Origin of the sequence: Sphingomonas flavalba (assembly GCF_047553045.1) — a bacterium.
Lineage (GTDB): Bacteria > Pseudomonadota > Alphaproteobacteria > Sphingomonadales > Sphingomonadaceae > Sphingomonas_L > Sphingomonas_L flavalba_A.
Window position 1 is genome coordinate 2477969 of sequence record NZ_CP180208.1, and the last position, 55930, is coordinate 2533898.

A 55930-nucleotide genomic window follows, 5' to 3' on the forward strand; every position below is an offset into this window, starting at 1 on the left:
CGCAAGCTCATCCTGCCCGCCTTCGGCGCATTGACCGGCGGGCTGGACGCCGCGCACCCGGCGATCGCCCGCGCGGTCGGGGCACCAGCGGAGGCACTCGTCGCGCTCGACGACCGGATTCTGCGCTTTCCACTCGCCGCATAAACGCCGGACATTAACCAAAAATCCACCATGCCCAGCCCAGGAAACCGGACGGTAAGGCGGGCTCCCGCCATGGTCGACGGGAAATTTCAATGGTTTGCGTTTCAAGTTATTGGAAGACTGGGATTTGTTTGCTCGCGCTGTTGCCGATGCCGGCACTGGCGCAAGATGATGGCGAGATTGTCGTTACCGCCCAGAAGCGGGCCGAACGCGCAATCGACGTGCCCGGCGCGCTGACCGCGATCGACGGTGACAGGCTGGCCGCACTGGGCGTGGCCGGCACCCAGGACCTGGCGGCGCTTGCCCCGGGGCTGACCCTGGCCGGCACCAACCGCGCGGCATCCTCGCTGATCCTGCGCGGCATCACCACATCGTCGATGGCGGCGAGCGCCAGCGTCGGCGTCGTCGTCGACGGCATTCCGGCCGGGTCCAGCTCCACCTTCGCGCTGGGCGGCGCAGTGCCCCTCGACATCAATCCGTTCGATCTGGAACGGGTCGAGGTGCTGCGTGGCCCGCAGGGCACGCTTTACGGCGCGAGCACGCTCGGCGGCCTGCTGTCCTACGTGACGAAGGCGCCCAGCCTGACCGCGACCGACGGCGCCGTCGGCCTGTCGACGCAGGTTGCCGAAGGCGGCGGCTGGGGCTTTGCGGCGCGGGCGGCGATTTCGACGCCGATCGCGACCGACGTCGCCGGCATCCGCCTGTCCGGCTTCTACGACCGGCTGCCCGGCTACCTCGACAATTCGGTGCTGGGCGCGAAGAACGTCAACCGCAACAACAGCTATGGCGGCCGCGCCGCATTGCGCCTGAAGCCGGCGGAAACGCTGTCAGTGACGCTGGCGGCGCAGGCGCAGGTGCTCAATCGCCGGTCCAACGACGCGGTCCCCTACGACTTCGCCACCAGGCGCCCGATTGCCGGCGAGCGCGATCAGGCGCTGCCCAATTTCGAGCCGTACCACCAGCGGTTCCGCCTGCTGTCCGCATTGGTCGACTGGGATCTGGGCGGGGTGACACTGACCTCCCAGAGCAGCTGGCAGCGGATCCGTTCAGCGAACAACTACGATTACTCGCTGACCCCGCTCGGCATGGGCGTGATCTTGCTTGGCGGCGGCGCGATTGCCGGTGCACGGCTGCCCTTTTCCGCAACCACCCACAAATTCGTCCAGGAGGTCCGTCTGTCCTCTGCGGATGGTGGGCCGCTGCACTGGATGATCGGCGCGTTCCATACCGATGAGGACAGCTTCCTCGATCAGCGGGTCGTCGGTTACGGCGCCGATCTGAAACCGGCGCTCGATGCGCTGGTGTTCGCGGTGCCGACCAACCTGCGCGAGAACGCCGTGTTCGCCAACCTGTCCTACGCGCTGAGCGACCGTCTGACGATCGGCGGCGGCCTGCGCTACAGCGACAGCCGCCAGCGCTTCGCCGAGACGGTATCCGGGCCGATGGCGTCGGTGCTCGGCATCGAGGGCGCGTTCCCCGCCGTTCGGTCGTCCGAGGACGTGCTGACCTATTCCGCGTCGATCCAGTACCGCGTTGGCGACGATGCCAATATCTACGCGCGGGCGGCGAGCGGTTATCGGCCGGGCGGCCCCAACCTGGTGCTCCCGGGCATCGCGGAACGCTTCAAGGCGGACCGGCTCGACAATTACGAAGTCGGCTACAAGGCCCGCTTCGCCGACGGGCTTGGCAGCATCGACATTGCCGCCTTCTACATCGACTACCGCGATATCCAGCTGACCGGCTCACTGGGCGGGCTACTGTATTTCACCAACGGCAAGAGCGCGACCAGCAAGGGCGTCGAGGCGTCGGCAAACTTCACCCCCACCCCCGGCCTGTCGCTGGCGGTGAACGCCGCCTACACCGACGCATCACTGAACGCGGCGGTGCCGGAGCTGGAAGCGCGCAAGGGCGAGCGGCTGCCGGCGACGCCACGCTTCGCCGGATCGGTCAACGCCGATTACCGCTGGGCGGCCGGCGACGGCATCGAAGCGTTCGGGCGGGCCGCCCTGCGCTATATAGGCCGGCGGCCGGTGTCGTTCGACGCGAGCACGACCAGCCCGCAGTTCATGATGAAGGCGGCGACGCTGGTCGACCTGCGCGCCGGCATCGAGCAGGGCGGTTACGAGATCGCGCTGCAGGTGACCAACCTGTTCGACGCGCAGGCGCAGATGTACGGGACGACCACCTACGGCCACGCCAACATCAGCATCGCCCCGCCGCGCAGCTATGGCCTATCGGTGACGAAGCGGTTCTGAGCGAGGGGGCCGGGTCGCAGCGGCGGCGCCGGCCCCGCCGCGATCAGCATTCGACGACGTTGACCGCGAGGCCGCCGAGCGAGGTTTCCTTGTAGCGTTCGTTCATGTCGGCGCCGGTGCGACGCATCGTTTCGATCACCTGATCGAGGCTGACGCGGTGGGTGCCATCGCCGAGCAGCGCCAGCCGCGCCGCCTCTATCGCCTTGATCGCGCCGACGGCGTTGCGTTCGATGCACGGCACCTGCACCAGCCCGCCGACCGGATCGCAGGTCAGGCCCAAATTATGCTCCATGCCGATTTCGGCGGCATTTTCGATCTGGGCGTTGTTGCCGCCAAGTACCGCCGCCAACCCCGCCGCCGCCATCGAGCAGGCGACGCCAACTTCGCCCTGGCAACCAACTTCGGCACCGGAAATCGATGCGTTTTCCTTGAACAGCGCGCCGATCGCCGCGGCGGTCAGCAGGAAACGGACTGTCCCGTCGGCATTCGCACCGGGGACGAAGCGTTCGTAATAGCGCAGCACCGCAGGGACGATACCGGCGGCGCCGTTGGTCGGCGCGGTGACCACCCGACCGCCGGCGGCATTCTCCTCATTGACCGCGAGCGCCCACAGGTTGACCCAGTCGACGACGGCCAGCGGATCGGACAGGGCGCGTTCCTGCCGGGCGAGCAGCTTGGCGTGGATTTCCGGCGCGCGGCGCCGCACCTTCAGCCCGCCGGGCAGGATGCCGCCGCTGCCGATGCCGCGGTCGATGCAGGCGGACATCGTCGCGGCGATCGCGGCCAGCCGTGCGCGCACCTCCGCCTCCGGCAGCGCGGCGGTTTCGTTGGCCAGCGCCATTTCGGCAATGGTCAGCCCGGCGGCCTCGGCGCGGGCGAGCAGTTCTTCGCCCGAACGATAGGGGTGGGGCACATCCCATAACAGCGTCGGCGCCGCGTTGGTCTTAATCTCCGCCTCGTCGATCACCGCGCCGCCGCCGACCGAATAGGAAACGGCCTCGGCCAGGGTCGCGCCACTCGCGTCAAGCGCGGTGAAGCGCATGCCATTGGAATGGAAAGACAGCCGCTCGCGCTGGTTGAAACGCAGATCCGCGGCCTCGTCGAACGCCACCGGATGCCGCCCGGCGACGTCCAGCCGCCCGGCCTGGCGGATCGCGGCGACGATCCGTTCCGCCTCGTCCGGGTCGATATTGCCGGGATGGCAACCGGACAGGCCGAGCAGAACGGCCCGGTCGGTGGCATGGCCCTTACCGGTCAACGCCAGCGATCCGTACAGGTCGGCGGTGACCCGCGCGACCGCGGACAGGCGATCGCCCAGCCCCTCGACGAAATCGGCGGCGGCGGTCATCGGCCCCATCGTGTGCGAACTCGAGGGGCCAATGCCGATCTTGAACAGGTCGAAAACGCTGTGCGGCATAATATCCTTCTACGTCTGTTGACGCAGTTGGGAAATGCCGGCGCCTATTCCTCGACCACCGGCAACCACACCGCGCTGGCAGCAGCACCGGACCGTTCGATCGTGTGCGTCGCCTTCTTGTAGTCCTCCGGCTTGGCCAGGAAGATATTCTTCACATAGGTTTGCGGGTTGCGATCGTAGAGCGGGAACTGGGTCGACTGGATCTGAACCATGATCCGGTGGCCCGGCTTGAACACATGGTTGGTGACCGGCAGGCGGAAGCGATAACGCTGCACCTTGCCGGCGGGGATCGGCGTCGGCTTTTCGAAGCTGTCGCGATAGCGGCCACGGAAGATGTCCTGGCTGATCGCAAGCTGGTACCCGCCCATCGCCGGGTTTGACGCCACCTCGTCCGGGTAGACGTCGATCAGCTTGACTACCCAGTCGGCATCGGTGCCGGTGGTGCGGGCATAGATGTCGGCATAGGGCACGCCGGACAGGCGCACCGGGCTGGACAGTACCTCGCTGGTATAGGTCAGTACGTCCGGCCGCCCGTCAACCGCGCGCTGGTCGGATACCAGCCAGGTCTGCCAGCGGTCGCGCTGGCCGAAACTGATCGGCCGGGTCAGATACGGCACCGGCTTGGCGGGATCGGAAACATAGCTGTCGGCGCCGGTATCGGTCGACTTGGTAAAGCCGAGGCCGAAACCGGGCTGCAGGTAGATCGGCTTCAACGGCGACGGGCAGCCCGATTCACAGGCGAGCGGCCAGGTGCTGTAGCGATCCCAGCGATTCTCGCCGGTGTTGTAGAGGAAAGCGCGCGGCGGGGTGAAGGCCGGGCCGTCCTTCAGATAATGGTTGAAGAACGGCAGCAGCACATCCCGGCGCCATTGCAGCGCGGTGTCGCCGTTCCACTTGAACGGCCCAAGGGTAGAACCGTCGTAATTGGCCTGGCTGTGGCGCCACGGGCCCATCACCAGGAAGTTGTTGTCGCCGTGCCCGGCCTTGGTCAGCGCTTCCCAGCTGGCGATCGCGCCGTACATGTCCTCCTGGTCCCACAGGCCCTGCTCCCACATCGTCGGGACCTTGGACGGGTTGGCGGCCAGCAGCTTGTCCAGAGCCTGCCCCTGCCAGTAGCCATCATAGGCCGGGTGCTCGACCATCCGTCGCCAGGCGGGCAACTGGTCGAAACCCGACACCTTTGCCCAGTCGCCGGCGGAGCCGAAGCGCAGGAAGGTCTCATACTGATCGTAAATGCCAAGCGCCGGGCCTTTGCCCGCGCCCTTGAACCCGGTCTGCGATTGCATCCAGCCGATGTTGACCTGGCGGAACGCGCCGTGGTGGAACCAGTCGTCGCCCATCCAGCCGTCGACCATCGGGCTTTCCGGCGCCGCGACCTTCAGCGCGGGGTGCGGATCGAGCAGCGCCATGACCACGGTCAGCCCCTCGTAGGACGACCCGACCATGCCGACCCGGCCGTTCGATTCGGTGACGTTCTTGACCAGCCAGTCGACGGTGTCCCACGCATCGGTGACATGGTCGGTCCCGGTTTCGTTCAGCGGGCCACGCACCGGGCGGGTCAGCTTGTAGTCGCCTTCCGACCCGTATTTGCCGCGCACGTCCTGGAACACGCGGATATAGCCGTCCTTGACGAACACCTCGTCGCCTTCGGGCAGAATCGACAGCATGTTCGGGCTGTCCATTCGGGTGGTGCGCCCGGCGGCGTTGTAGGGGGTGCGGGTCAAAAGGATCGGCGCGTTCTTCGCGCCCTTCGGCACGACGATGACGGTGTAGAGCTTCACGCCGTCGCGCATCGGCACCATCTCGACGCGCTTGATATAGTCGTTGCGTTCGGACGGCGGAATGAAACGGGCGGGGATGTCATTGGCCGGCTCGGCCTGGGTTGCCACGGCCGGGGCGGCGGCCGCGAACAGCAGAGAAAGGGCAGCGGTCGTCCGCAACATTCCACGAAGATGCACGTCGGTCTCCTCCAGATGGCCGGCTTTTGCGGCCAGTGGCAGGCTTCTTCGGATAACTCAATCGGCGTTATGACTGAGTGTCAGCCTCGCCCGAGCGCAGAGCGCAGTGCAGCAAAATCGGCATGGCGGGTGGGCAGGTCCGGCCGCGGCGCCGCGCAGCGATAGTCGCGCAGCACTTCCAGAGAGCGCATTAGCACGGCAATCGGCGGCCCGCTGGCGGTTATGCCGGTCAACCGATCCGGCGGCAACGCGGCGGCGGGACGATCGATGAACCGGGCGACAAGCTGGTCATGATGCTGCGCCGCACTACGTGCAAAAACCGCGCACAAATCGAGAAAGACGGCGCCGTTGGTCTGAAACCAGCCGCTATCGCGATCCGTCGGCAGCGCCGCCAGCAATTCGTCGAGCAGGCTGCGCCGCATCATACAGTCGCGTAGCCGCGCCTGATCGCCCGGTAGCATGAACAGCATCTTTTCCATCAGCAACTGGGCGTAATAAGGGTCGTTCGCACGGCACAGACCAAGCAGCAGATCGACTTCGTTGATCCCGGAGAAATCGCCGGCATTGGCGCCGCGCCAGACCTGCCGACCGACCCGGTAGGGTTTGTAATAGGGCCGCACGCAATAGAAGAACCGGTCGACGTCGAGCCGGGTGAACAGCTTTTCATTGACTGCGGCCAGATCCTCCAGCGCGGCGGTCGCGTCGCGCAGCAGCGATTCGGCCAGGGGGCTGGACACGCCGAGCGGGACAATGCGGCTGAGCGCGTCGGCGGCGCGCTGGATGCACAGGATGCCGCGGGTATTCTCGTCGATGAACAGGAATTCGTCGGCAAGCGAGGTGAAACTTTTGCGGATGCCGTCAACAGCCAGGTTATGGGTGGCGAGATGGGCGGTGGCAAAACGGGGCGCCATGCCGACCGACGCACCGACATGCAAGGCCAGCGACGACGCCTCGCCGAACGGCGATTTCTCCTCGCGGTCGGGGTTGGTCAACTCGTGCCGGCGCAGCGCCCCCATATAGAGGCCGACATTGCCGAGCAGATTGAACGCGCTGTCGAACCCTTCTCCGGTATTGCCCTCCGCCAGCAGGGCGACGACATGGGCATGGCCCTCGTCGCGCAGCCGCGCCTTCAGGGCGTCGCCGACGCCAATGACCCCGGCCCGGTCGGGCTGCGCGAAGTACAGCTCCTCAAGCTCGGTGTTGAGCGCGACGAAAGTCGATCGAATCCAGCCATCGAAGGCTTCAGCAAGGCGGCTCATCGCCTAGCTATACCGATCCCGCTGTATTGCTCAACGGCGCGGCGCACCGCTCAGCCCGCAATGCGGTGCGCATCGATCAGCAGTTCGGCGTTGCGTTCAAGGATCGCCGGCAATTCGCCGCATCCGCAACCGCAGTAGAGGGAGAATGCACCCTCGATCAGCATCAGCAGGCCATCGGCCAGCGATTCCGGTCGGGCAACCGGGATGGTGGCCGCGACCTCTGCCAGGCGACCCCGTATTTCTGCCTTGCACGCGGCGGCGACAACTCGCCCGGGGTGGTCGGCCTCGGCGAATTCGGCGGCGATGTTCGCCATCGGGCAGCCGCGAAAATCGCTGTCGGCCATTAACGCAGCCTTGTGGCGGACAACCGCGAGCAGTTGCGCGCGCGGATCGGTGCCGGCGGCACGGATCGCCTGCTCGATCGCGGCACGATTGCGGTCGCCCGCCGCCTGCAGGCAGGCCGCGACCAAGGCATCCTTCGACGCGAAAGCGCGGTAAAGGCTGGGCTTGGTGACCCCGGCACGGGACACGATCTCGTCGACGCCGACCGCGCGAATGCCTTTTTCATAGAACAGGCTCTGCGCCGCCTCGAAGACCCGCTCCGCCGCCTTCTTGTGGGGCGCCTGCTCCGCAGCGGCCGCTGTATCACTGGTCATGCGCGAAAAATCTCCTCACCCCCATTGACGCATATGTAACTGACCGGTACGTAGCAATCAAGAACGTACCGTTCAGTTACATCTCGTCCAGGACACGCAGCATGGCCTATCGCACATTCAAGGCATGGCCCGAAATAGAGGCTCTGGCACTGTACGGCGCCGCCCATGCCGACAACACGACGCTGTTCAGCCTGCTCGAATACCGGGTGATCGGGCTTGGCGCCCGTGCCGACGTGCGCCGGGAACGCAACTCCGATTCGCGCCTCGGCCGCTGGCTCAACCGGCTGTTCGGCATCCGCCTCGCCCAGCCGCTGGCCGACATGCGGCTGGAAGCGCTGCGTCGCTTCGCCTCGCTGATCAGCCACAGCCCGCGCGGCGTGACCTGCGACGAGACAAAGGAATTTCTGGCAGCGGGCTTCAGCCATCGGCAAGCCGACTGGTTGATCAACATGCCGCAACGTACGCGCACGCCCCTGCGCGCGACGCTGGCTTGACCTGCTGACCAGAAAGCTGCGACGGGGGTACATGCCCCCCCGCCCCCGTCGCAGCGCCCTTTACCTCCCCGCCTCCAATTCGAGGGCACTCGCCAAGGCGCGCACTCTCGATGCCGATGTCGTCATCCTCGACCTGGAAGACGCGGTGGCGCCCGAAGCCAAGGCCGACGCCCGCGAAGCGGCGGTTGTGGCGGTACGCGAAGGTGGCTTCGGCCGGCGCGAACTGATCGTGCGTATCAACGCGCTGACCACCGAATGGGGCATCGCCGACCTGCGCGCGATCGCCGCGGCGGAACCGGACGGCATTCTGATCCCCAAGGTCGATTCGCCGCACGCGCTGGCCGATGTCCGCTCGCTGATGGGCACGGCAACCCCGCTCTGGGCGATGGTCGAAACCTGCGCCTGCCTGCCGGTGCTCCACGCGATTGCCGGCGTCACCGGTCTCGGCGGGCTGGTGATGGGCACCAACGATCTGGCGCTGGAGATGCGGGCGCGGCTGCTGCCCGGCCGGGCGCCGTTCCTGCCGATGCTGGCAATGGCGGTCGCCGCCGCCCGCGCCCATGGCGCGGCGGTCCTTGACGGAGTCTGCAACGATTTCACCGACCTCGACCGCTTTCGCGCCGAATGTGAACAGGGCCGCGATTTCGGCTTCGACGGCAAGACGGTGATACATCCGGCGCAGATCGCGCCGTGCAACGCGGTGTTCGGTCCGTCGGCGGCGGAACTGGCCTGGGCTGACGCGGTGATCGCCGCCTTCAATCAACCCGAAAACGCCGACAAGGGCGCTGTCAGGGTCGACGGCCGGATGGTCGAGCGCCTGCATCTGGAGGAGGCGCTGCGCCTGCGCGCGCTCGCCGGGGTTATCGGGCAGTAGGCTCGCGCGGCGCCAGCCCGCTCCCCCACCTATTCTTCCAGAATATGCATCAGCATCGGCGCGCCGGTCAGGCTGGGCGAATCGCTCAGCCGGGCGAGCGCCTCCGCCACCGCGCGTTCCGGGCCGGCATGGGTGACGATGGCGACGATCGCGCTGCCGTCCGGCCGCTTGCCGCGCTGGATCAGGCTTTCGATCGAAACGTTGGCGTCGCGGGTTGCCGCCGCGATTTCCGCCAGCACGCCGGGGCGATCCTGAACGATGAAGCGCAGATAGGCCTTGCCGACCCGGCCACCGGCATCGGCCGCCGGCTGTTCCGACAGCGCCGCGACCGGCATCGCGAAAGCGGGGCCATATTCACCGCGCGCGATGTCGATCAGGTCGGCGACGACGGCGCTGGCGGTCGGCCCGTCTCCGGCGCCGCGACCCTGGAACAGCAGGCGGCCGACGAAATTGCCTTCCGCCACCACCGCGTTCAGCGAGCCGGAGACATGAGCGAGCGGATGGTCGACCGGCACCAGATAAGGGTGGATGCGCTGGAACAGCCCCTGTTCCGTCGCCTCGGCGATGCCGACCAGCCGGATGCGGTAACCAAGCGCCGCCGCCTCCGCGATGTCGGCAGCGATGACGTGGCGGATGCCGGTGATCACCACCCCGTCGAACGCCAGCCGGGACCCGAACGCCAGGCTGGAAAGGATCGACAGCTTGTGCGCCGCGTCGACCCCGTCGATGTCGAAGCTGGGGTCCGCCTCCGCATAGCCGAGCGCCTGCGCCTCGGCGAGAACCTCCGCGAAGTCGCGGCCTTCGCGTTCCATCGTCGTCAGGATGTAATTGCAGGTGCCGTTCAGGATACCGTAGATGCGGCTGAGCTGGTTCGCCGCCGCGCCCTCGCGCAGCCCCTTGATGACCGGGATACCGCCGGCGACCGCCGCTTCATATTTGAACGCGACGCCGCCCGCCTCCGCCGCGCCGGCCAGTTCCAGGCCGTGATGGGCGATCATCGCCTTGTTGGCGGTGACGAAGGAGCGGCCGGCGGCGATGCTGCGGCGGGCCAGGGTCAGCGCCGGGCCGTCAGCGCCGCCGACCAGTTCGACCACCGTATCGATGCCGTCCTGATCGGCGAGCGCGGCGGTATCGTCGACCCAGGCGAAGCGCGACAGGTCGACGCCCCGGTCCTTCGACCGGTCGCGCGCGGACACCGCGACGATCTCGATCGGCCGGCCCGCCCGCCGCGCGATCAGTTCGCGATTCTCGTCGAGCACGCGAATCACCCCGCCCCCGACGGTGCCAAGCCCGGCCAGCGCGATCCTAAGCGGTTCCGCCATCTTCATCCTCGTCATTACAGCCAAACGCCGCCCCTCCCTGCCCCGGCTGGGCCGGAAAAGGAACGGCTTTCACCCGAACGGGGCTTATTTCAGCAGCCCGATCTCGCGCAGGCGCTGGGTCAGATACTGGTCCGCAGTGATCGGATCGGGGTAGCGATCCGGATTTTGCGGGGTGATGCACTGGCGCAACGTGCGGATTTCGAAGTCAGACGCCAGGTGGAGGAAATACGGCATCGAGTAGCGCGAGACGCCGCGCCGTTCCGGCGGCGGGTTGACCACCCGGTGGGTGGTCGACGGCAGGACATGGTTGGTCAGCCGCTGCAACATGTCGCCGACATTGACGACCAGCGCCCCGTCCGGCGGGGCGACCGGCAGCCAGCGGCCGTCGCGGTCGAGCAGTTGCAACCCCGCTTCCTCCGCGCCGAGCAGCAGGGTGATCAGGTTGATGTCCTCATGCGCACCAGCGCGGACGCCGGGCGCGTCGGCCGGGACCGGCGGGTAGTGGAGCAGGCGCAGCACGCTGTTGCCGTTTTCGGTCGGGCCGGCAAACCAGTCCGGCGCAAGGCCGAGGTGGCGGGCGATGGCGGCAAGCAGGCGCAGGCCGACCCGGTCGAGCGCGTCGAACAGGGCAAGGAAGGTCGGCTTGAAATCCGGCAGCTCAGCCGGCCACAGGTTGTCGGCCATACGATCGCGGTAACGGTGGCCGGCGGGCAGCTCGCGCCCGACATGCCAGAATTCCTTCAGGTCGTGCTGCGCCGCGTCCTTGGCGATCTCGATTCCGAACGGGGTGTAACCGCGCGCGCCGGCCTTGCCCGGCAAATGATAGGCGGCCTTCCGTTCCACCGGCAGCGCGAAGAACGCGCGGGTTTCCGCCCAGCCCCGCGCGATCAGCGCCGGGTCGATGCCATGATCGGCGATGACGGCGAAGCCGAAACGTTCGAAGCTGGCACCGAGCGCATGGGCGAAACCGGCGGGATCGCGCGCCTCGTCGGCAAGAGAAAGCGGCGGGACGGATGACAGGGAAACACCAGACATGCCCGCCGTTTACGGCCATTCCCTGCCCGGCGCCAGCGGCCAGATACCGCCACCGGCGTTCGGGCTTGGGCACCGCGCCCGAAGCGTCTAAAGCGGTGTCCCGGCCGCGTCGCATGGAGCCCAGCTTGTCCCCCGCCATCACCGTTTCCGGGGTCTCCAAGACCTACAAATCCGGGCATACCGCGCTGCACAGCGTCGATCTGGAGATCGCGCGTGGCGAAATCTTCGCGCTGCTCGGGCCGAACGGCGCGGGCAAGACGACGCTGATCAGCATCATCTGCGGCATCGTCAACCCGACGACCGGCACCGTCCTCGCCGATGGGCATGACGTCGTCCGCGACGCGAAGGCGGCGCGGCGCAAGATCGGGCTGGTGCCGCAGGAACTGTCGACCGACTCGTTCGAGACGGTTTACGCCACCGTCCGGTTCAGCCGGGGCCTGTTCGGCCGGCCGCCCAACCCGGCGCATATCGAAAAGGTGCTGCGCGACCTGTCGCTGTGGGACAAGCGCGACAGCAAAATCATGACGCTGTCGGGCGGAATGAAGCGGCGGGTGCTGATCGCCAAGGCGCTGGCCCACGAGCCGGACATATTGTTCCTCGACGAGCCGACCGCCGGCGTCGACGTCACCCTGCGCCGCGACATGTGGGACCTGGTCAACGGCCTTCGCGCCAAGGGCGTCACCATCATCCTCACCACCCACTATATCGAAGAAGCGGAGGAAATGGCCGACCGTGTCGGGGTGATCGACAAGGGCCGGCTGATCCTGGTCGAGGACAAGGCGGTGCTGATGGCCAAGCTCGGCAAGCGCCGGATGGTGCTGACCCTACCGGCGCCGATAACAGCGGTGCCTGCGGCGCTTGGCGAATGGGACCTGACGCTGGAGGATGGCGGACGCCAGCTTGTCCTGACCTTCGACACCAAGGCCGATCATACCGGCATTCCGTCGCTGCTGCGGCGAATGGGCGACCTCAACATACCGATCATCGACATGGACATGACGCGCAGCACGCTGGAAGACATTTTCGTCGGGCTGGTCAGCCAGGGAGCGGCGGCATGAACGGTCACGGCATATTGGCGATCTACCGCTTCGAAATGGCGCGGGCGCTGCGAACTTTGTGGCAAAGCCTGGTCGCGCCGGTGCTGACCACCTCGCTCTATTTCATCGTGTTCGGCGGCGCGATCGGCTCGCGGATGCAGCAGGTCGGCGGTGTCGACTATGGCGCGTTCATCGTCCCCGGCCTGATCATGCTGACCCTGCTGACCCAGAGCATTTCCAACGCGTCGATCGGCATCTACTTTCCGAAATTCACCGGCACGATCTACGAATTGCTGTCGGCGCCGGTGTCGGCGTGGGAAATCGTCGTCGGCTATGTCGGCGCGGCGGCGACCAAGTCGGTCGTGCTCGGCCTGATTATTCTGGCGACCGCCGCCTGTTTCATGCCGATCCACATCGCCCATCCCGGCGCGATGATCGCCTTCCTGTTGCTGACCGCGATCACCTTCAGCATGTTCGGCTTCATTCTCGGCATCTGGGCCGACGGGTTCGAGAAATTGAGCTTCGTGCCAATCCTGGTGGTAACGCCACTGACCTTCCTAGGCGGCGCCTTCTATTCGATCGACATGCTGCCGCCGTTCTGGCGCAGCGTCAGCCTGTTCAACCCGGTGGTCTATCTGGTCAGCGGCTTTCGCTGGAGCTTCTACGGCCAGGGCGACGTGGCGGTCGGGATCAGCCTGGCGCTGACCCTGATATTCATGATCGGCTGCATGGCGGCGATCGTCTGGATCTTCCGCACCGGATACCGGCTGAAGGCGTAGGGTTTGTGCTGCTCAGGCGGCACCGCCCTCCAGCATTGTTTGAATGGTGCTAAAGGGCGGTACCGTTTCCGCTTGAACAGGACACACCCTAAGCCAGCGCGATATCCGGCGCGTCCTCCGCCTTCATGCCGATGACGTTGTAGCCGGCGTCGACATGATGGATCTCGCCGGTCACCCCGGCCGACAGATCGCTCAGCATATAAAGGCCGGCGCCGCCGACATCCTCGATCGTCACGTTGCGGCGCAATGGCGCGTTCAGCAGGTTCCATTTCAGGATATAGTTGAAATCGCCGATACCCCGCGCGGCAAGCGTCTGGATCGGCCCGGCGGAAATCGCGTTGATCCGGATATTGTCGCCGCCCAGATCGACCGCGAGATATTTGACACTGGTTTCCAGCGCCGCCTTGGCGACACCCATGACGTTATAGTGCGGTACAACCTTTTCCGCGCCGTAATAGCTAAGCGTCAGGATCGCGCCGCCGTTCGGCATCATCGACCGCGCCCGCTGCGTCACCGCGACCAGGCTGTAGGCGGAGATGTTCATCGTCATCAGGAAATTGTCGAGCGTCGTGTCGTAATAGCGCCCGCGCAACTGGTTCTTGTCCGAAAAGCCGATTGCGTGGACGACGAAGTCGATCGTCGGCCAGCGCGCGGCGAGCGTCGCGAAGGCGACGTCGAGCGCCGCCATTTCCGCCACGTCGCATTCGATCAGGAAGTCGGAACCCAGCGATTCCGCCAGCGGGCGCACACGCTTTTCGGTCGCTTCCCCCTGGTAGGCGAAGGCAAGTTCGGCGCCCGCCTCGCTCAATTTCTTGGCGATCCCCCAGGCCAGCGAGCGATCATTGGCCAAACCCATGATCAGACCGCGTTTTCCCTTCATCAGGCCGTTCACACTCATTCCCTTTCAGCGTGCGTTTCGCTTTCCCGGCTCTTTAGCCTTGGTTCATCGCCCTCCGCCAGCGCCGCGTTCAGTTCGGCACCGACAACCACCCCCAGGCCGATGACGAAAAAGAACAGCAGCGACACAATCACCCCGGCCAGACTGCCATAGGTGCGGTTGTACGACCCCAGCATACCAAGGACGACCGGCAACAGCTCCGTCGTCGCCTGCCACCACAGCGTCACCAGCAACGCGCCCGGCCATTTCGGGCAACCGCGGGCGCGGCGGTAGCGCGACGGCGTCAGGCTGTAGAAGATGATGTAGAGCGCAACGAACAGCACCGCCGGCGGCACCAGCCGCGACAGACTGATCAACTGCGCGGTTCCGCTGGCGATCGGCACCAGCCGGTAGACGAACTGTTCGACGCCGATCAACAGCACCTGCGCGGCAAAGGCGATCAGCGCCAGCAACACCGACCCGATGATGATCCCCATCGAGATCAGCCGGTATTCGTAGAACGGCCGGTTGTATTTGACGCCATAGGCGCGACGCAGAATGTCGCGGATCGTCTCGATGAAGCTGGCGGTGCTCCACAGCCCGACCAGCGCCCCCAGCCACAGCAACATGCCGGATCGCGCGGCGAGCACGTCGGCGATCGGCTGGCGCAGCACATCGGCGACACTGGGCGGCACCGTGCTCAGAAACAGCGCGATCGCCGCCTGCCCATCCGCCGTCTGCCCGAAAAGCTGGGCCAGCGCGGCGAGCAGGATGAAGAACGGAAACAGGGTGAGCAGCGACAGATAGGCAAGGTTGCCGGCGTGCGGAAAGCCTTCGTTAAACGTGCCGACGGCAACCCGCTTCACCACCGCCCAGACCTGCCGGCCGCCGGCGCGACGGCGCGCCTCCGGCGAGAGCGGGGACGTGTCGCCGGTCAATCGCCTAGACGCCGAGCGCGGCGCGAGGGTTGCCGAGATCCCGGTCCTTCAGCTTTTCCGCCACCGCCAGCATATCCGGGTCATCCTTCGGCACATCGACCAACAGTGTAACCAACTGGCTCCCCCGCCCGTTCCGTCCGTGAAAGCCCTTGTCCTTCAGCCGCAGCACCCTGCCGGACGTCGACCCGGCGGGAATGGTCACGGTCACCGGCCCGTCGACCGTGGGCACGCGGACCCGGCCGCCAAGCATCGCTTCCGGCACGGTGATCGGCAGGTCGAGGCGGACATCGTCGCCGTCGCGGGTGAAGAAGCGGTGCGGCACGACCTCGATCGTCACGATCGCATCACCGGCGCCGCCCGACCCCGGCTCGCCCTTGCCGGCCAGCCGCATCTGGGTGCCGTTTTCCACCCCGGCGGGCAGTTTCAGGTCGATCGTCTTGCCGTCACCAAGGGTGATGCGCTGGTCGCGCCGCGCCGCCGCGTCCTCGAACGGCACGCGCAACCGATAGGCGACGTTGGCGCCCCTTTGCGGCGGCGCCTGCCGGCGCCCGAAACCGCCGGTGAAGCCGCCGCCGCCGCCGCGCCCGCCGAAAATCCCTTCGAATATGTCGCCGAAATCGCTGGCGGCGAAACCCTGATCCTGGCCGGGGCGAAAACCGCCGGCGCCGGGGCCGCGCGCACCGAACCCTGCGTAGGTCGGGTTGCCGTCGCCGTCGATCTCGCCGCGATCGAAACGGGCGCGCTTGTCCTTGTCGTTCAGCAGATCATAGGCAGCCGTTACCAGCGAAAAGCGCTCCGACGCCTTCGGGTTATCTTTGTTCCGGTCCGGGTGCAGCTCCTTGGCGAGCTTGCGATACGCCTTCTTGATGTCGGCTTCGCTGGCGGTGCGCGCGACGCCCAGTGTTGCGTAAGGATCTGCCATGGCTCTCGCTATGTACGTGGTTTCTGTTGCTCGTCCACTAATTGGGGGCAGCGGCGCATAATTCCAACGCCCGACCAGGGGTGACAGGCCCGCGGGGCGCGCCTAAACCCCGTCCATGTCCGACAATCCCTTCGCCCTGTTCGACGACTGGCTGACCGCCGCCCAGGCGAACGAGCCGAATGACCCCAATGCGATGGCGCTCGCCACCGCCGACGCCGACGGTCGTCCGTCGGTGCGGATGGTGTTGTTGAAGGGCCACGGGCCGGAAGGCTTCGTCTTCTATACCAACCAGCACAGCCGCAAGGCCGGCGATCTGGCCGACAATCCCCATGCGGCGCTGCTGTTTCACTGGAAATCGCTGCGGCGGCAGATCCGCATCGAAGGGCCGGTGACGGCGGTCGACGCGGCGCTGGCCGACGCCTATTTCGCCACCCGCCATCGCGATTCGCGGCTGGGCGCCTGGGCATCCGATCAATCGCGCCCGTTACCGTCGCGCGCCGAATTTGAACTGCGCTACGAAGCGGTCCGCACCCGGTATGAAGGGCAGGAGGTTCCGCGCCCGCCGCACTGGTCCGGCTATCGGGTCACGCCCAGCCGGATCGAGTTCTGGGAAGACCGGCCCTACCGCCTGCATCACCGCCGCCTGTTCACCCGCGAGGGCGACGGCTGGAAGGAGGGCCTGCTCTACCCGTGAGCGGTCATCGGCCCCTGCCCGGCCTGACCACCCGCGCGGCGCTGGCCAGCGTCGCCACCGCGTTGTTCCTGCTGGTGCTGAAAGGCTATGCGACCTGGACGACCGGGTCGATGGCGATGCTCGGTTCGCTGGCCGACAGCGGGCTGGACCTCGTCGCGTCGCTCGTCACTCTCTACGCCGTCCGGCAAGCCGCGCAGCCCGCCGATGCCGAGCACCGTTTCGGCCACGGCAAGGCGGAAGCACTGGCCGCGCTGTTCCAGGTGATGCTGATCACCGCCTCGGCGATCGCGATCCTCGCCGGGGCGGCAGGCCGCCTTGCCAGCGGCGCGAAGACGACAGCCGCGGGAGAAGGCATTGCCGTGTCGCTGGCCGCAATCGGCGCGACCCTGCTGCTGACCGCCTATCAGCGGCGGGTGATCGCCCGGACCGGATCGATGGCGATCGGCGCCGACCGGCTGCATTATCAGTCCGACCTGATGCTGAACCTGGCGGTGATCGCCGCGCTCGCCCTCGACCAATATGCGGGACTGTCCGGAATAGACCCTCTGTTCGGCATCGCCATCGCGCTTTGGCTTGCCTACGGCGCCTGGCGCTCGGCGACGGCGGCGATCGACCAGCTGATGGACAAGGAATGGCCGGAGGAGAAGCGCCGCCGCCTTGCGGCGGTCGTCAACGCCCTGCCCGGCCTGAAGGGGATGCACGACCTGCGCACCCGGCGGTCCGGCAGCCACGACTTCATCCAGTTCCACATCTGGGTCGATCCGGCGATGACGGTTGCCGCCGCCCACCGCACGGTCGAGGCAGCGGAGACAGCGCTGGCGGCCGAATTCCCCGGCGCCGAAGTGCTGATCCATATCGACCCGGAAGGCCGGATCGATACCGAGGATAGCGCGATGGAAGCGCTGCGGGAGACACCGGAATGACCCTGGACCTGCCCTTCACCCAGATCGATGCCTTTGCCGACCAGCCGTTCACCGGCAACCCGGCGGCGGTGATGCCGCTCGACGCGTGGCTGCCCGACGCGACGCTGCAGGCGATCGCGGCCGAAAACAACCTGTCGGAAACCGCCTTTACCGTACCCGCCGACGGCGATGCGGAAGCGGATTATGCCCTGCGCTGGTTCACGCCGACGACGGAGGTCGCGCTGTGCGGCCACGCGACGCTGGCCGCCGGCCATGTGCTGATCGGCGAGTGTGAGCAAGTCCGCTTTGATACCCGCAAGGCTGGTCTGCTCACGGTCAGCCGCACCGACGCCGGCTATGCGATGGCCCTCCCCGCCTGGGCGCCGGCGCCGAAACCGCTGCCCCGCGTACTCGCCGCGCTTGGCGTGACTGGCGAAACCCTATGGCACCCCGGCGGCTATGCGGTGGTCGTGCTCGAGACGGCGGCAGCGGTCAGGGCGGTCGCCCCGGATTTCGCCGCACTGGCCAGGGAAGGCGACCTGCTGACCATCTGCACCGCGCCGGGCGACGACACCGCCATCGTCAGCCGCGCCTTCGCCCCCGGCGCCGGGATCGACGAGGATCCGGTGACCGGGTCGGCCCACGCGGTGATCGTGCCGTGGTGGGCGGAACGCCTTGGCCGGACCCGCTTCACCGCATTTCAGGCCAGTCGGCGCGGCGGCCGTCTCGACTGTACGCTCGACGGCGATAGAGTGGTCCTCGGCGGCCGCTGCGTCACCGTGATCGAAGGCCGCTTCCGTTTGGGGGGATAGGGGACGTAGGATGACCGACAAGCATGTGATGCGCGGGTTCAGGCTGGCGGGCGCGGCGGCGATGCTGGCGGCGGCCGGCGGCGTTCAGGCGCAGACCGGGCTGCCCAAGGGCACGCCCGAAATCTACGATCAACTGATCGCCTGCCGCGCCCTGACCGACCAGGCGCAACGCTACACCTGCTACGACACCCAGGTCGCGGCACTGGAAGCGGCCGTGACCAGCAAGCAGGTCGCGATCGTCGACCGCGAACAGATCCGGGAAGCGCGGCGCGGCCTGTTCGGCCTCACCCTGCCCAGCATCCGGCTGTTCGGCGGTGGCGACAAGGACGATTCGGACGCGCCGAAGGAAATCGAGGCGACGATCAGCACCGCCTATCGCGGCGGCTATGGCGAATGGTTCATCGTGCTGGAGGACGGCGCGAAATGGCACCAGATCGACAACAAGACGATCATGAGCCCGAAGCCGGGGCAGACGATCCGCATCCGCTCCGGCGTGCTCGGCAGCTATATGGCGAACGTCAATAAACAACCGGCGATCAAGGTCCGCCGGGAAAATTGACGCCGACCCCGCACCTCAGCGGGTGCGGGTGACGGCCCCCTTGTGCGCGCCGACGCCGTGGCGCGACCGGTTGGGGCGGAACGGCCGCTTCGGGCGGTCGGCGGCGGCGGGCGCGGCGCGGCTGTCCTTGAACCGGCGCTGGGCGGTCGCCGGCGCCTGCGTCGGCTTCGGCAGCGCCTCCTTGCGGCGGTTGAAGTCCTCCGGCAGCGGCATCGGCTCCAGGCGGATGCGGGTCAGCCGCTCGATCCCGCGCAGATAACCGCGCTCCTCTTCGTCGACAAAGCTGATCGCGACGCCGGTCGCGCCGGCGCGCGCGGTGCGGCCGATGCGATGGACATACTGCTCCGCGACGTTCGGCAGCTCGAAATTGAACACATGGCTGACGCCGGACACGTCGATGCCGCGCGCGGCGATGTCGGTCGCGACCAGGATGCGGATGCGCCCGTCGCGGAACGCCTGCAATGCGGCGGTGCGCTGCGGCTGGCTCTTGTTGCCGTGAATCGCGGCGCAGCCGATGCCGGCGGCAAGCAGATGCTTCACCACCCGGTCGGCACCGTGCTTGGTGCGGGTGAAGACGAGCGCGCGGTCGATCTCCGTCTCGGCCAGCGTCAGCGTCAGCAGCGCCTGCTTCTCCGTCTTGCCGACGAAGGTGACGAACTGGTCGACGCGCTCGGCGGTGGTCGCGGCCGGAGTGACCGACACCTTGACCGGATCGGTCAGGAAACGGTCGCCCAGCTCGGCGATCGCCTTCGGCATCGTCGCGGAAAAGAACATAGTATGGCGCTGGCGCGGCAGCAGCTTGTCGATCCGCTTCAGCGCGTGGATGAAGCCCAGATCGAGCATCTGGTCAGCCTCGTCGAGGACGAAGATCTCGACATCGCGGAGGGTTACGGCGCGCTGGTCGATCAGGTCGAGCAGCCGGCCGGGCGTGGCGACGAGGATGTCGACGCCGGCGCGCAGCTTGTTAATCTGCCGCCCGATCGGCACGCCACCGAACACCGTTTCGACCGACAGGCGCACGAAGCGGCTATACTCGCGGAAGGAAGCGGCGATCTGCGCCGCCAGTTCGCGCGTCGGCGACAGCACCAGCATGCGGCAGCCCTGGATCGGCGTCGGCTTCGGGTGGCGGACGAAATGGTCGAGTGCCGGCAGGGCGAACGCCGCCGTCTTGCCGGTGCCGGTCTGGGCGATGCCGCACAGGTCGCGGCCGGCGAGCACGGGCGGGATCGCCTGCGCCTGAATCGGCGTCGGCGTATCATAGCCCTTGGCGGTCAACGCCTTGAGGATCGGCTCGGCAAGGCCGAGCTGTGAAAAACTGGTCATGGATAACTCTTCAGTACGGCAACGCGCGGCGCGCATGGCGCGGCCACGAATGCCAGGGGTCCTTGACGACCCGCGTGATAGGGAAGCCTTGTGCGTCGGCGCATAAGGGGGACGGCCGGGCCCGTTTCCAGGCTGTTCACGCTGCCACCGCCGCGGGTTTTGCCCCGTGCGCGGCACGCCCTATCGCGGCAAACAGTGGCGAAAGCAAGGCCGGGCAACCAACCGCTTCGTCACGGGTTCGTTGCGGCAGTGCTGTGACCGATATGGCTATGAATACCAATCCGCGCCGTCCGTGGCTGTACCGGGCCGTCAAGAAGGCCCGCCCGTCGCTGGACCGGCTGATCGCGCGCTACTCGGAAATCCCCGACACGCCGGTGCTGGACCCTGCCGATTTTCCGTTCACCCCCTTGCTGCGCGAACGCTGGCTAGTGATCCGGGGTGAAGCGGAAGCAGTGCTGTCCAACCCGGCGGCCATTCCGCCGCTCGCCGCCATCTCGCCCGATCACCGGCGGATCGCGGCGATGGACCAGTGGCAGAGCTTCTTTCTTTACGCCTATGGCAACCCGATTGCCGAAAACCTCGCCCGCTGCCCAAAAACGGCGCGGCTGATCGGCGCCATACCCGATCTGAACTCCGCCTTCTTCTCCGTATTGCGGCCGGGCGCGCACATCCCCCCCCATCGCGGCGTGACCAAGGGGCTGGTGACAACGCATCTGGGCCTGATCGTCCCCGCCGGCCCCGGTTGCCGGATGCGGATCGGCGGCGAGACTCTGCGCTGGGGCCATGGCGAGACGCTGACCTTCGACGACACTTTCGAACATGAAGTGTGGAACGAAACGCCGGAAACCCGCGTCGTGCTGCTCGTCCAGACCCGGCGCCAGCTGCGCTTTCCCGGCACCGTCGTCGCCGACGCCCTGCTCTGGGGCATTCGCCGCAGCCCGTTCGTGCGTGACGGCGTCGCCAACCTCACCGCCTGGAATGCCGGCAAGCGTCCGCGCGACCAGACCCGCGGCTAATAGCGGCGCTTCTCTTTCTCCCCTGCTTCTGCAAAGAAACGCGGGCAGAGAGGACGACCAATGAAATTGCTGCCTTTTGCCGCCGCCGCCGCGCTGATCGCCGGCCCGCTCCACGCCGCGCCGAGCGCCGCCGAAAAGCAGATGGCCGCAACCGTCGCCGCCGAACAGCAACGCAATGTCGCGCTGCTGGAAAAGCTCGTTAACGTCAATTCGGGCACGCTCAATCTGGCCGGCGTGACGGAGGTCGGCGCGCTGGTCCGGCCGGAACTGGACGCGCTCGGCTTCGAAACGCGCTGGATACCGATGGCGGACGCGCAGCGCGCCGGTCACCTCGTCGCCGTCCACAAGGGCAATGGTCGCGGCAAGCGCCTGCTGCTGATCGGCCATCTCGACACGGTGTTCGAGAAGGATTCGCCGTTCCAGGCCTTCATTCGCAGGGGCGACAAGGGCGAAGGCCCCGGCGCGTCGGACAACAAGGGCGGCGTCGTGGTCATGCTCGCCGCGCTGCGCGCGATGCAGGCGGCCGGCACGCTGAAGAACGCCGACATCGAAGTGGTGCTGACCGGCGACGAGGAAGACGTCGGCACGCCGATACCGCTGGCGCGCCGCGACCTGATCGCCGCCGGCAAGCGCGCCGACGCCGCCCTCGACTTCGAAGGGCTTTCGGTGGTCGACGGCAAGGACATGGGCAGCATCGCCCGGCGCAGCTCGACCAGCTGGACGCTGACCGTCACCGCCCGCGGCGGCCATTCCAGCGGCATCTTCGGCGCGTCCGCCGGGAACGGGGCCGTCTACGAGCTGGCGCGGATCATCGACACGTTCCGGCGCGAGCTGCCGGAACAGAACCTGACCTTCAACGTCGGGCTGGTGCTGGGCGGCGCGCAGGCGGCGCTCGACGCGCAAGGCATTCGCGGCACCGCCGCCGGCAAGAGCAACATCATCGCCGAACAGGCGATCGCGCGCGGCGACATGCGGACGCTGAGCAACGAGCAGACCGCGCGCGTCCGCGCCCGGATGCAGGCGATCGTCGACCAGCCGCTGGCCGGCGCGAAAGCGGCGATCCGGTTCGAGGAAGGCTACCCGGCAATGGCGCCGACCGACGGCAACCGCGCGCTGCTCGCCATGCTGAACGGCGTCAACCGCGACCTTGGCCTGCCCGAGCAGGCGCCGCTCGACCCGCTGAAGCGCGGCGCCGGCGACATCGCCTTCGTCGCCGCCGACGTCGCCGGGCTGGTCGGCCTCGGCCCGTCGAGTGAGGGCGACCATGCGCCGGGCGAGACCGTCGACCTCGATAGTTTCGAGCGGCAGGCGACGCGCGCCGCGGTACTGATGAGCCGGCTGGCCGCGACGCCGCGCTGAACGGGCGCGGAAATTTGGCTTTTGCCGACCGGCTTTGAGGGTTGATCGCGCGCGCCGGCAGGCCCACATGACGGCCATGCTGATCGAGACCGAAACAACCCCCAACCCGGCAACCGTCAAATTCCTCCCCGGCCGCACGGTCATGGAGGTCGGCACCCGGGATTTCGCGACGCCGGAGGACGCGGAAGCATCGCCGCTGGCGGAGGCGCTATTCTCGCTGGGCGATGTCGAGGGCGTGTTCTTCGGGCGCGACTTCATATCGGTGACGATCGGGTCGGGCGCCGAATGGCGCGAGGCCAAGCCGCAGATACTGGGCGTGCTGCTCGACCATTTCGCCGGCGACATGCCGCTGTTCCGCACCGGCTCCGCCGCCGCGATCGCGATCGAGGACGACGACACCGACTATGGCGACGCGCCGGAGGACGCCGACATCGTCGCCCAGATCCGCGAACTGATCGAAACGCGGGTCCGCCCGGCGGTGGCCAATGACGGCGGCGACATCCTCTACCGCGGGTTCAGCGACGGCGTCGTCAGCCTGCACATGCAGGGCGCCTGCGCCGGCTGCCCGTCATCGACCGCGACGCTGAAGCGCGGGATCGAGACGCTGCTCAAGCATTATGTGCCGGAAGTGACCGAAGTCCGCGCGATCTGAGCGGCCGGCCCCCAGACTCGAGAAGGACAGACCATGGCCGCACCGCTGCCGCCCGAGGCACTCGACCAGATATTCCGCACCGCGCGGACCTATAACGGCTACACCGACGAGCCGGTCGGCGAGGACCAGCTTCGCGCGATCTGGGATCTGATGAAGATGGGGCCGACATCGGCCAACCAGTTGCCGGCGCGGCTGGTGTGGTGCGTCAGCCAGGACGCGAAGGACAGGCTGGCGGCGCTGGCATCCGGCAGCAACGACGCCAAGATTCGTAAGGCGCCGGTCACGGTCATCATCGGCATGGACCAGAATTTCCACGAATATCTGCCGGAACTATTCCCCCACACCGACGCAAAGAGCTGGTTCGACGGCAAGGACGAGTTGCGCCGTGAACATGCAATGCGCAACAGTTCGCTGCAGGGCGCCTATCTGATTATCGCCGCGCGCGCGCTCGGCCTCGACACCGGGCCGATGTCGGGTTTCGACAATGCCGCCGTCGACGCGGCGTTCTTCGCCGACACGCCGTCGGTCAAATCCAACTTCATCGCGACGCTCGGCTACGGCGACCCGTCGACGATTTTCGAACGGCTGCCGCGCCCGCCGTTCGAACGGTTCAACCGGATCGCCTGATCCGTTGCGCACGCTGGCGATCGAGACCGCGACGACGGCCTGTTCGGTCGCCCTGTATGACGGCGGCCGGCTGGTCGCCCACGGCCATGATGTCGTCGGGCGCGGCCATGCCGAGCGGCTGGTGCCGATGATCGCGGCGCTGCCGGGCGGCGGCCGGGCCGACCATATCCTTGTCGATTGCGGGCCGGGCAGCTTCACCGGCGTGCGCGTCGGCCTGGCGGCGGCACGGGCGCTGGCACTCGGCTGGGGCGCGACCGTCGGCGGATTTTCGTCGACCGCGCTCGCCGCCGCTACCGCCTTCGCCGCGCCGGACGCGCCCCTCGCGCTTGCCGTCGCGCTGATCGGGGGGCATGGAGAATATTTCGTCCACCCGTTCGCCGCCGATCCGATGCACGAAACCGCCCCGCTCGCCTCACTGCCGCCCGACGCCGCGCTTGTCGCGGTCGGGGCGCTGCCGCTGGTCGGCTCCGCCGCGGCGCGGCTCGCGGCGCTGCGAGGTGACCAGCCGCTGGGCGATGCGGCGCCGGACGCCCGCGCAGTGTCCCTGCTCCCCGCCGGCTTCACCGCACTGGCGCCCAGCCCGATCTACGGGCGCGGACCGGACGCGCGGCTGCCCGGCGCCGCACCGGGGCACTGACCAGCGATGGCGGCCCCGGTCACGATCACCGTCGGCGGCATGGCCGATCTCGACGCGGTGATGCTGGTGATGGCCGACAGCTTCGACCCGACTTTTGGTGAGGCATGGACCGACCCGCAATGCGTCGGCATTCTCGGCATGATCGGAAGCTGGCTGCTTGTTGCGCGGGTCGCCGGCGTCCCGGCCGGCTTCGCGCTGAGCCGGGCGATCGCCGGCGAAGGCGAATTGCTGCTGATCGGGGTCCGGCCACAGCACCGCCAGCGCGGCATCGGCACCGCCCTGCTCGACCGGGTAACGGCGGATGCCCGCGCGCTCGGCGTCACCGCCTTTCATCTGGAAGTACGCGAAGGCAATCCGGCGATCGCGCTTTACGAACGCAACGGCTTCCATCGGATCGGGCGCCGCCCGAACTATTACCGGGGCCGCGACGGCACCGCGCGCGATGCACTGACCTATAAGCGTGACCTATCAGTCATTTAATAGTGATTCATAGAAAAACGCCTGAAATTTAACCTGACAGCACTTGTATTTGTCTGGACGCAAGGACATGAGGCCGAACGCAGTCGAAATGGCTGCCCCTTCAAAAGAAAGTCGCAGACATGTCCGAAGCATCCGAACTGAGCGAAACGCTGATCACATTGACCGCCGACATCGTCGCCGCGCATGTCAGCAACAATAGCGTCGCGGTGTCTGACATTCCTGCACTCATCCAGAATGTGCATGGCGCACTCGCTGGTCTGGGGCAGGCGGCCGAAGAACCCGAAGTGAAGCAGGAACCGAAGGTGTCGGTGCGCGCGTCGGTTAAGCCGGACTTCATCATCTGCCTGGAAGACGGCAAGAAGCTGAAGATGCTGAAACGGCATCTGATGACCCACTATCAGATGACCCCTGATCAGTATCGTGCAAAATGGGGCCTGCCGTCCGATTACCCGATGGTTGCGCCGAATTACGCGGAACAGCGTCGTTCGCTGGCCAAAAAGATCGGCCTCGGCACACAGCGCCGCAAGCGTTAGCATGATCCGCGAAGCCGCCGGGCGCGATCCGGCGGCTTTGCCAATTGCGGGAAAGCGGCTAAACAGACGCCATGAGCCGGACCATCGACGTAGAAGCGCTTTGCGCCGAAAAGGGCCTCCGCATTACCGAGCAGCGGCGCGTCATCGCCCGCGTGCTGTCGGAGTCCCAGGACCATCCCGATGTAGAGAAGTTGCACGCCCGCGCGGCCGCCATCGATTCGGGCATTTCGATCGCCACCGTCTACCGCACGGTCCGGCTGTTCGAGGAAGCGGGCATTCTAGAACGCCATGATTTCGGCGACGGCCGCGCCCGCTACGAAGCGGCGCCGGAGGCGCATCACGACCATCTGATCGACGTCGAGACCGGCAAGGTCATCGAATTCGTCGACCCGGAGGTGGAGCAGTTGCAACGGCTGATCGCCGAACGGCTCGGCTATCGCCTCGTCGACCATCGCATGGAGCTGTATGGCGTCAGCCTCGATCGCAAGGGCTGACCCGCTGGGCGGCGTGCGGGCGCTGGCGCGCCTCGTCACGCTGCTCCTCCTTCTCTTCCCCTGCCTGCTTCTGCACCTCGTCTGGCGGCTGGTGCGGCGGCCGTCGCCCTGGCCGCGCCGGTTCCTCGGCGCCGTCGCCCGCATCTGCGGCGCGCGGGTGGAGGCGAACGGCGCGCGGGTCGAAACGGACGTATTCTATGTCGCCAACCACCTGAGCTGGATCGACATCTGCATTCTCGGCGGGGCGAGCGGCGCGGCGTTCGTCGCCCATGACGGGGTGGCACGGGCGCCGATCGTCGGCTGGTTGGCCAGGCTGAACAACACCGTGTTCGTCGCCCGCGCCGACCGGCTGAACGTCGGCGCGCAGGTGGCGGCGATCCGCGCCGCGCTCGATGCGCGCCAGCCGATCGCGATCTTTCCGGAAGGGACGACCACCGACGGCAACGGCCTGCTGCCGTTCAAGCCGGCGCTGTTCGCGGTGATGGCGCCGCCGCCGCGGCCAATGCGCATCCAGCCGGTGCTGCTCGATTTCGGGCCAGACAGCGCCGCCGTCGCCTGGGTCGGGGACGAACCGGGACTGGACAATGCCCGGCGGCTGCTTGCCCGGCCCGGCGGCTTCGTGGTGACGGTCCGCTGGCTCGAACCGTTCGATCCGGCGGCGATCGGCGACCGCAAGGCGATCGCCCACGAAGCGCGGGAACGCATCCGCGCGGCGCTGTCGGCTTCCCAGCGCGGGCCGGCAAGCCTATAGCGCCGCCAATGAACCGCCCACTGCCCCGCCGCTTCCACGTCAAATCCTTTGGTTGTCAGATGAACGTCTATGACGGCGAACGGATGACCGAACTGCTCGCCGCGGAAGGGATGACCACGGCGGCGAGCGCCGACGACGCCGATCTCGTCGTGCTCAACACCTGCCACATCCGCGAAAAGGCGGTCGACAAGGTCTATTCCGACATCGGCCGCCTGCGCCGCGATGACGGCAGCCGGCCGATGGTCGCGCTCGCCGGCTGCGTCGCCCAGGCGGAAGGGGACGAAGTGGTGCGCCGGACCCGCGACGTCGACATCGTCGTCGGCCCGCAGGCCTATCACCACCTGCCCGATCTCGTCGCGCGGGCGGCGCGCGGCGAAAACGCGGTCGACACCGACATGCCGGCGGATTCGAAATTCGGCGCCCTGCCCGCCCGGCGGCGCAGCGGCCCCGGCGCGTTCCTGACCGTGCAGGAAGGGTGCGACAAATTCTGCACCTATTGCGTCGTTCCCTATACACGCGGCGCGGAAATCAGCCGGCCATGGGCGGCAATCGTCGACGAAGCGAAGGCACTGGCCGACGCCGGCGCGAAGGAAATCACCCTGCTCGGCCAGAACGTCAACGCCTGGACGGACGACAGCGGGCGCGGGCTGCACGACCTGATCGAGGCGATCGCGCTGATCCCGGCCATCGCCCGCATCCGCTACACCACCAGCCACCCCAACGACATGAGCGACGGGCTGATCGCCGCCCATCGCGACATCGCCAAACTGATGCCGTTCCTGCATCTGCCGGTACAATCGGGCAGCGACAGGGTGCTGAAGGCGATGAACCGCAGCCACGACACCGCCAGCTATCTGCGGGTGATCGACCGGGTCCGCGCGGCGCGGCCGGACATCGCCCTGTCCGGCGACTTCATCGTCGGTTTCCCCGGCGAGACCGAGGCGGAGTTCGCGGCGACTCTGGATATCGTCGATCGCGCCGACTACGCGCAGGCCTACAGCTTCAAATATTCGCCGCGCCCCGGCACTCCGGCGGCAACGATGACCGACCAGATCGCGCCAGAGGTTATGGACGATCGGCTCCGTCGGCTGCAGGCGGCGATCAACGCCCGGCAAATGGCGTTCAACCAGGCCACCGTCGGCCGGCGGACCAGTGTGCTGCTGGAACGCAAGGGCAAATTGCCCGGCCAGTGGATCGGCAAATCGCCCTGGCTGCAATCGGTGCACCTGATCGGCGGCGCGATCGGCGATCTGGTCGATGTCGATATCGTCGCCGCCGGCCCGAACAGCCTGAGCGGCGAAGCGCGCGCCTGAACCGGCGTGTCCGCCGGGGTGACTGTGGCCCGGCTGCATCGGACGGGCGGGTGTTCGCCTCAGCCTGCGCGATGGTGCTGGATTTTCGCGTCGCGCCGCCCCATTTTGACCGCGTGACTCGTGCCAGTGAAAGGTCCGGATGAGCCGTAAGCCAGTGCCCGCCCAGGCGGGGGAGCGTGCCCGGCTGGAGGTGGTGTTCGACCGTCCCCAGCTTCTTGGCCAGCTGTTCGGCCATTACGACCAGAATCTGGTGGCCATCGAGAACAGGCTCGGCGTCTACATCGCCGCGCGCGGCAACAAGCTGCAGATCGAGGGAGAAGCGGAAGCGGCGGCGCGGGCGCGCGACGTGCTGACCGGCCTCTACAACCGCATCGTCCAGGGCGAACCCGTCGATACCGGCACGGTCGACGCGGTGATCCAGATGTCGACCGAACCGACACTGGACGGGATCATCCGTGCCGATGCGTCGCAGCCGCCAAGCGTGATGATCCGCACCCGCAAGAAAACGATCGTCCCGCGCTCGGCCACCCAGATCCGCTATATGGAGGCGCTGGGCCGCGACGACGTAATCTTCGCGCTCGGCCCGGCGGGCACCGGCAAGACCTATCTGGCGGTGGCGCAGGCGGTGCAGCAATTGATTCAGGGCACCGTCAGCCGACTGATCCTGTCGCGCCCGGCGGTCGAGGCCGGGGAGCGGCTTGGCTTCCTGCCCGGTGACATGAAGGAGAAGGTCGACCCCTATCTCCGCCCACTCTACGACGCGCTCTACGACATGCTGCCCAACGAGCAGGTCGAGCGGCGGATCACCAGCGGCGAGATCGAGATCGCGCCGATCGCCTTCATGCGCGGGCGCACCCTGTCCGACGCGTTCATCATCCTGGACGAAGCCCAGAACACGACGCCGGCGCAGATGAAAATGTTCCTCACCCGCTTCGGCCAGAACAGCCGGATGGTGGTGTGCGGCGACCCGCGCCAGGTCGACCTGCCGGACATCGGCAAGTCCGGCCTTGCCGACGCGGTCGGACGGCTGGAGGGGATAGACGGCATCGCCGTCGTCCGCTTCGGCGCCGCCGACGTAGTGCGCCACCCGATCGTCGGCCGAATCGTCCAGGCCTATGAGGGGCCGGATGAATGATGCGGGGCGGTGCCTTGATGCGCCCCTCGACTGCGCTCGGGATGGACGGCTTCATTCACAACCCTGAAAGCCGGTCAGGCGCTTCAGGTGCAATTAGGCGACGGCTTCTGGCCATCGGCGCGCACTCTCAACCCCGTCCATCCCGAGCGCAGTCGAGGGACTGCCCCGCCCAACCGCCGGTAAAGGACACAGCAAAGGCACCCGATGCTTGACATAGCCGTTCAGGCCGAACCCGAATGGCCCGCCGCCGACTGGGACGGCGCCGCCGCCCGCGCCATTACGGCGGCGATCCGCAACAGCCCGTTCGCCACGCTCGCCGATGCTGATTTCTCGGTCGAGGTCGCCGTCCGCCTGACCGACGACGATGAAGTCCGCACCCTGAACGCGCAGTATCGTGGCAAGGACAAGCCAACCAACGTCCTGTCCTTCCCGATGGTCGAACCCGACATGCTCGCTACTCTTGCCAACACCGACGACGGCGAGGTGCTGCTCGGCGACATCGTGCTGGCGCACGGGGTCTGCGCGGCGGAAGCGGCGGCGCGCGGCATCGATGTTGGCGCCCATGCCACACATCTGATTGTCCACGGCACCTATCATTTGCTAGGTTACGACCACCAGGGAGCCGGGGAGGCCGAGGCGATGGAGGCGATGGAACGCGAAACCATGGCGATACTCGGCTTACACGATCCCTATGACGACACAGATGAGGGGGGCTGACCGGCTCGCTTGATGCCAGACGATTCCAGTAGCAGCGGCCAGCCGTCGCAGACGGGTGGCCTGTTCAATGGGCTTTTCGGGCGCCTTTTCGGCAATGAGGGCGAGCCCACCCTTCGCGACCAGATCGAAGAAGCGATCGAGGAGCATGAAGGAGACCCGGAACCGGACGCGGCCGGTGACCTGTCGCCGATCGAACGGCAGATGGTCCGCAACCTGCTGCATTTCGGCGAACGCACCGTCGGCCATGTCGCGGTGCCGCGCGGCGACATCGTCGCCGTGTCGGAAACCGCCAGCTTCGACGCGCTGGTCGCCCTGTTCGCAGAGGCAAGCCACAGCCGCCTGCCCGTCTATCGTGGCAGCCTGGACACGGTGATCGGCATGATCCACGTCAAGGACGTGTTCTCGATCCTGGCGACCGGAGCGCCACGTCCGGCGGCGATCTCTGCCCTGATGCGCCAGCCGCGCTACGTGCCGCAATCGATGCGGGTGCTCGACCTGCTGGCGGAAATGCGGGCAACGCGCACCCATCTGGCGATCGTGCTCGACGAATATTCCGGCACCGACGGCCTCGTCACCATCGAGGATCTGGTCGAGGAAATCGTCGGCGAGATCGAGGACGAATATGACGAACATGCGCCGGAAGCGTTGGTCCACGGCGAAAACGGCCAGTGGGAAGCCGACGCCCGCGCCACGCTGGAAGAGGTCGGCGCAACCGTCGACGCCCGGCTGGCCGAGGTCGAGGAGGATGTCGACACGCTGGGCGGACTGGCCTTCGTTCTCGCCGGGCGAATCCCCCAGTGTGGCGAAATCGTCACCCATCCGAGCGGCTGGCGCATCGAGGTGGTTGACGGCGACGCGCGGCGGGTGACACGGCTTCGCCTTCACCCACCGGGGGCGGAGCGCCTGCCGGAGGAGTAACCGGCGGCACGGTGGCGGAATAGCGGCGTCGATTGCGCTGAATCGGCGCGGGTGCCGCTTCCCCACACGCAGATCGGACTCTAAAGTCCCGCCGACGCGGCCCCGAACCGAACGACCGCATTATCATCACCGCGCCCTTCTGGGCCGGAAGGAGCGAACGCGATGAGCCGCAGACTGCTGATCTTCATCCTGATCGTAATCGTGGTGGCGGCCGCGGCGGTCGCCCTGCTCAGCCGACGCGACAACGCCCAACTGGCGTTCGACGCGGTGGTTGGCCAGCGCCCGACCATATCCCCGCCGCGCAACGAGATGATCCCGACGGTCAACATCGCCAAGCCGATCGGCTGGCAAGGGGGTGCCCGGCCGGTCGCGGCGGCGGGGCTGACGGTCAGCGAATATGCCGGCGACCTCGATCACCCGCGCTGGATGACGCTGCTGCCCAATGGCGACGTTCTGGTTGCCGAAACCAATTCCCCGCCCCGCACCGGCGGCGGCGTGACCGGCTTCGTCATGAACCTGTTGCTCGGCCGCGCCGGCGCGGCCAGCACCTCCGCCAACCGCATCACCCTGCTGCGCGACGCCGACGGCGACGGGCGGCCGGAAGCGCGCTCGGTGCTGCTGACCGGCCTCAACTCGCCGTTCGGCATGGCGGTGATCGGCGACCGGCTGTTCGTCGCCAACACCGACGCGATCGTCGCCTACCCGTTCAAGGTCGGCCAGACGAAGATTACCGCCAAACCACAAAAGATCGCCAGCCTGCCCGGCGGCGGCAACCACTGGACCCGCAACCTGATCCCGGCGCCGGACGGCAAGTCGCTATTCGTCGCGGTCGGGTCGGCCAGCAATATCGGCGAAAAGGGGATGGAGCTGGAAACCCACCGCGCCAACATCCTGCAGGTCGACATCGCCAGCGGCCGCTACAACATCTTCGCCTCCGGCCTGCGCAACCCGGTCGGCCTCGCCTACGAACCGAAGACCGGGGCGCTGTGGACGGTGGTCAACGAACGCGACATGATGGGCGGCGATCTGTCGCCCGACTATCTGACCCGCGTCGAATTCGCTGCCTTCTACGGCTGGCCCTATACCTACTGGGGTGGCTATCTCGACCGGCGGGTCCAGCCGGAAAGGCCGGACCTGCAGGAATATGCCAAGCGTCCGGACTATGCGCTTGGCGCCCATGTCGCCGCCCTCGGCCTTGCCTTCGCCGGCGATGCAAAGCTTGGCCCGCGCTTCGCCAACGGTGCCTTCGTCGGTGAACACGGCTCGTGGAACCGCAAACCGCCGTCCGGCTACAAGGTCGTCTATATTCCGTTCGGTGAAGACGGTTTCCCGGTGAAGGGCGCCAAGCCCGTCGACCTGCTGACCGGTTTCCTCGACGCCAGCGGCCGCGCGCAGGGCCGGCCGGTCGGCGTCATCACCGACAAGACCGGCGCGCTGCTCGTCGCCGATGATGTCGGCAATCGCATCTGGCGGGTCAGCGCGGCAGAGGCGCAACCGGCCGCGCAATAGCGTCCACGCGGCGGGTCGAGCCTGAGCCGGCCCGCTTAATTCCCCGTCGGCTTGCGGTAATCCAGCGGCGGGGTGCGGTCGCCGACCATCGCCTGGTATTTGAAATCCGCGCCGCGTGCCTTGTCCATCTCGGCACGGGCAGCAGAAAGCGTGTCCGGGCTGCGAAACAGCTCGGCAGCGCTCAGCGCCAGCGCCTTGGCGGCGACGACCCCGCCCTTCGCGCCGATCGCCCCGCCGCTGGCCGCCACCGCCTGCCAGCTATGCGCGGCGGTGCCGGGCACCCAGGTCGCTGTCGACAGACCGACGGTCGGCGTCACCCAGCTGATGTCCGACACGTCGGTCGATCCGCCAGAATCGTGCCGCTGGAGCGGCTGGACCTGCGTGGCGGACGCCAGATCCTTCTTCGTCGGCAATGTCGGCTGGATGCGCTCGGCCCAGCTGCGCTCCGCCGCCGTCCACGCCGGGCCGCCGACCGCCTCCAGATTGCGCTGCATCACCGCCGCCAGCGTGTCGTTGCCCAGCATCGAATAGACGCCGCCGGTAATCTCCACTTCCACCTTGGTGCCAGACGCAAGCGCAGCACCCTGTGCCGCGTCGTTCACCCGCTGCCATACCGCCTTGACGATCGCCGGGTCGGTGTGCCGGACGTAATAATAGACCTCGGCGAAATCGGGGACGACGTTAGGCGCTTTGCCGCCCTCGGTAATGACATAGTGGATGCGCGTGCCCTGCGGCACATGCTCGCGCAGGAAATTGGTCGCAACATCCATGATCTCGACGCCGTCGAGCGCCGACCGCCCCTTGTCCGGCGCGGCGGAGGCGTGGGCGGAAACCCCGCGAAAACGGAACTTGCCGCTGATATTCGCCTGGCTCTTGCCGACGCTGACCGCGTTGCCGTCGCCGGGATGCCAGTGCAGCGTTGCCGCAACATCGTCGAACAGGCCGGAACGGACCATGTAGACCTTGCCCGATCCGCCTTCTTCCGCCGGCGTACCGTAGACGCGCAGTTCGCCCGCGACCTTGTTGCGAATCATCCAGTCCTTGACCGCCATCGCCGCAGTGATCGACGCGGCGCCAAACACATTGTGGCCGCACCCATGCCCCGCCGCCTGCCCGGCGATCGGGGTCGCCACCGGATCAGCGGTCTGGGCTAGGCCGGGCAGCGCATCGAACTCGGCAAGGATGGCGATGACCGGCCCGGCGCCATTCTTGAAACTGGCGACGAAGGCGGTCGGCATCCCCGCCACTCCGGCGTCGACGGTGAAGCCCGCCTTGCGCAGGTCCTGTTGGAGCAGCGCGGAACTCTTCACCTCCTGATAGCCGACCTCGGCATAGCTCCAGATCGCCTTCGCGGTGTCGGCCAGCGCACCGGCCCGCCCGTCGACATCGGCGGTGATCGCGGCGTTCTCGGCCGGGGTAAGCGGCGCGGCGGCCAGCGGGGCGGCGCCGATCAGCAGGCAGGCGGACAGGGCAAGGCGGGTCATCACGGCTCCTTCATTGCTGCGGCGCAGGGCAGGGCGCCGCCGGTTTTTCCTAGCGCACGCCAAGCGCCAGCGCATCCGGGCGGCGCGTATCGGCGGCACCCAGGAACAGCCCGTTCGTCACCATGATCGACTGGGTGCTGCCCATCGTCGCCGATGGCTTCACGTCATGCCCCCGCGCTTCGAGCAGTGGCACGATGTCGGGGGAAAAGCCCGGTTCCAGTTCGATCGGCGCGCCAGGGCCGCTCTGGTTGATGCGCGGGCGCTGCGCCGCTTCGGCAATGTTTAGCCGGTGGTCGATGACGTTCGACAGCAGTTGCACCATCGTCGCGATGATGTAGCCGCCGCCGGGCGTACCGGTCAGCAACCACGGCTTGTCGTCGCGGAATACGATGATAGGGGTGATCGTCGACCCAACCCGCTTGCCCGGCACGGGCTGCGTCGCCTCGCGCCCGGCCCCGCGCAGTCCCCAGGCAAGGTTGCCGAACGAATTGTTGAGCAGGAAGCCGGTGCCCGGCGCCACCACATGCGCGCCATAGGACGCGGACAGGGTATAGGTATTGGTCACGGCGTTGCCCGCCGCGTCCGCGACCGAGAAATGCGTCGTGTCGCGGCTCTCGTAGGGATAGGGGTTGCCGTCCGGCAGCGTTGCCGTGCCGAGTGTTTTATCCCGCTGGATCAGTTTCGCGCGTTCGGCGGCAAAGCCCTTGCTGGCCAGCCCTTTGGTCGGCGTGTTCCAGTCCGGCGCCCCGCCGACCAGCCGCCGGTCGGACCAGGCGATCTTCACCGCCTCCGCCACGGTGTGCAGCGTCGCCGCGCTCCCCCAGCCGGTTTCGGCGAGCGGAAAATGCTCCAGAATGTTCATCGCCTCGGCGACGGTAACGCCGGACGCGGTTGGCGGCATGTAGGCGATGCGCTGGCCGCGATAGTCGGACCAGATCGGCTGGCTGACGATCGCACGGTAACCGGCAAGGTCGGCCGCGTCGATGATGCCACCGCCGGCCTTGACCCCGGCGACCAGTCGTTCGGCCACCGGCCCCTTGTAGAATCCGTCGCGGCCGCGCGCCGCGATCTGCTTCAACGACCAGGCAAGGTCCGGCTGGCGGAACAGTTCGCCCGCCCGGTATGCCACGCCGCCGGGTTTGAAGAAGGCGGCCATCGCGCCGGGGTCGTCGGCCATCGCCTTGGCCTGCTCGGCGGTCGCCTTCGCCTCGTCATCGCTCAGCACCACGCCGTTGCGGGCGAGCGCGATCGCCGGGGCGATCAGCGTGCCCCAGCGCAGCTTGCCGAACCGCTGGTGCGCCTCCCACAACCCGGCGACGGTGCCGGGTATGGCGACGCCCTTCATCGAATAGCCCTTGTCCCGGTCAAACCGGCCGGTGGCGTCAAGCAGCAGGTCCGGCGTCGTCGCGCGCGGCGCCTGCCCGTAATAATCGATCGCGATCGTCTGGGCCGGGCGGTCGGCGGTCGGCGCCATATGGATCAGCATATAACCGCCGCCGCCGACATTGCCGGCGCGGGGCAGCGTCACCGCCAGCGCGAAGGCGGTGGCCACCGCCGCATCGACGGCGTTGCCGCCCTTGCGCAATATTTCGACGCCGACGCGGGTGGCGATGGCGTTCTGACTGACCACCATGCCGTCGCGGCCGATCGTCGGATGGTGAATTTCGCCATAGCCGACGATGTCGCCGCCGGACGGCCCGGTCTGGGCGACAAGCCCGGCCGGCACCGCCAGCGTGATCGCCAGCAGCCCGGCCAGACAGCGAAATCCGCGCCGCATCCCGGCCCTCCTGTTAGAAAGACGCACGGAAATTGGCGTACCAGTAACGCGCATAGGGGTTGTAGAGGCTGGCGAGATAGCCGTCCGACGACAGCGGCGGCTTCGCATCGGTCAGGTTCCGCACGCCGATCCGCAACCGGTAACGGCCGGTGGTGTCGCCACCAACCTCGACCTGCGCATAGAGGTTGAAGGTCATCTGGTCGTCGATGACCCACGGCACGCCGACGGGGTCGAGCAGCCCGGTATCCTCCACCGACCCGGTATACTGGGTGTAGGCGCCGATCTGGAACCGGTCATAGCTCCATGTCAGCGAGCCAGACCCCTTCCAACGCGGCTTGCCGCTCTGGCGGATGCGGTTGCCGGCCTCGGCAATGATCGTCCCGGCGTTGATCGTACCGGCGGCGCGCGCATCGATCAGCGCCTGGATCGGCGGCGACGGCTGCAGGAAGAATTTGCGCAGATAGGCGGCATTGGCGCTCAACTGGAACGTGCCGATGCCGAAATCGGGCAGCTTCCAGAAGAAGCCGAAATCGACGCCGGACACAGACTGCGGCAGCAGATTCACATATTTGTCGCGGACGAACAGCACCCGCCCGGCCGGCGTAAGGCCGGTGCCGGCGAACAGCGCGATGTCGTCGGCGGTCGGCGCGGCGCGAATGACATTGGCGTCCTCACCGCCGCCGACCCGCTCCAGATAATCGTTGATCAGCGCATTGCCCTCGCCGAACAGCCCGACGATGCCCTTCTGGCGAATATTCCAGTAATCGGCGGTGAAGGTCATCCGGCCCAACCGGTCCTCCAGAAAGCGCGGCTCCAGCACGACGCCGGCACCCCATGTCGTCGACGTTTCCGGCTTCAGGTCCGGGTTGCCGGACCGCTGGGCGGAGGTGGCGAAGCCCTGGCTGCAATCGGCGAAGCTGGTGATCCGGCCGGCGCGCAGGTCCGCCTCGCAGCGGATATAGTCGGTGCGGGTGTTCGACCGGGTTACCACCGTCGCGTTGATCTGCTCCAGGTTCGGCGCCTTGAAGCCCTGGGCGTAGGACCCGCGCAGGCGCAGGCCGGGGATGATGTCCCACGCCCCGGCGACCTTCGGCTTCGCCACCGACCCGACGTCGCTGTAATGCTCGTAACGCCCGGCGAGCTGCAATTCGGCGCGGTAGACGAGCGGTATCTCCATGTCTGGAGAAACCAGCGGGATCGCCAGTTCGGCATAGGCGGCGGCAACGGTGCGCCGGCCGCGGGTGTCGGGCGACGGGCTGCTGCCGATCAGATCGCTGGGATTGACGAAGCCGCTGACCGCGTCGACGAACTGGATAGTGCCGTCGACATGCGGATCGCGATTGTCGATCTGGGTCTCGCGCCGGATCTCGCCGCCGAAGGCGAAGCCGACATCGCCGCCCGGCAGGGTCAACAGGTCGGCGCGGCTGCCGCGCAGGTCGGCCATCGCCAGCGTCGCCTTGTTGAATCGGGTGGTGGTAATCCTGATCGCGTCGATCGCCGCCTGGCGGCTCGGCGTCACATCGGCGCCGGACGGATCGACAATCGTGCCGCCGCTGAACGGGTTGTAGGCGTCCGGCGTAGTCAGCGCCAACTGCTTCTGGAGCAGCGTCTGGCTCAGCCCGTCTGACTGGTCGCGCACCGTCGCCTCGGAATAGACCACCGCGGTTTCCCATTTGAAGCCGAGCGCTTCGAACTTCAGCCCGCCGAGCAGGCGGAACTGTTCGTTCTTCACGTTGACGATATTGGGGCCGACATCGGCGAAGTTATAGCTGCTGAGGGTAATCGCCTGTCCGCTCGCCGGGGCATCGATGCCCGGCAGGCGGTTGGGGTTGGCCGATCCGTCCGGCAATGTCGTCGGACCAAACGGGTTGTAATAGTTGCTCGCCGGAATGACGAGCGGCCCGGAACTCAGCGTGCCGGTCGACGCCTGAACGCTGCGGGTCTTGGCGCGATAATACCCGGCCTCGCCGAAGAATTCGAGATTGTCGGTCAGGTCGTAATGGCCGTTCAGAAACAGGTTCAGCCGCTTGACCGCCGGGATCACGCTGGTGTTGAACGCATGGGCCGCGTCGAAGCGCAGGTTGCGGTCGGCGGCGCCGCTGATCGTGCCATCGTCGATGCACAACCCGCCGGCCAGCGCGGTCTGGCAGCCGGCGTTGCTGTCCGGCTGGATGTGAAACTGGCCGGATGCGTTGGTCAGGTTGGTCGCGCCCTGCCGCACCCGGACGTTGCCATAGGTCTGGAACGACCCCCAGGGCGTGATCGTGCTGCGCCCATCCAGCCCGTTCAGCCCCTCGAACGGCGTGCCGTCGAACAGCGGCCGCTTGTCCGCCGACGCGGTATAATTCTGGTCCCATGCGTCGAGCGATGTGCGGTGGTCGTAACTGGCGAACAAGGTGACGTTGCCGCGCCCGCCCAGATCGGCGCCCGCCAGCAGATTGGCGTTGAACTCGATCATGCTGGTGTCTTCGGCATAGCCGATCTGGCTCTCGGCCATCACACCGTTGTAATCGGTGCGCAGCACGGTGTTGACCACGCCGGCGACCGCGTCGGACCCATAGATCGCTGCCGCCCCGTCGCGCAGCACCTCCAACCGCTCCAGCCCGAATACCGGGATAGCGTTGGTGTTGTAGGTCAGCGTCGGCACCAGATTGTCATCGGCGCGGCTGGTCGGGTGGTTCACCACCCGCCGGCCGTTCAACAGCACCAGCGTGTTGCCGACGCCGAGGTTGCGCAGGTTGACCGACCCGACGTCGCCGCGCGCCGAATTGGAACTGTTCGGCAGATAGGCGCTGTTGAAACTGACATCGCCCATCTGCGGGATGGACCGGAACAGTTCGTCGCCGGACAGCGAGCCGGTCGCGGAGATCGACTGCGCGTCGACGATGGTGACCGGCAGCGCCGCCGTCACCTTGCTGCCGGCGATCCGCGAACCGACGACAACGATGTCGGCAGCGGCATCGGCATCACCGGTGGTCGCGGCGATCGCTTCCTGCGTCGCACTGCGCGCCGGCGCGTCGGCGGCGGGGGCCGCCGTCGCCGTAGCCGCCTCGCCGTCCTGACGATAGGCGATCGGCGTCACCCGCGGCGCATCGGTGCGGATGATGCGGACGCTGTTCTCGCCGGTGACGCGATAGGTGTAACCACTGCTGGCCAGCACCGCGCTCAGCGCCTGCGCCAGCGTATATCGCCCGGCGACACGCGGCGCGCGCAGATGGGTGATCTGTTCATCGGTGAAAATCAGCTGGACGCCGGTTGTCCGCGCGACCTGATACAGCGACGCGTCGAGCGTCTGCGCCGGCAGGTCGATGGCATAGCGCGCCTCGGCCGACAGGGCCGGAGACGCGATGGCGCACAGGGCGGCCGACAGAAAATATCCTGATTTCACACGATTCCCCCTTCGTTTGTCCGGCCCTTTCCCCTTGGCCTGGTCTAGGTAAGACGTTCGACGGACCCGTTTACGAACCGCCGCGCCGCCCGGCGGCGCGATTTATTTTCGCTGTTCCCGAAAAACAGTTCGCTTCACGCCTGCTCGAGCGTCATCATTGACGACAGGGGATTTGACGGCATGGCGAGCAGGCCGCAGCAACGGATCGACTCTCTCGGCGCAACCGGCATCGAGGCCGAGCTGCTGGAATCGAGCCGTGCGGCCCTGCGCGCCTTCGTCGCACGGCGGGTCAACGACCCAACGGAAGCGGAGGATCTGGTGCAGGAAGCCTGCGTGCGGCTGATCCAGGCCGGGCGGACTCATCCCGTCGAACGGCCGCAGGCCTATCTGTTCCGCATCGCTGCCAACCTTATCGCCGATCGCGGCCGCCGCCCCGCCCCGACCGAGCCATTCGACGAAGCCCTCGCGCCGCCGGTCCGCGCCGCACAGGAGGATGGCCGCACCCTTGATGATCTTCAGCATCTGCTGGACGCGGCGCTGGCGGAATTGTCGCCGTCATGCCGACGGGTCTTCGTGATGCGTCGTTTCGAGGAACTGTCGACCGCCGATATTGCCCGGCAGCTGCGGATCACCCCGCGCATGGTCCAGAAGCATCTGGTCCACGCCGTCGCCCATCTCTACGAGCGGCTCGCCGCCCTGCGAACGGACGGATAATGCGCGAAGAACCGCCATCCAACCGGCTGGGCACGCGCGCGAGCGCGGTTTTCGACGGCATCCTCGCCGGCCGGACCGACGCCATCCATCCGGACGACCGCGCAGAGGCGGAAGCGTTCTGGACCTGGCTCGGCCGGTTCGACCATCCCGGAGACGGCGTGCCGGTGGCGCCGCCTGCCCACCGCCGCCGCTGGCCGCTCGGCGCGGCGCTGGCGGCAACCCTGATCGCCTCGATCGGCGTCGGCACCTGGCTGTCGGCCCGTGACAAGACCGTCTCTTCCCCGCCGCGCGGCGCCGAATATGCCGCCGAGCGCGCCGAACGGCGTGTCCTTCGGCTGACCGACGGGTCAGTGGTGACGCTCGGTGGCGCCAGTCGCGTCGCCCTCGCTTATACGCCCGCCGAACGCCGCATCCGCCTGACCGAGGGCGAGGCGCTGTTCAACGTCGCCCACGACAGCCAACGCCCGTTCATCGTCGAGGTCGCGCATGGCGAGATTCGCGCGGTCGGCACCGCATTCGACGTCCGCGTCGCGCCCAATCAGGCGGCGGTTACGGTGGTCAGCGGCGTCGTCCGCATCGCACTGCGTGGCCCGTCGGTCGACGGCGCCCGCGGCGACACGGTGGTCAAGAGCGCACGCAAGGGTGAACAGGTCCGCTTCGGCATGCTGAACGACGGCGGCGAAAGCGTCGGCTTTATCTCGCAGACGAAGGAAGCCAATGTCGATCAGGCGACCGCGTGGACCCGCGGTGTGCTGGTGTTCCGGGGCGAACCGCTGGCGCAGGTGGTGGCGACGATCAATCGCTACACCCACGACACCGTCGTCGTCACCGATCCGCGCAACGCCGCCCTGCCGATCTACGGCGTGGTCGATCAGGGCGACACCTCGGCCCTGCGCGAACTGGTGCACGATCCACGCGTGATCTCGATCAGCAAGGCCCGCCCCGGCGGGCTCAGCGGCCAGCGTCCAGCGCCGCGCTGATCCGGGCGAGGAATAGTCGGCGCGCTTCGCTCAACGCCGGGTCGGTCGCCCTGGGCCAGGCGCTGACCATCGCCACCACCAGCCCGCGCGCCGGGTCGATATGGATCATCTGGCCAAATATGCCGCGCGCGTCGAAGCTGGCGTCGGGGTTGGTCCACCACTGATAGCCATAGCCATAGCCGGGCGCCCCGGTATCGGCCTCGCCGTGGGTGGCGGCGGCGAACCAGCCGTTCGGCACCACTTTCCGCCCACCGGCGACGCCGCCGTCGAGCACGAACTGGCCGATCCGGGCATAGTCGCGCAGCGATGCCGACAGGCAGCAGCCGCCGATATTGCCGCCGCCGCTGTCGACCATCCAGAACAGCGGCTGTTCCATGCCGTAGGGTTGCCAGATCTTCTCGGCCGCATAGGCGGCGAGCGACTTGCCGGTCGCGCGGGCGACCAGCACGCCGATCAGGTTGGTCTCGCCGGTCTTGTAGACCCATTTCGTTCCCGGTTCCGCCTCGCGCGGCAGGGTGCGCATATAGGCGACGGTCTGGTCGATCCCGGCGGGCGGCGGTTCGGTCAGCATCCGCGCCACATCCGACTTCGGATCGGTATAATCCTCGTTCCAGCGCACCCCCGACGTCATCGTCAGCACCTGGCGGATGGTCACGCCGTCATAGCCGGCGCCGGTCAGTTCCGGAATATAGCGGCTGACCGGATCGTCGACCGAGGCGATGAAACCGTCGGCGATCGCCGCGCCGACCAGCGTCGAGGTCAGCGACTTGGCGACCGAGAAGCTGGTCCAGCGGCCGGTGCGGGAAAAGCCGCGCGCATAGCGTTCCAGGCGGACCTTGCCGTGCTGGAGGACCAGCAGTCCGGCGACGTTGTTCGCCGCCATATAGGCCCCGGCCGGGTCGCCCGGCCCGAGGGCGAGCGGTGTCCCGTCCGGCAACGGGCGCGGGTGGGCCGACGCCGCCACCGTGTCGCCGGGGAACAGCCGTTCCATGGTCGGGAAATTGGCGTCGCGCTCCGCCTGGTTCCAGAACAGCACCTCCGCGCCGGCGTTGCGCAGCTTCGCCGCCTTGTCGGGTGTCAGCCGGACGCCGTCCTTCGCCACCGCTGCCGCGGGCAGCACCAGCAGCCCGGCGGCCAGCGCCGCCCCCAGCAATGTCCGCATCATCCCCCCTCCTTGACCAGCGTGACCTGCGCGACGTCGATGCCGCCGCCGCGAAAGCCGCCTTCGCAATACATCAGATAATAGCGCCACAGCCGCACGAAGCGTTCGTCGAACCCGGGCGGCAGCCGCCCCGCGTCGATCGCCGCGTCGAACCGCTCGCGCCAGCGGCGCAGCGTTTCCGCATAGTGCAGGCCGAAACCGCGCCGGTCGCGCCAGGCAAGGCCGGCCTGCTCGCACAGCGCCCGGAACGCGCTTTCCGACAGCAGCATGCCGCCGGGAAAGATGCAGGTCTGGATGAAATCGGTGCCGGCGGCGTAACGGTCGAAGATCGCGTCGTCGATCGCGATGAACTGGATCGCGGCGCGCCCGCCCGGCTTCAGGCAGCGGGCCAGCGCCTCGGCATAGGCGCCCCAATAGGCCTGGCCGACCGCCTCGACCATTTCGACGCTGGCGATCGCGTCGAACGTGCCGGCGACGTCGCGGTAGTCGGTCAGCTCGATCCGCACCCGCCCGGCGTTGACGTTGGCGCGGTTGAGCGCCAGCGCATGCGCCCGCTGCTCCGCCGACAGGGTGATGCCGGTGACGCCGACGCCATATTCATCGGCTGCGATCTCGGCCAGAGTGCCCCAGCCGCAGCCGATCTCCAGCAAATGCTGGTCCGGTTTCAGCTCCAAACGGTCGAGCAGCGCGCGGACCTTGTTCAACTGGGCATAAGCCAGTTCTTCGTCCGGGCGGATCGGTTCCTGGAACAGCGCCGCCGAATAGGTCATCGTCTCGTCGAGCCAGGCGGCGTAGAAGGCGTTGCCGAGGTCGTAGTGGAAGGCGATGTTGCGGCGCGATCCGCTCCGGCTGTTGCGGCGCAGCCAGTGGCGCAGCCGGCCGAACGCCCGGCCGAGGCCCCGCGCCCGCGCCACCCGGTCAAGCGACCGGGCGTTGCGCATGAACAGCGCGAACAGCGGCACCGGATCGGGGCTGGCCCATTCTCCACTGTCCCACGCGCGGTACCAGCCGAACGACCCGTCACCGGCCAGCCGCAGCAGCGCCCGCCAACTGTTCAGCCGCACCTCCGCCACCGGGCCGGGCGCGCGGCCGCCGAGGATGCGGTAGGAACCGTCCGGCAGCCAGGCCTCGATCGCGCCCGCTTCCAGCCCGATGTCGATGCGATCGAGCATACGGTGGAACGGCGCCGCGACCAGCGCCGACCACAGCCGCCCGCCGGCCGCGCCGCCGCGCCGCCTGGGCAGGAACTGACCGTCCCGATCGGGCTGCCGTGCATTCATGGCGGCATCTTACGCGACCGGGTCAGGCGGTCCAGCGTTTAGGTTTGTGGGCTTTAGGGGAAACCGGCACCAGCCCTCTCCCCCACCCGGCCTCCCAACGACAGTATCCTGAAATGGGAGGTCGGGTGGGGGAGAGGGCCGGTGCAGCTTGAACAGAACAAGCGCGAAACCGGCCGGCTATTCGGCGCGCGGCTCCTTGTCGACCATCCAGGTCTGGCCCTGCGCGACCAGCTTCTGCAGGTCCGGTGCCTTGCCCTTCGCCGCCGCCTCGTTCTGGGCGACGACCTCGCGCTCGTAACTCGGGCGCGGGTGGTCGAAGATGACGCCCAGCGCCACCGGAAAGCCGGCGCTGTTGTCCATGTCGATCAGCATCTGCGCGATGCCCTTGTTGGTCTGGTCGTGGACGATGACGCCCGCCGCCTGCCAGTCACCGTCGACGACGTCGACCATCTCCAGCCGCAGTGCCTTCGGGTCGAGAGTCAGGCCACGGGTGCCGCCGGCGAACAGCATCGGCTGGCCGTCCTCCAGCCAGACCTGCCCGGCTGCGGCGTTCGGCTTGGCGGTAAATGGCGCGAACACGTCGTCATTGTAGACGATGCAGTTCTGGAAGATTTCGATGAAGCTGGCGCCCTTGTGGTAATAAGCCGCCTTCAGCACCGCCGGCAGGTTCTTGTGCACATCGATGCCCCGCGCGACGAAACGGGCGCCGGAACCAAGCGCGAAGCTGCACGGGCTGGCCGGCCGGTCGACGGAACCAAAGGGGGTCGACGGGCTGCGCGTGCCGACCCGCGACGTCGGCGAATACTGCCCCTTGGTCAGACCGTAGATCTCGTTGTTGAACAGCAGGATCTGGCAGTCGAGGTTACGGCGCAGCAGGTGCATGGTGTGGTTGCCGCCAATCGACAACGCATCGCCGTCGCCGGTGATGACCCACACGTCCAGATCGGGGTTGGCCAGCTTCACGCCGGTGGCGATCGCCGGCGCACGGCCGTGGATGGTGTGGAAACCGTAAGTCTCCATGTAATACGGAAAGCGCGACGAGCAGCCGATGCCGCTGACGAACACGGTGTTTTCCGGTCGTGCGCCGATGTCCGGCAGGGTGCGCTGCACCGCCTTCAGGATCGCATAGTCGCCGCAACCGGGGCACCAGCGCACTTCCTGGTCGGTTTCCCAATCCTTCGCCGTCGTCTTGACGGAAGTCATCTCGTTCATGAGAGCGCACTTTCGATAGCCGCCGCGATTTCCGCGATACGGAAGGGTTGACCCGACACCTTGGCCAGCGAGCGGGCGTCGACCAGATACTGGTCGCGCAGAACGGTCTTGAACTGACCCGCGTTCATTTCCGGCACGATGATCCGCTCGTAGCGGCGCAGCAGCTCGCCCAGATTGGCCGGCAGCGGCCAGATGTGGCGGACATGGATATGGTCGACCGACAGGCCGCGTTCCCGCGCCCGACGCACCGCCTGGTGGATCGGCCCGAAGGTCGAGCCCCAGCCGACAACCGCCAGCCGGCCTTCGCCGTCACCCAGCGTCACCGTCTGTTCGGGGGTATGCGCGGCGATGCCGTCGATCTTCGCCTTGCGCAGGTCGGTCATCGCCTGGTGGTTGGCCGGCGCATAGTCGATGTTGCCGGTGCCGTCCTGCTTCTCGATCCCGCCGATGCGGTGGAGCAGGCCCGGCGTCCCCGGCCGCGCCCATGGCCGCGCCAGCTTCTCGTCGCGGGCATAGGGCTTGAACCCGCCCTCCGGCACATGATCGAGGAAGCTGACCGGGAACGGCGCGTAGCCGTCCATGTCCGGCACCTTCCACGGCTCCGCCGCGTTGGCGATATAGCCGTCGGTCAGCAGCATCACCGGGGTCATGAACTGGGTGGCGAGGCGGCAGGCCTCGATCGCGCAGTCGAACGCATCGGCCGGCGAGCGCGCGGCGATGACCGGCATCGGCGCGTCGCCGTTGCGGCCGTAGACCGCCTGATAGAGGTCGGACTGCTCAGTCTTGGTCGGCAGGCCGGTCGACGGGCCACCGCGCTGCGAGTTGACGATGACCAGCGGAAGCTCGGTCATGATCGCCAGCCCGATCGCCTCGCCCTTCAGCGCGATGCCGGGGCCGGACGACGAGGTGACGCCCAGCTTGCCGGCATAGGAAGCGCCGATCGCCGAACAGACCGCGGCGATCTCATCCTCCGCCTGGAAAGTGGTGACGCCATATTCCTTCAGGCGCGACAAGTGGTGGAGGATCGCCGAGGCCGGGGTGATCGGATAGCCGCCGAAGAACATCGGCAGCCCGGCAAGCTGCGCGCCGGCGACCAGGCCGAGCGAGATCGCCTCGCCGCCGGTGATCGTCCGGTACAGGCCCGGCGCGGCGGGGGCGGCGGCGATCCGGTGCTGCTTCATCGGCCCGGCCAGTTCCGCCGTCTCGCCATAGGCATGGCCGGCGTTCAGCGCGGCGATGTTCGCCTCCGCCAGCTCCGGCGCCTTGGCGAATTTCGATTTCAGCCAGTCGACGATCGGCTGGCGGTCGCGATCGAACATCCACAGCGCCAGGCCCAGCGTCCACATGTTCTTGCAGCGCAGCGCTTCCTTGTTGCCAAGGCCGAACGGCTTCACCGACTCAAGCGTCAGCGCCGAAATGTCGAACGCCAGCACCTGCCAGCGCGCCAGCGACCCGTCGTCGAGCGGGCTTGCCTCATACCCGGCCTTGGCCAGGTTGCGCTGGCCGAACTCGCCGGTGTCGACGATGACCAGCCCGCCGTCCTTCAGCGCGCCGACATTGGTTTTGAGCGCCGCCGGGTTCATCGCTACCAGCACATCCGGCTGGTCGCCGGCGGTGTCGATCGCGCGCGAGCCGAAATTGATCTGGAAAGCGGAAACGCCGAAGGTCGTGCCCTGCGGCGCGCGGATTTCCGCAGGGAAGTCGGGGAAGGTCGACAGGTCGTTGCCGGCCAGCGCGGTCGACAGGGTGAACTGACCACCGGTCAGCTGCATGCCATCGCCGCTGTCCCCGGCAAAGCGCACCACCACCGCTTCGGGGGGAGGAGTGTTGGCGGCCTCTGCGCGGGTCACCTCATGTACGGCTGAAGCCATTGGCTATACGTCCTGCAATTCAAGCCCGGGCCTCTTAGGCCCCGGTACGGCTATAGCCTATTTAGAAAAACTGGGGAGAGTCGCAATCGGCCTTGTTTCGGTACCGGCGCCGATTTTGCCTGAAAAGAGCACGCTTTCGCGGCGGATGGACGGGCCGCCGCCACCCGCCTAGGCTGGCCGCCCGATAACGACGGAGCGGCAAGCCGATGTCCCAGCCTTTCGTCCGACCCGATGTCCGGGCGTTCCTGACCCTGCTCGACTCGGTGCCCGGCCCGAAGATGCATGAGTTGGACCCGCCGGCGGCCAGGCTGGCGTTCAACACGATGGTCGCGATCGCGGAAGCACCGGCGGAACCGCTCGCCGTCCGCCGCGACCTGACAACGCCGGACGGCATCGACCTGCGCCTCTACGACGCGCGCGAAAGCCGGACACCGGGGCCGGTGCTGGTTTTCTTCCACGGCGGCGGCTTCGTGATCGGCGACATCGAGTCGCATGACAGCTTCTGCGCGGAAACCGCGCGGCTGCTCGACCTTCCGGTCATTGCCGTCGCCTACCGGCTGGCGCCGGAACACCCGTTCCCGGCCGCGCCCGACGATTGCGAGGCGGCGGCGCGCTGGGTGGCGGGCAGCCCGGCGGCGCTTGGCGTCGGCGTGACCGCGCTGGTCCTTGCCGGGGACAGCGCCGGCGGCAACCTCGCCATCGGCACCACGCAGGCGCTGCGCGACCGGCCGGCGGCGGCGCCGGTCATCGCCCAATGGCCAATCTACCCGGTGGTCGACGAAGCGGAGGATTATCCCTCACTCACCGATTTCGCCGACGGCTATCTGCTGACCGGCGACGCGATGCGCTGGTTCGGCAGTCATTACGCCCCGGTGCCGGGCGACCGGCGCAACGGCGTGCTGCATGCCGACCACGCGGGCACGCCGCCGACCCTGGTCGTCACCGCCGGGCTGGACCCGCTGCGCGATCAGGGCCGCGCCTATGCCGCCGCCCTTATCGCCGCGGGGGTGCCGACGGTGTTCCGCGAAGCGGCGGGCAGCATCCACGGCTTCATCAACCTGCGCAAGGCGGTGCCCTCCGCGCAGGGCGACGTCGCCGCCTGCCTGCGCATCCTGAAAGACATCGTCGCCGAAGCGGAAGCAAACCGGGTCATGGCGCAGGCGGCGGGCGGGTGAAAGGGCAGGCGTAATGGAATATCTGGAGGATTTGGTCGTCGGCACGAAGCGCGGTTTCGGGCAGTATCACGTCACCCGCGAAGAGGTGATCGCCTTCGCCGCCAAATACGACCCGCAACCGTTCCACCTGTCGGACGAAGCCGCCGCCAAAACCCATTTCGGCCGGTTGTCCGCCAGCGGCTGGCACAGTTGCGCGATGGCGATGGCGATGATCGTCGAAGACCTGAAGGCGCACGAACATGCCGGGCTAGGTTCGCCGGGGGTGGATGAGTTGCGCTGGCTGAAACCGGTCTACCCCGGCGACACGCTCCGGCTTGAAAACGAACTGGTCGAGGTGACACCCTCGCGCAGCCGCCCCGACATGGGTTCGTTCCGCTCGCGCGTCACCATGTTCAACCAGCATGACGAACCGGTGATGCGCTTCACCTCGATCGCCCTCGTCCGCCGCCGGCCCTGACGCACAGCGCCGGCCGCCGCCTTTTACGCGGCCATCGCGGCTTTGGCCGCCGCCGCCACCTCCACCCGGTTCCGCCCGCCGCGCTTGGCGTCGTACAGCGCCAGATCGGCATCGACCATCAACCGGTCGACCCCGTCGCAGCGCCCGCCGGCCAGCCCGATGCTGACCGTCACGTCAAGCAGATCAGCCCCGCCGGCGCAGACCCCGGCCCGGATCCGTTCGGCAATGGTATGCGCCCGGTTCAGGTCCAGCCCCATCAGCAGCACGACGAATTCCTCGCCGCCATAGCGGGCGACGATCGCGCCCGGCCCCGCCGCGCGGGCGATCAGCGCGCCCAGCCCGGCCAGCACCGCGTCGGCGCGCACATGGCCATAACGGTCGTTGACCGCCTTGAAATGGTCGATGTCGATCATCAGCAACGCCACCGGGCTGGACGGGCCGCCGATCTGCAACGCCCGTTCGATCGCGGCGACGAAGCCGCGCCGGTTGGCAAGGCCGGTCAGCGCGTCGGTCGCCGCCTGACGCTCCAGCACAAGCTGGCGCTCGCGCACCCGTTCATGGTCAAGCCGCATTGCCTTGATCCGCGTCACCACCGGCAAGGACAGGATCAGGCATTCAACCGTCACCGCGGCAACCATCGCGCCGTCGCCGACCAGCGCGTCGGGCACCAGCCCCAGAATACGCAGCGGATAGGTCACGCCGATCGCGATCGGCACCGCCCAGCCAAGGCCCAGAATCCGCGCGGTGTGGCTGCCCCTGATCGCGCCGACCGCCAGCACCACGACGACCAGCACCAGCCCGTTCATCCCGACGAGATTGGCGGCACCGTAAACCGGTGCGGTCAGCCCGTCCGGGCCGAATAACAGCAGCACCGCGCAGGCCACCGACGCCGCCGCGCTGATCAGGCTGTAGAATCGCAGCCCGCGCGGGACATAGCGGCGCGCGATAAAATCGGTCGAAAACAGCAGCCCCGTCGCCGTCGCCACGGACAGCGTCGCCGAGATCAGCCGCGATATCCCGCCCGCCGACACGCCCGGCACGACCAGCAGCACCAGTCCGGAATAGGCGGCCGCGTACAGAAACAGCACCGTCGCATGGGCGACATAGAATAGCTGGAACCGCTGCCGGATCGCGAAAAACAGCGCCAGATGCGCGAATATGGTCAGCGCCAGCACGCCAAGCGCCAGCCCGTACAACGCCGCGTCACGGCGTTCCATGCGGAAATCGGCATAGAGCGGGACCAGCCGGGTCGGGCGGCTGAAAGTGATCAGTTCGGTGTCGCCCAGCCGCACCAGCATCCGTGTCACCGGCGCGCCGGCCGGTACGATCATGCTCAGATAGCCGCCGGTCCGCCAACCGCGCCCCGGTGCCGCCGGGTCGTATCGCTCATGGCTGACACTGCCGTCGGCGCGGGCAAGATACAGGTCAACCCGGTGCACCCGGTGGGTGTCGATCAGCAACCGGTGCAGGCCTTTCCCGTCGCCCAGTTGCGCCGGCGCGCCGAAATCCAGCCAGACGACACCGCGCGTGGCCCGGCCCGGCGGTGTGCACGGCCCCGCCGGACGCGCCAGCATTTCGGCAGCGCCGGTATCGGCGGCTGTCGGGATCTGGCATGCGGATACGACATCGGTCGCCACCGCGCCGCCGCCCTTGACCGCCGCCAGCGCCGGCGCGGCCAGCATCAACAGCAGCGCCGCCATCATCGCGGCAAGCCATCGCGCAAGCATCATCGGGTAATCGGCGACCATATTGCCGCCGCGATAGACGCTCAGGGCTAAAGATCGATTAAGCGTTGGTGCTCAATGGCCTGGAAAAACCATCAGCGAGTCGACGGCCACGCCTTCGGCGCGCAGCAGATCGGCGCCGCCCAGATCCGGCAGGTCGATGGCAAACAGGGCCGCGGGCACCTCGGCGCCCGCCTCGCGCAGCAATCGGGTGGTGGCAAGCGCGGTGCCGCCGGTGGCGATCAGATCGTCGAGCAGCAGCGCGCGATCACCCGGCCGCACCGCCCCTTCATGGATCTCCAGCCGATCGGTGCCATATTCCAGCGCATAGTCGATGCCGACGCGCGGCCCCGGCAGCTTGCCGGCCTTGCGTACCGGCAGCACGCCGACGCCAAGGGCGCGCGCCACCGCCGCGCCAAACAGGAAACCGCGCGCCTCGATCGCGGCAACCAGCGTCACCTCATGCGGCCGGGCGCGCATGACCAGCGCGTCGACGGCCGCAGCAAAGCCACGGCCGTCGATCAGCAACGTCGTAATGTCGCGGAACAGAATCCCCGGCTTCGGAAAGTCGGGGATCGTCCGGACCAGCGCCTGTAATTCGGCGCGGGTCATCCGATCAATGCGGCCTGCCCGCCCAGATGTTCCGGTACGACAGGAAGGTCAGCACCGAAAAGACGATCAGGAACGCTACCGTCGCGATGCCGGCGCTGTGCCGGTTCTCCAGCTTCGGTTCCGCCGTCCATACCAGGAAAGCCGACACGTCCTGCGCCATCTGGTCAACCGTCGCCGCGGTCCCGTCGGAATAGGTGACCTGCCCGTCGTTCAGCGGCGGCGCCATCGCCAGGTTGAGGTTGGCGAAATACGGGTTGTAATGCAGCCCGGTTCCGGTCTTGGCGTCCGGGAACTTCTTCAGCAGTTCCGGCGGCTGGTCCTGATAACCGGTCAGGATCGAATAGACATAGGCGGCACCGCCATGGTGCGTCTTGGTCATCAGCGACTGGTCGGGCGGCAACGCGTTGCCGTTGGCCGCCCGCGCCGCGACTTCGTTCGGGAACGGCAGCGGGAAACGGTCGGCGGCAATCGACTTGCGGGTCGTCGCTTCGCCGGTCTCCGGGTCGACCGCCGGTTGCTGGATCGCCCACTGGTCGGCGATCGCCTTGACCTCGGCCTCGGTGTAGCCGAGCGCCTGCAGGTCGCGGAACGCCACAAGGCGCAGCGAGTGGCAGGCGGAGCAGACTTCCTTGAACACCTGGAAACCGCGCTGGAGCTGACGACGGTCGAACTTGCCGAACGGCCCGTCGCTCGCCAGATGCAGCGCCTTCGGCTGCAGGTGGAATTCCTGCTCGACCGTCACCGCGGCCGGCTCGGTCAGGTGGTTATAGGCGCCGGTGCCAAACGCGATCAGCAAGACCCCGCAGAACGCGGCGCCGATGGCTCCAAGAATGATACGAAGCATAGGTGCTGATGCCCCCTTATTCAGCCGGCGCTGCGGCGGCGGTGCCGTCGGCGTCAGATACCGTGTTCCCGTGCTTGGCGAGTACCGCCTCGGTGATCGAAGCGGGCAACGGCAGCGTCCGCTCGATGCTGGCGACGATCGGCAGCACGATCAGGAAATGGGCGAAATAGTAGATCGCCGCGATCTGGCTCAGCATCACGAACGGCTCTTCAGCCGGCGCGCCGCCACAATAGCCAAGGATCAGCACGTCGATGATCAGCACCCAGAAGAACTTCTTGTACAGCGGCCGGTATGTCGCCGAACGAACGGGCGACTTGTCGATCCACGGCAGGAAGAACAGCAGCAGGATGGCGGCGAACATCGCCAGCACGCCCCACAGCTTGGCCGGCAGGATGAAGTCGATCGTGAAGGCGCGCAGAATCGCGTAGAACGGCCAGAAATACCATTCGGGAACGATGTGCGCCGGCGTCGAAAGCGGGTTGGCCGGGATGTAGTTGTCCGGGTGGCCGAGCGCGTTCGGCGCGAAGAACACCATGATCGCGAACAGCGTCATGAAGATCGCGACGCCGAAGCCGTCCTTGGCGGTGTAATACGGGTGGAACGGCACCGTGTCCTGCTCGTCCTTCACCTCGACGCCGGTCGGGTTGCTCGACCCCGGAATGTGCAGCGCCCAGATGTGGAGGACGATGACGCCGGCGATCACGAACGGCAGCAGATAGTGCAGCGAGAAGAAACGGTTGAGCGCGGCGTTGTCCGGCGCGAATCCGCCGAGCAGCCAAGTATGGATCGTGTCGCCGACCAGCGGGATCGCCGAGAACAGCCCGGTGATGACCTGCGCGCCCCAGAAGCTCATCTGGCCCCACGGCAGCACATAGCCCATGAACGCCGTCGCCATCATCAACAGGAAGATGACCAGGCCAAGCAGCCAGACCATCTCACGCGGCGCTTTGTACGAACCGAAGTACAGGCCGCGGAAGATGTGGATGTAGACGACGATGAAGAAGAACGACGCGCCGTTGGCGTGCGCGTAGCGCAGCAGCCAGCCGGAATTGACGTCGCGCATGATGTGCTCGACGGAATCGAACGCAACGCCGGCATTGGCGGCATAATGCATCGCCAGCACGATGCCGGTGACGATCTGGATGGTCAGCGCGACCCCGGCGAGAACGCCGAAATTCCAGAAATAATTCAGGTTGCGCGGCACCGGGTAACCGGCGCCGACCGCGTTGTAGACGAGGCGGGGAAGCGGCAACCGCTCATCCACCCACTTCATCACCGGGTTGGTGGGGGCGTATTGCTTGGCCCAGGGAAAGCTCATGCCTTTGCTCCAACTTCGACGACGGTGTCCGACCGGAACACGTAATCGGGCACGACGAGATTCGTCGGCGCGGGGCCTTTGCGGATGCGGGCGGCAGTGTCGTAGTGCGAGCCGTGGCACGGGCAGAAATATCCGCCGAACTCACCGCGATTCTCGCCCTCGCCCGCGCCAAGCGGCACACAGCCGAGGTGGGTGCAGACGCCCATCGTGATCAGCCACTGGGTCTTGCCGGGTTTGGTCCGGTCCTCCAGCGACTGCGGGTCGCGCAGCGAGTTGACCGGCACCGCGTCCGCTTCGGCGATCTCCTTCGGCGTCAGGTGCCGCACGAACAGCGGCTGCTTGCGGAACACCGTCTTGATCGCCTGCCCCGGCTGGATGGCGGAGATGTCGACCTCGGTCGACGCCTGCGCCAGCACGTCGGCGGACGGGCTCATCTGGGTAACCAGCGGCACGACGGCCGCGGCCGCGCCGACCCCGGCGAAGCTGACCGCCGCAACGTTCAGGAAGTCGCGTCGGCGGACGCCGTCTTCTTGGGCGATGTCGCCCGGTTCAATCTGTTCAAGCGTCGCCATTCACCAGCCCTTGCGCCATGACCCCTTATCACGCGTGCTACCATGGCAGGAAGACGGCCGAAGACACGGCAACTGCGTTGCCGCATCTTGTTACGCCGCCGCCTGTACCCCCGGCAGTCGCCGGCCTGATAGCCAAGCCGCAAGGCATTTGCCAACAAGATTTCTGACCGGCTAACCGGTTGCAGCCCGCAACCCCGTCCCAATCCCGTGAAGGCAACCGATGCGCATCGCTCTTTATCAGCCCGACATCGCCGGCAACGTCGGCGCGGTTCTGCGCGTCGGCGCCTGTTTCGGCGTGCCGGTCGACATTATCGAACCGTGCGGATTCGTGTTCTCCGACGCGCGCATGCGGCGGGCGGGCATGGATTATCTCGCCCATGTCGCCATGGTCCGCCATGCCGACTGGGCGGCGTTCCGGCGGGCGCAGCCGGGGCGGCTGGTCCTGCTGACCGCGCATGGTGCGACTCCGCTGCACACCGCCCGCTTCGCATCCGACGATATCGTGCTGATGGGGTCGGAAAGCGGCGGCGCGCCGGACCTTGTCCACGAGGCGGCGGCGCTCCGCGTGCGGATTCCGATGCGCGCCGGCCTTCGCTCCTTGAATCTCGCCGTGTCCGCGGGCATCGCGCTCGCCGAGGCACTAAGGCAGACGGAAGGATTCCCGGAATGATCGCCCTCGACGACGAGCAGCAGGCCGCCCGCGCCTGGTTCGAGCAGCTCCGCGACCGGATCTGCGCCGAATTCGAGGCGATCGAGCGCGAAGCGGGCAGCGACGCCGCCTTCACCTATCGCCCGTGGGACCGCACCGACTCAACCGGCGCGCCGGGCGGCAGCGGCGTGCAGGGGCTGATGAAAGGCCGGGTGTTCGAAAAGGTCGGGGTCAACGTCTCCACCGTCGCCGGCGCGTTCGACGGCGAATTCGCCCGCTCGATCCACGGCGCGGCGGAAGACCCCCGCTTTTTCGCCACCGGCATCAGCCTGGTCGCCCATATGGCGAATCCGCATGTTCCGGCGGTCCATATGAACACCCGCTTCCTGACCACGACGAAACGCTGGTTCGGCGGCGGCGCCGATCTCAACCCGCCGATCCCCTATGCGGAGGACACCGCCGGTTTCCACGCCGCGCTGCAGGCGGCGTGCGACGCGCACGACCCGGATCATTATCCCCGCTTCAAGGCGTGGGCGGACGAGTATTTCTACTTGCCGCACCGCAAGGTCCATCGCGGCGTCGGCGGCATATTCTACGATCATCTCGAAGGCGATTTCGCCGCCAACTTCGCCTTCACCCGCGCGGTCGGCGAGGCGTTCCTCGCCGCGTTCCCGCCCATAGTCCGGCGGCGGATGGGTGCGGCATGGGACGACGCCGACCTTGCCCGCCAGCGCGCCTGGCGCGGTCGCTATGCCGAATTCAACCTGCTCTACGATCGCGGCACGCTGTTCGGGCTGAAGACCGGCGGCAATGTCGACGCGATCCTGATGAGCCTGCCGCCGATGGCGACGTGGGACTGACGCCGCTTCCCGCCGGGCAGGTCGCCGCGGTCGTCACGACGCTTGAAATGCGCGAGCGGCCGCGCCCCCGGCCGATGCCGGATTCGCCGCTGCGGCTGGTCCGCTGGCCGGCGCCGGAGCGCGAACGCTATCGCGCGCTGTTCCGCCGGGTCGGGGCGCCATGGCTGTGGTTTTCCCGCCTCGTCCTCGCCGACGCGGCGCTCGACACGCTCCTCGCCGATGCCGATGTGCATGTCTGCGCGGCGATCGACCGGCGCGGCATCGAAGTCGGCATGCTCGAACTGGATTTCCGCCAGCCCGCCGCCTGCGAGATCGTCTATTTCGGGCTTGTGCCGGAACTGGCCGGGCGCGGCCTTGGCCGCTGGCTGATGGCGGAGGCGATGGCCCGCGCCTGGGTGCCGGGGGTGGAGCGGTTGTGGGTGCGGACCTGCTCGCTCGACCACCCGTCGGCGCTCGGCTTCTACCGCGCCCAGGGCTTCGCGCCGGTCGCGCGGGCGGTCGAAACCTTCGAAGACCCGCGCCGCGCCGGTTACCTGCCGATCGACTCGGCCCCGCACGTGCCGCTGCTTTAATTGGCAGGCGGCGCCGCCCTCAGCAGCGCCCGATCAGCGCCAGCACCTCCTTGCGGCTGCGCTCGTCGTCGCGGAACACGCCCATCATCCGGCTGGTCACCATGCCGACGCCGGGCGTCCGCACGCCGCGCGCTGTCATGCAGGCATGGCTCGCCTCGATCACCACCGCCACGCCGTGGGGATTCAGATTGTCCCAGATGCAGTTGGCGACTTCCGCCGTCAGCCGCTCCTGCACCTGCAATCGCCGCGCATAGCCGTGGAGCACCCGCGCCAGCTTCGAAATGCCGACAACCCGGTCGCGCGGCAGATAGGCGATGTGCGCCTTGCCGATGATCGGCGCCATATGGTGCTCGCAATGCGAATGGAACGGGATGTCCTTCAGCAGCACGATCTCGTCATAGCCGCCGACCTCCTCGAAGGTCCGGCTCAGGTGCAGGCCGGGGTCCTCGCCATAGCCGCTGCAATATTCCTTCCACGCCCGTGCCACCCGCGCCGGCGTGTCGGCCAGCCCTTCGCGGGTGGGGTCGTCACCCGTCCATTCGATCAGCGTCCGCACCGCCGCCAGCACGTCGGCCGGCACCGGCGGCCGCGTCGCTTCATCCTTGGGTCGATCCTTCACGATTGCTCCTTGCCTGCCTCGTCGCGCGCCTGAAGACCGGGCGTCAGCCCGGCGCCCACGCATTCCGCCCGCCCCCTAGCATCCCATCCGTCCAAACCGAAACCGCCGCGATCCAGCCGTACCGCAACCGATTGGACGGTATCGGCCCGCCGGGGTGCCCGGCCCGGGCATTTTTTGCGCAGCTACCGCATGCCGTTACGGCAACCGCCCGGCGGCGGCACAGCCCGGCCGCGCGCGGCGGCAACCCCGCGGGATTCCGGCATCC

At 67.6% G+C, this 55930-nt stretch carries 54 protein-coding genes (1 of these 54 only partly in view); 31 read left to right on the plus strand and 23 right to left on the minus strand.

Annotation, left to right across the window (positions count from 1 at the left end):
* On the plus strand, positions 1-144 hold the 3' portion of the coding sequence (pdeM, locus tag ACMT1E_RS11855) for a ligase-associated DNA damage response endonuclease PdeM (RefSeq protein ID WP_414900470.1). Its footprint begins 519 nt before the window's first position; 144 of the gene's 663 nt are visible here — the last part of the coding sequence; its start codon lies beyond the left edge, outside the window; it ends in the stop codon at positions 142-144.
* 128 nt (positions 145-272) lie between these two features.
* Positions 273-2396 carry a TonB-dependent receptor gene (locus ACMT1E_RS11860; protein ID WP_414900472.1) on the plus strand — a complete coding sequence of 708 codons (2124 nt, stop codon included), beginning with the start codon at positions 273-275 and terminating at the stop codon, positions 2394-2396.
* Positions 2397-2439: 43 nt separating this feature from the next.
* On the opposite strand, the gene ACMT1E_RS11865 is transcribed toward ACMT1E_RS11860, so the two are convergent.
* The 4 genes from ACMT1E_RS11865 to ACMT1E_RS11880 form a co-directional block, all read right to left on the minus strand.
* Positions 2440-3813, minus strand: coding sequence for an L-serine ammonia-lyase (locus ACMT1E_RS11865; RefSeq protein ID WP_414900474.1), 1374 nt, complete (start codon positions 3811-3813; stop codon positions 2440-2442).
* Positions 3814-3857: 44 nt separating this feature from the next.
* Positions 3858-5756 (minus strand): CocE/NonD family hydrolase, encoded by a 1899-nt coding sequence (locus tag ACMT1E_RS11870; RefSeq protein ID WP_414903411.1) that lies wholly within the window; start codon positions 5754-5756, stop codon positions 3858-3860.
* 95 nt (positions 5757-5851) lie between these two features.
* Entirely contained in the window at positions 5852-7030 is a 1179-nt protein-coding gene (locus tag ACMT1E_RS11875; protein WP_414900476.1) for a PrnB family protein, read from the minus strand.
* Positions 7031-7080: 50 nt separating this feature from the next.
* The gene (locus ACMT1E_RS11880) at positions 7081-7686 is read right to left on the minus strand and encodes a TetR/AcrR family transcriptional regulator (protein WP_414900478.1); all 606 of its coding nucleotides are present in this window, start codon (positions 7684-7686) and stop codon (positions 7081-7083) included.
* Positions 7687-7787: 101 nt separating this feature from the next.
* Between ACMT1E_RS11880 and ACMT1E_RS11885 the strand changes: the two genes are divergently transcribed.
* Positions 7788-8180: a hypothetical protein gene (locus ACMT1E_RS11885; RefSeq protein WP_414900480.1), complete on the plus strand. Its 393-nt coding sequence runs from the start codon at positions 7788-7790 to the stop codon at positions 8178-8180.
* Positions 8181-8211: 31 nt separating this feature from the next.
* The gene (locus ACMT1E_RS11890) at positions 8212-9054 is read left to right on the plus strand and encodes an HpcH/HpaI aldolase/citrate lyase family protein (protein ID WP_414900482.1); all 843 of its coding nucleotides are present in this window, start codon (positions 8212-8214) and stop codon (positions 9052-9054) included.
* 29 nt (positions 9055-9083) lie between these two features.
* Here the strand turns inward: ACMT1E_RS11890 and ACMT1E_RS11895 are convergent, their stop codons facing one another.
* The gene (locus tag ACMT1E_RS11895; protein ID WP_414900484.1) at positions 9084-10376 is read right to left on the minus strand and encodes a homoserine dehydrogenase; all 1293 of its coding nucleotides are present in this window, start codon (positions 10374-10376) and stop codon (positions 9084-9086) included.
* A gap of 84 nt (positions 10377-10460) precedes the next feature.
* The gene (locus ACMT1E_RS11900; RefSeq protein WP_414900486.1) at positions 10461-11411 is read right to left on the minus strand and encodes an isopenicillin N synthase family dioxygenase; all 951 of its coding nucleotides are present in this window, start codon (positions 11409-11411) and stop codon (positions 10461-10463) included.
* Between the two features lie 125 nt (positions 11412-11536).
* On the opposite strand from ACMT1E_RS11900, the gene ACMT1E_RS11905 reads away from it, so the two are divergent.
* A complete protein-coding gene (locus tag ACMT1E_RS11905) occupies positions 11537-12469 on the plus strand; it encodes an ABC transporter ATP-binding protein (RefSeq protein WP_414900488.1) in 933 nt (310 codons plus the stop codon).
* The gene (locus ACMT1E_RS11910; protein WP_414900490.1) at positions 12466-13227 is read left to right on the plus strand and encodes an ABC transporter permease; all 762 of its coding nucleotides are present in this window, start codon (positions 12466-12468) and stop codon (positions 13225-13227) included. Before ACMT1E_RS11905 ends, ACMT1E_RS11910 begins: the two co-directional genes overlap by 4 nt.
* An 88-nt stretch (positions 13228-13315) precedes the next feature.
* On the opposite strand, the gene fabI is transcribed toward ACMT1E_RS11910, so the two are convergent.
* Genes fabI through ACMT1E_RS11925 form a run of 3 tightly spaced genes read right to left on the minus strand, consistent with a single transcriptional unit; the run spans position 13316 to position 15964 of the window.
* Positions 13316-14107: an enoyl-ACP reductase FabI gene (gene fabI / locus ACMT1E_RS11915; protein WP_414903413.1), complete on the minus strand. Its 792-nt coding sequence runs from the start codon at positions 14105-14107 to the stop codon at positions 13316-13318.
* A 14-nt stretch (positions 14108-14121) separates the two neighbouring features.
* Positions 14122-15042, minus strand: coding sequence for a YihY/virulence factor BrkB family protein (locus tag ACMT1E_RS11920; RefSeq protein ID WP_414900491.1), 921 nt, complete (start codon positions 15040-15042; stop codon positions 14122-14124).
* A gap of 4 nt (positions 15043-15046) precedes the next feature.
* Positions 15047-15964 (minus strand): DnaJ C-terminal domain-containing protein, encoded by a 918-nt coding sequence (locus ACMT1E_RS11925; RefSeq protein WP_414900492.1) that lies wholly within the window; start codon positions 15962-15964, stop codon positions 15047-15049.
* A gap of 115 nt (positions 15965-16079) precedes the next feature.
* Here ACMT1E_RS11925 and pdxH point away from each other — a divergent pair, with 115 nt between their 5' ends.
* The 4 genes from pdxH to ACMT1E_RS11945 are packed head-to-tail and all read left to right on the plus strand — an operon-like array spanning position 16080 to position 18931.
* Positions 16080-16658 carry a pyridoxamine 5'-phosphate oxidase gene (pdxH, locus tag ACMT1E_RS11930; RefSeq protein WP_414900493.1) on the plus strand — a complete coding sequence of 193 codons (579 nt, stop codon included), beginning with the start codon at positions 16080-16082 and terminating at the stop codon, positions 16656-16658.
* On the plus strand, positions 16655-17581 hold the full coding sequence (locus ACMT1E_RS11935) for a cation diffusion facilitator family transporter (RefSeq protein WP_414900495.1): 927 nt from the start codon (positions 16655-16657) through the stop codon (positions 17579-17581). Before pdxH ends, ACMT1E_RS11935 begins: the two co-directional genes overlap by 4 nt.
* Positions 17578-18372 (plus strand): PhzF family phenazine biosynthesis protein, encoded by a 795-nt coding sequence (locus ACMT1E_RS11940; RefSeq protein WP_414900497.1) that lies wholly within the window; start codon positions 17578-17580, stop codon positions 18370-18372. Before ACMT1E_RS11935 ends, ACMT1E_RS11940 begins: the two co-directional genes overlap by 4 nt.
* A 10-nt stretch (positions 18373-18382) precedes the next feature.
* Entirely contained in the window at positions 18383-18931 is a 549-nt protein-coding gene (locus ACMT1E_RS11945) for a hypothetical protein (protein ID WP_414900499.1), read from the plus strand.
* Positions 18932-18946: 15 nt separating this feature from the next.
* Here the strand turns inward: ACMT1E_RS11945 and ACMT1E_RS11950 are convergent, their stop codons facing one another.
* Positions 18947-20254 (minus strand): DEAD/DEAH box helicase, encoded by a 1308-nt coding sequence (locus tag ACMT1E_RS11950; RefSeq protein ID WP_414900501.1) that lies wholly within the window; start codon positions 20252-20254, stop codon positions 18947-18949.
* A 269-nt stretch (positions 20255-20523) separates the two neighbouring features.
* Between ACMT1E_RS11950 and ACMT1E_RS11955 the strand changes: the two genes are divergently transcribed.
* From ACMT1E_RS11955 to ACMT1E_RS12020, 14 genes are all read left to right on the plus strand, one after another.
* Positions 20524-21270: an aspartyl/asparaginyl beta-hydroxylase domain-containing protein gene (locus tag ACMT1E_RS11955; protein WP_414900502.1), complete on the plus strand. Its 747-nt coding sequence runs from the start codon at positions 20524-20526 to the stop codon at positions 21268-21270.
* 60 nt (positions 21271-21330) lie between these two features.
* Positions 21331-22629: a M20/M25/M40 family metallo-hydrolase gene (locus ACMT1E_RS11960; RefSeq protein ID WP_414900503.1), complete on the plus strand. Its 1299-nt coding sequence runs from the start codon at positions 21331-21333 to the stop codon at positions 22627-22629.
* 76 nt (positions 22630-22705) lie between these two features.
* Entirely contained in the window at positions 22706-23281 is a 576-nt protein-coding gene (locus ACMT1E_RS11965) for a NifU family protein (RefSeq protein ID WP_414903415.1), read from the plus strand.
* Positions 23282-23314: 33 nt separating this feature from the next.
* Positions 23315-23908 (plus strand): malonic semialdehyde reductase, encoded by a 594-nt coding sequence (locus ACMT1E_RS11970; RefSeq protein WP_414900504.1) that lies wholly within the window; start codon positions 23315-23317, stop codon positions 23906-23908.
* 4 nt (positions 23909-23912) lie between these two features.
* Positions 23913-24545, plus strand: a complete 633-nt coding sequence (gene tsaB, locus ACMT1E_RS11975) for a tRNA (adenosine(37)-N6)-threonylcarbamoyltransferase complex dimerization subunit type 1 TsaB (protein WP_414900505.1) — start codon at positions 23913-23915, stop codon at positions 24543-24545.
* Positions 24546-24551: 6 nt separating this feature from the next.
* The gene (locus tag ACMT1E_RS11980) at positions 24552-25025 is read left to right on the plus strand and encodes a GNAT family N-acetyltransferase (protein WP_414900506.1); all 474 of its coding nucleotides are present in this window, start codon (positions 24552-24554) and stop codon (positions 25023-25025) included.
* 119 nt (positions 25026-25144) lie between these two features.
* On the plus strand, positions 25145-25558 hold the full coding sequence (locus tag ACMT1E_RS11985; RefSeq protein WP_414900507.1) for a MucR family transcriptional regulator: 414 nt from the start codon (positions 25145-25147) through the stop codon (positions 25556-25558).
* A 71-nt stretch (positions 25559-25629) separates the two neighbouring features.
* Complete coding sequence (locus ACMT1E_RS11990) at positions 25630-26052, plus strand: Fur family transcriptional regulator (protein ID WP_414900508.1); 423 nt, start codon at positions 25630-25632, stop codon at positions 26050-26052.
* Positions 26024-26803: a lysophospholipid acyltransferase family protein gene (locus tag ACMT1E_RS11995; RefSeq protein ID WP_414900509.1), complete on the plus strand. Its 780-nt coding sequence runs from the start codon at positions 26024-26026 to the stop codon at positions 26801-26803. The genes ACMT1E_RS11990 and ACMT1E_RS11995 overlap by 29 nt, the downstream gene beginning before the upstream one ends.
* A gap of 8 nt (positions 26804-26811) precedes the next feature.
* Positions 26812-28116 carry a tRNA (N6-isopentenyl adenosine(37)-C2)-methylthiotransferase MiaB gene (miaB, locus tag ACMT1E_RS12000; RefSeq protein WP_414900510.1) on the plus strand — a complete coding sequence of 435 codons (1305 nt, stop codon included), beginning with the start codon at positions 26812-26814 and terminating at the stop codon, positions 28114-28116.
* Positions 28117-28255: 139 nt separating this feature from the next.
* Positions 28256-29251: a PhoH family protein gene (locus tag ACMT1E_RS12005; RefSeq protein WP_414900511.1), complete on the plus strand. Its 996-nt coding sequence runs from the start codon at positions 28256-28258 to the stop codon at positions 29249-29251.
* Between the two features lie 204 nt (positions 29252-29455).
* The gene (gene ybeY, locus ACMT1E_RS12010) at positions 29456-29968 is read left to right on the plus strand and encodes an rRNA maturation RNase YbeY (protein WP_414900513.1); all 513 of its coding nucleotides are present in this window, start codon (positions 29456-29458) and stop codon (positions 29966-29968) included.
* Between the two features lie 12 nt (positions 29969-29980).
* Positions 29981-30886 carry a hemolysin family protein gene (locus tag ACMT1E_RS12015; RefSeq protein ID WP_414900514.1) on the plus strand — a complete coding sequence of 302 codons (906 nt, stop codon included), beginning with the start codon at positions 29981-29983 and terminating at the stop codon, positions 30884-30886.
* Positions 30887-31048: 162 nt separating this feature from the next.
* Positions 31049-32395, plus strand: coding sequence for a PQQ-dependent sugar dehydrogenase (locus ACMT1E_RS12020; protein WP_414900515.1), 1347 nt, complete (start codon positions 31049-31051; stop codon positions 32393-32395).
* A 35-nt stretch (positions 32396-32430) separates the two neighbouring features.
* Here ACMT1E_RS12020 and ACMT1E_RS12025 read toward each other — a convergent pair whose 3' ends face one another.
* From ACMT1E_RS12025 to ACMT1E_RS12035, 3 genes are read right to left on the minus strand one after another with little or no spacing between them, the layout of a single operon-like run.
* Positions 32431-33879 carry an amidohydrolase gene (locus tag ACMT1E_RS12025; RefSeq protein WP_414900516.1) on the minus strand — a complete coding sequence of 483 codons (1449 nt, stop codon included), beginning with the start codon at positions 33877-33879 and terminating at the stop codon, positions 32431-32433.
* 49 nt (positions 33880-33928) lie between these two features.
* Positions 33929-35656 (minus strand): gamma-glutamyltransferase, encoded by a 1728-nt coding sequence (ggt, locus tag ACMT1E_RS12030; RefSeq protein WP_414900517.1) that lies wholly within the window; start codon positions 35654-35656, stop codon positions 33929-33931.
* A 13-nt stretch (positions 35657-35669) separates the two neighbouring features.
* The gene (locus tag ACMT1E_RS12035; RefSeq protein WP_414900519.1) at positions 35670-39044 is read right to left on the minus strand and encodes a TonB-dependent receptor; all 3375 of its coding nucleotides are present in this window, start codon (positions 39042-39044) and stop codon (positions 35670-35672) included.
* Positions 39045-39224: 180 nt separating this feature from the next.
* Between ACMT1E_RS12035 and ACMT1E_RS12040 the strand changes: the two genes are divergently transcribed.
* Both ACMT1E_RS12040 and ACMT1E_RS12045 read left to right on the plus strand, forming a co-directional pair.
* The gene (locus tag ACMT1E_RS12040) at positions 39225-39758 is read left to right on the plus strand and encodes an RNA polymerase sigma factor (protein ID WP_414900520.1); all 534 of its coding nucleotides are present in this window, start codon (positions 39225-39227) and stop codon (positions 39756-39758) included.
* A complete protein-coding gene (locus tag ACMT1E_RS12045) occupies positions 39758-40738 on the plus strand; it encodes a FecR family protein (RefSeq protein ID WP_414900521.1) in 981 nt (326 codons plus the stop codon). The genes ACMT1E_RS12040 and ACMT1E_RS12045 overlap by 1 nt, the downstream gene beginning before the upstream one ends.
* On the opposite strand, the gene ACMT1E_RS12050 is transcribed toward ACMT1E_RS12045, so the two are convergent.
* The 4 genes from ACMT1E_RS12050 to ACMT1E_RS12065 form a co-directional block, all read right to left on the minus strand.
* Entirely contained in the window at positions 40710-41900 is a 1191-nt protein-coding gene (locus ACMT1E_RS12050; protein ID WP_414900522.1) for a serine hydrolase domain-containing protein, read from the minus strand. The genes ACMT1E_RS12045 and ACMT1E_RS12050 overlap by 29 nt on opposite strands.
* Complete coding sequence (locus ACMT1E_RS12055; protein ID WP_414900524.1) at positions 41900-43180, minus strand: class I SAM-dependent methyltransferase; 1281 nt, start codon at positions 43178-43180, stop codon at positions 41900-41902. Before ACMT1E_RS12055 ends, ACMT1E_RS12050 begins: the two co-directional genes overlap by 1 nt.
* A 177-nt stretch (positions 43181-43357) precedes the next feature.
* On the minus strand, positions 43358-44392 hold the full coding sequence (locus ACMT1E_RS12060; RefSeq protein WP_414900526.1) for a 2-oxoacid:ferredoxin oxidoreductase subunit beta: 1035 nt from the start codon (positions 44390-44392) through the stop codon (positions 43358-43360).
* On the minus strand, positions 44389-46263 hold the full coding sequence (locus ACMT1E_RS12065; RefSeq protein WP_414900527.1) for a 2-oxoacid:acceptor oxidoreductase subunit alpha: 1875 nt from the start codon (positions 46261-46263) through the stop codon (positions 44389-44391). The genes ACMT1E_RS12060 and ACMT1E_RS12065 overlap by 4 nt, the downstream gene beginning before the upstream one ends.
* A 206-nt stretch (positions 46264-46469) precedes the next feature.
* On the opposite strand from ACMT1E_RS12065, the gene ACMT1E_RS12070 reads away from it, so the two are divergent.
* Both ACMT1E_RS12070 and ACMT1E_RS12075 read left to right on the plus strand, forming a co-directional pair.
* Positions 46470-47438 (plus strand): alpha/beta hydrolase, encoded by a 969-nt coding sequence (locus ACMT1E_RS12070; protein ID WP_414900528.1) that lies wholly within the window; start codon positions 46470-46472, stop codon positions 47436-47438.
* A 13-nt stretch (positions 47439-47451) separates the two neighbouring features.
* On the plus strand, positions 47452-47895 hold the full coding sequence (locus ACMT1E_RS12075) for a MaoC family dehydratase (RefSeq protein WP_414900529.1): 444 nt from the start codon (positions 47452-47454) through the stop codon (positions 47893-47895).
* Between the two features lie 23 nt (positions 47896-47918).
* Here the strand turns inward: ACMT1E_RS12075 and ACMT1E_RS12080 are convergent, their stop codons facing one another.
* The 5 genes from ACMT1E_RS12080 to petA all read right to left on the minus strand — a co-directional run bounded on the left by ACMT1E_RS12080 (position 47919) and on the right by petA (position 52965).
* Positions 47919-49625: a diguanylate cyclase gene (locus ACMT1E_RS12080; protein ID WP_414900530.1), complete on the minus strand. Its 1707-nt coding sequence runs from the start codon at positions 49623-49625 to the stop codon at positions 47919-47921.
* 69 nt (positions 49626-49694) lie between these two features.
* Positions 49695-50231, minus strand: coding sequence for an adenine phosphoribosyltransferase (locus ACMT1E_RS12085; protein ID WP_414900532.1), 537 nt, complete (start codon positions 50229-50231; stop codon positions 49695-49697).
* A gap of 4 nt (positions 50232-50235) precedes the next feature.
* A complete protein-coding gene (locus tag ACMT1E_RS12090) occupies positions 50236-51075 on the minus strand; it encodes a cytochrome c1 (RefSeq protein ID WP_414900533.1) in 840 nt (279 codons plus the stop codon).
* A gap of 16 nt (positions 51076-51091) precedes the next feature.
* The gene (locus ACMT1E_RS12095) at positions 51092-52393 is read right to left on the minus strand and encodes a cytochrome b (protein ID WP_414900534.1); all 1302 of its coding nucleotides are present in this window, start codon (positions 52391-52393) and stop codon (positions 51092-51094) included.
* A complete protein-coding gene (petA, locus tag ACMT1E_RS12100) occupies positions 52390-52965 on the minus strand; it encodes a ubiquinol-cytochrome c reductase iron-sulfur subunit (RefSeq protein WP_414900536.1) in 576 nt (191 codons plus the stop codon). Before petA ends, ACMT1E_RS12095 begins: the two co-directional genes overlap by 4 nt.
* Positions 52966-53185: 220 nt before the next feature.
* On the opposite strand from petA, the gene ACMT1E_RS12105 reads away from it, so the two are divergent.
* The 3 genes from ACMT1E_RS12105 to ACMT1E_RS12115 are packed head-to-tail and all read left to right on the plus strand — an operon-like array spanning position 53186 to position 55046.
* On the plus strand, positions 53186-53635 hold the full coding sequence (locus tag ACMT1E_RS12105) for a tRNA (cytidine(34)-2'-O)-methyltransferase (protein WP_414900538.1): 450 nt from the start codon (positions 53186-53188) through the stop codon (positions 53633-53635).
* On the plus strand, positions 53632-54474 hold the full coding sequence (gene hemF / locus ACMT1E_RS12110; protein ID WP_414900539.1) for an oxygen-dependent coproporphyrinogen oxidase: 843 nt from the start codon (positions 53632-53634) through the stop codon (positions 54472-54474). The genes ACMT1E_RS12105 and hemF overlap by 4 nt, the downstream gene beginning before the upstream one ends.
* Entirely contained in the window at positions 54465-55046 is a 582-nt protein-coding gene (locus ACMT1E_RS12115; RefSeq protein ID WP_414900540.1) for a GNAT family N-acetyltransferase, read from the plus strand. The genes hemF and ACMT1E_RS12115 overlap by 10 nt, the downstream gene beginning before the upstream one ends.
* A gap of 19 nt (positions 55047-55065) precedes the next feature.
* On the opposite strand, the gene folE is transcribed toward ACMT1E_RS12115, so the two are convergent.
* Positions 55066-55665 (minus strand): GTP cyclohydrolase I FolE, encoded by a 600-nt coding sequence (folE, locus tag ACMT1E_RS12120; protein ID WP_414900541.1) that lies wholly within the window; start codon positions 55663-55665, stop codon positions 55066-55068.
* Positions 55666-55930 lie beyond the last annotated feature (265 nt).

Excerpts from the sequence above, each read along its gene's own strand:
- ACMT1E_RS11865 (WP_414900474.1), bottom strand. The coding sequence starts at position 3,813 with ATGCCGCACAGCGTTTTCGACCTGTTCAAGATCGGCATTGGCCCCTCG.
- ACMT1E_RS11870 (WP_414903411.1), bottom strand. The coding sequence starts at position 5,756 with ATGTTGCGGACGACCGCTGCCCTTTCTCTGCTGTTCGCGGCCGCCGCC.
- ACMT1E_RS11875 (WP_414900476.1), bottom strand. The coding sequence starts at position 7,030 with ATGAGCCGCCTTGCTGAAGCCTTCGATGGCTGGATTCGATCGACTTTC.
- ACMT1E_RS11880 (WP_414900478.1), bottom strand. The coding sequence starts at position 7,686 with ATGACCAGTGATACAGCGGCCGCTGCGGAGCAGGCGCCCCACAAGAAG.
- ACMT1E_RS11885 (WP_414900480.1), top strand. The coding sequence starts at position 7,788 with ATGGCCTATCGCACATTCAAGGCATGGCCCGAAATAGAGGCTCTGGCA.
- ACMT1E_RS11890 (WP_414900482.1), top strand. The coding sequence starts at position 8,212 with ATGCCCCCCCGCCCCCGTCGCAGCGCCCTTTACCTCCCCGCCTCCAAT.
- ACMT1E_RS11895 (WP_414900484.1), bottom strand. The coding sequence starts at position 10,376 with ATGGCGGAACCGCTTAGGATCGCGCTGGCCGGGCTTGGCACCGTCGGG.
- ACMT1E_RS11900 (WP_414900486.1), bottom strand. The coding sequence starts at position 11,411 with ATGTCTGGTGTTTCCCTGTCATCCGTCCCGCCGCTTTCTCTTGCCGAC.
- ACMT1E_RS11910 (WP_414900490.1), top strand. The coding sequence starts at position 12,466 with ATGAACGGTCACGGCATATTGGCGATCTACCGCTTCGAAATGGCGCGG.
- fabI (WP_414903413.1), bottom strand. The coding sequence starts at position 14,107 with ATGAAGGGAAAACGCGGTCTGATCATGGGTTTGGCCAATGATCGCTCG.
- ACMT1E_RS11925 (WP_414900492.1), bottom strand. The coding sequence starts at position 15,964 with ATGGCAGATCCTTACGCAACACTGGGCGTCGCGCGCACCGCCAGCGAA.
- pdxH (WP_414900493.1), top strand. The coding sequence starts at position 16,080 with ATGTCCGACAATCCCTTCGCCCTGTTCGACGACTGGCTGACCGCCGCC.
- ACMT1E_RS11940 (WP_414900497.1), top strand. The coding sequence starts at position 17,578 with ATGACCCTGGACCTGCCCTTCACCCAGATCGATGCCTTTGCCGACCAG.
- ACMT1E_RS11945 (WP_414900499.1), top strand. The coding sequence starts at position 18,383 with ATGACCGACAAGCATGTGATGCGCGGGTTCAGGCTGGCGGGCGCGGCG.
- ACMT1E_RS11950 (WP_414900501.1), bottom strand. The coding sequence starts at position 20,254 with ATGACCAGTTTTTCACAGCTCGGCCTTGCCGAGCCGATCCTCAAGGCG.
- ACMT1E_RS11955 (WP_414900502.1), top strand. The coding sequence starts at position 20,524 with ATGAATACCAATCCGCGCCGTCCGTGGCTGTACCGGGCCGTCAAGAAG.
- ACMT1E_RS11960 (WP_414900503.1), top strand. The coding sequence starts at position 21,331 with ATGAAATTGCTGCCTTTTGCCGCCGCCGCCGCGCTGATCGCCGGCCCG.
- ACMT1E_RS11965 (WP_414903415.1), top strand. The coding sequence starts at position 22,706 with ATGCTGATCGAGACCGAAACAACCCCCAACCCGGCAACCGTCAAATTC.
- ACMT1E_RS11970 (WP_414900504.1), top strand. The coding sequence starts at position 23,315 with ATGGCCGCACCGCTGCCGCCCGAGGCACTCGACCAGATATTCCGCACC.
- ACMT1E_RS11980 (WP_414900506.1), top strand. The coding sequence starts at position 24,552 with ATGGCGGCCCCGGTCACGATCACCGTCGGCGGCATGGCCGATCTCGAC.
- ACMT1E_RS11985 (WP_414900507.1), top strand. The coding sequence starts at position 25,145 with ATGTCCGAAGCATCCGAACTGAGCGAAACGCTGATCACATTGACCGCC.
- ACMT1E_RS11990 (WP_414900508.1), top strand. The coding sequence starts at position 25,630 with ATGAGCCGGACCATCGACGTAGAAGCGCTTTGCGCCGAAAAGGGCCTC.
- ACMT1E_RS11995 (WP_414900509.1), top strand. The coding sequence starts at position 26,024 with ATGGCGTCAGCCTCGATCGCAAGGGCTGACCCGCTGGGCGGCGTGCGG.
- miaB (WP_414900510.1), top strand. The coding sequence starts at position 26,812 with ATGAACCGCCCACTGCCCCGCCGCTTCCACGTCAAATCCTTTGGTTGT.
- ACMT1E_RS12005 (WP_414900511.1), top strand. The coding sequence starts at position 28,256 with ATGAGCCGTAAGCCAGTGCCCGCCCAGGCGGGGGAGCGTGCCCGGCTG.
- ybeY (WP_414900513.1), top strand. The coding sequence starts at position 29,456 with ATGCTTGACATAGCCGTTCAGGCCGAACCCGAATGGCCCGCCGCCGAC.
- ACMT1E_RS12015 (WP_414900514.1), top strand. The coding sequence starts at position 29,981 with ATGCCAGACGATTCCAGTAGCAGCGGCCAGCCGTCGCAGACGGGTGGC.
- ACMT1E_RS12020 (WP_414900515.1), top strand. The coding sequence starts at position 31,049 with ATGAGCCGCAGACTGCTGATCTTCATCCTGATCGTAATCGTGGTGGCG.
- ACMT1E_RS12025 (WP_414900516.1), bottom strand. The coding sequence starts at position 33,879 with ATGACCCGCCTTGCCCTGTCCGCCTGCCTGCTGATCGGCGCCGCCCCG.
- ggt (WP_414900517.1), bottom strand. The coding sequence starts at position 35,656 with ATGCGGCGCGGATTTCGCTGTCTGGCCGGGCTGCTGGCGATCACGCTG.
- ACMT1E_RS12040 (WP_414900520.1), top strand. The coding sequence starts at position 39,225 with ATGGCGAGCAGGCCGCAGCAACGGATCGACTCTCTCGGCGCAACCGGC.
- ACMT1E_RS12045 (WP_414900521.1), top strand. The coding sequence starts at position 39,758 with ATGCGCGAAGAACCGCCATCCAACCGGCTGGGCACGCGCGCGAGCGCG.
- ACMT1E_RS12050 (WP_414900522.1), bottom strand. The coding sequence starts at position 41,900 with ATGCGGACATTGCTGGGGGCGGCGCTGGCCGCCGGGCTGCTGGTGCTG.
- ACMT1E_RS12055 (WP_414900524.1), bottom strand. The coding sequence starts at position 43,180 with ATGAATGCACGGCAGCCCGATCGGGACGGTCAGTTCCTGCCCAGGCGG.
- ACMT1E_RS12060 (WP_414900526.1), bottom strand. The coding sequence starts at position 44,392 with ATGAACGAGATGACTTCCGTCAAGACGACGGCGAAGGATTGGGAAACC.
- ACMT1E_RS12065 (WP_414900527.1), bottom strand. The coding sequence starts at position 46,263 with ATGGCTTCAGCCGTACATGAGGTGACCCGCGCAGAGGCCGCCAACACT.
- ACMT1E_RS12070 (WP_414900528.1), top strand. The coding sequence starts at position 46,470 with ATGTCCCAGCCTTTCGTCCGACCCGATGTCCGGGCGTTCCTGACCCTG.
- ACMT1E_RS12075 (WP_414900529.1), top strand. The coding sequence starts at position 47,452 with ATGGAATATCTGGAGGATTTGGTCGTCGGCACGAAGCGCGGTTTCGGG.
- ACMT1E_RS12080 (WP_414900530.1), bottom strand. The coding sequence starts at position 49,625 with ATGATGCTTGCGCGATGGCTTGCCGCGATGATGGCGGCGCTGCTGTTG.
- ACMT1E_RS12085 (WP_414900532.1), bottom strand. The coding sequence starts at position 50,231 with ATGACCCGCGCCGAATTACAGGCGCTGGTCCGGACGATCCCCGACTTT.
- ACMT1E_RS12090 (WP_414900533.1), bottom strand. The coding sequence starts at position 51,075 with ATGCTTCGTATCATTCTTGGAGCCATCGGCGCCGCGTTCTGCGGGGTC.
- ACMT1E_RS12095 (WP_414900534.1), bottom strand. The coding sequence starts at position 52,393 with ATGAGCTTTCCCTGGGCCAAGCAATACGCCCCCACCAACCCGGTGATG.
- petA (WP_414900536.1), bottom strand. The coding sequence starts at position 52,965 with ATGGCGACGCTTGAACAGATTGAACCGGGCGACATCGCCCAAGAAGAC.
- ACMT1E_RS12105 (WP_414900538.1), top strand. The coding sequence starts at position 53,186 with ATGCGCATCGCTCTTTATCAGCCCGACATCGCCGGCAACGTCGGCGCG.
- hemF (WP_414900539.1), top strand. The coding sequence starts at position 53,632 with ATGATCGCCCTCGACGACGAGCAGCAGGCCGCCCGCGCCTGGTTCGAG.